This window comes from Parasphingorhabdus sp., assembly GCF_965233695.1.
In the GTDB taxonomy this organism is placed as follows: Bacteria; Pseudomonadota; Alphaproteobacteria; order Sphingomonadales; family Sphingomonadaceae; genus Parasphingorhabdus.
In genome coordinates this window covers 1242486-1300156 of record NZ_OZ247497.1, presented here as the reverse complement: position 1 = coordinate 1300156, position 57671 = coordinate 1242486, and the positions used below count along the sequence as shown (strand labels likewise).

The 57671-nt window shown below is 53.9% G+C and carries 49 protein-coding genes and 1 tRNA gene (2 of these 50 cut by a window edge); 24 read left to right on the top strand and 26 right to left on the bottom strand.

From position 1 onward, the window contains the following. A protein-coding gene (gene gspH / locus ACO6S1_RS06110; RefSeq protein ID WP_422345433.1) for a type II secretion system minor pseudopilin GspH crosses the window boundary here: on the bottom strand, positions 1-98 show its 5' end (the start). Its footprint begins 394 nt before the window's first position; 98 of the gene's 492 nt are visible here — the first part of the coding sequence; the start codon lies at positions 96-98; its stop codon lies beyond the left edge, outside the window. Between the two features lie 106 nt (positions 99-204). Here gspH and ACO6S1_RS06105 point away from each other — a divergent pair, with 106 nt between their 5' ends. The 6 genes from ACO6S1_RS06105 to ACO6S1_RS06080 all read left to right on the top strand — a co-directional run bounded on the left by ACO6S1_RS06105 (position 205) and on the right by ACO6S1_RS06080 (position 7074). After that, on the top strand, positions 205-1002 hold the full coding sequence (locus tag ACO6S1_RS06105; protein ID WP_422345432.1) for an enoyl-CoA hydratase-related protein: 798 nt from the start codon (positions 205-207) through the stop codon (positions 1000-1002). A gap of 65 nt (positions 1003-1067) precedes the next feature. Then, positions 1068-3032 carry an alkyl/aryl-sulfatase gene (locus ACO6S1_RS06100; protein WP_422345431.1) on the top strand — a complete coding sequence of 655 codons (1965 nt, stop codon included), beginning with the start codon at positions 1068-1070 and terminating at the stop codon, positions 3030-3032. A 24-nt stretch (positions 3033-3056) separates the two neighbouring features. Then, complete coding sequence (locus ACO6S1_RS06095) at positions 3057-4211, top strand: acyl-CoA dehydrogenase family protein (RefSeq protein ID WP_422345430.1); 1155 nt, start codon at positions 3057-3059, stop codon at positions 4209-4211. Next, positions 4211-5236 carry an acyl-CoA dehydrogenase family protein gene (locus ACO6S1_RS06090; protein WP_422345429.1) on the top strand — a complete coding sequence of 342 codons (1026 nt, stop codon included), beginning with the start codon at positions 4211-4213 and terminating at the stop codon, positions 5234-5236. Before ACO6S1_RS06095 ends, ACO6S1_RS06090 begins: the two co-directional genes overlap by 1 nt. A 72-nt stretch (positions 5237-5308) precedes the next feature. Next, on the top strand, positions 5309-6286 hold the full coding sequence (locus tag ACO6S1_RS06085) for an NAD(P)H-dependent flavin oxidoreductase (protein ID WP_422345428.1): 978 nt from the start codon (positions 5309-5311) through the stop codon (positions 6284-6286). Positions 6287-6288: 2 nt separating this feature from the next. After that, the gene (locus tag ACO6S1_RS06080) at positions 6289-7074 is read left to right on the top strand and encodes an SDR family NAD(P)-dependent oxidoreductase (RefSeq protein ID WP_422345427.1); all 786 of its coding nucleotides are present in this window, start codon (positions 6289-6291) and stop codon (positions 7072-7074) included. 53 nt (positions 7075-7127) lie between these two features. On the opposite strand, the gene ACO6S1_RS06075 is transcribed toward ACO6S1_RS06080, so the two are convergent. The 7 genes from ACO6S1_RS06075 to ACO6S1_RS06045 form a co-directional block, all read right to left on the bottom strand. Next, positions 7128-7526 (bottom strand): RcnB family protein, encoded by a 399-nt coding sequence (locus ACO6S1_RS06075; protein WP_422345426.1) that lies wholly within the window; start codon positions 7524-7526, stop codon positions 7128-7130. 190 nt (positions 7527-7716) lie between these two features. Further along, a complete protein-coding gene (locus tag ACO6S1_RS06070; protein ID WP_422345425.1) occupies positions 7717-8664 on the bottom strand; it encodes a carbon-nitrogen hydrolase family protein in 948 nt (315 codons plus the stop codon). A gap of 19 nt (positions 8665-8683) precedes the next feature. Then, positions 8684-9652: an alpha/beta fold hydrolase gene (locus tag ACO6S1_RS06065; protein WP_422345424.1), complete on the bottom strand. Its 969-nt coding sequence runs from the start codon at positions 9650-9652 to the stop codon at positions 8684-8686. Beyond that, a complete protein-coding gene (locus tag ACO6S1_RS06060; RefSeq protein WP_422345423.1) occupies positions 9645-10043 on the bottom strand; it encodes a RidA family protein in 399 nt (132 codons plus the stop codon). Before ACO6S1_RS06060 ends, ACO6S1_RS06065 begins: the two co-directional genes overlap by 8 nt. A 2-nt stretch (positions 10044-10045) precedes the next feature. After that, positions 10046-10804 (bottom strand): crotonase/enoyl-CoA hydratase family protein, encoded by a 759-nt coding sequence (locus tag ACO6S1_RS06055; protein WP_422345422.1) that lies wholly within the window; start codon positions 10802-10804, stop codon positions 10046-10048. A gap of 18 nt (positions 10805-10822) precedes the next feature. Further along, the gene (locus ACO6S1_RS06050) at positions 10823-11947 is read right to left on the bottom strand and encodes an acyl-CoA dehydrogenase family protein (protein WP_422345421.1); all 1125 of its coding nucleotides are present in this window, start codon (positions 11945-11947) and stop codon (positions 10823-10825) included. A gap of 14 nt (positions 11948-11961) precedes the next feature. Beyond that, positions 11962-13176 (bottom strand): acyl-CoA dehydrogenase family protein, encoded by a 1215-nt coding sequence (locus ACO6S1_RS06045; protein WP_422345420.1) that lies wholly within the window; start codon positions 13174-13176, stop codon positions 11962-11964. Between the two features lie 144 nt (positions 13177-13320). On the opposite strand from ACO6S1_RS06045, the gene ACO6S1_RS06040 reads away from it, so the two are divergent. From ACO6S1_RS06040 to ACO6S1_RS06030, 3 genes are all read left to right on the top strand, one after another. Beyond that, a complete protein-coding gene (locus ACO6S1_RS06040) occupies positions 13321-15537 on the top strand; it encodes a molybdopterin-containing oxidoreductase family protein (protein ID WP_422345419.1) in 2217 nt (738 codons plus the stop codon). 104 nt (positions 15538-15641) lie between these two features. Next, positions 15642-16406 (top strand): SDR family NAD(P)-dependent oxidoreductase, encoded by a 765-nt coding sequence (locus tag ACO6S1_RS06035; RefSeq protein ID WP_422345418.1) that lies wholly within the window; start codon positions 15642-15644, stop codon positions 16404-16406. Positions 16407-16568: 162 nt separating this feature from the next. Then, entirely contained in the window at positions 16569-17018 is a 450-nt protein-coding gene (locus ACO6S1_RS06030) for a hypothetical protein (protein ID WP_422345417.1), read from the top strand. 105 nt (positions 17019-17123) lie between these two features. Here the strand turns inward: ACO6S1_RS06030 and ACO6S1_RS06025 are convergent, their stop codons facing one another. The 5 genes from ACO6S1_RS06025 to ACO6S1_RS06005 form a co-directional block, all read right to left on the bottom strand. Then, a complete protein-coding gene (locus tag ACO6S1_RS06025) occupies positions 17124-17582 on the bottom strand; it encodes a MaoC family dehydratase (protein ID WP_422345416.1) in 459 nt (152 codons plus the stop codon). A 66-nt stretch (positions 17583-17648) separates the two neighbouring features. Continuing rightward, entirely contained in the window at positions 17649-18563 is a 915-nt protein-coding gene (locus tag ACO6S1_RS06020) for an SDR family NAD(P)-dependent oxidoreductase (RefSeq protein WP_422345415.1), read from the bottom strand. Positions 18564-18667: 104 nt separating this feature from the next. After that, complete coding sequence (locus tag ACO6S1_RS06015) at positions 18668-20203, bottom strand: WS/DGAT/MGAT family O-acyltransferase (protein WP_422345414.1); 1536 nt, start codon at positions 20201-20203, stop codon at positions 18668-18670. Between the two features lie 83 nt (positions 20204-20286). Beyond that, a complete protein-coding gene (locus tag ACO6S1_RS06010) occupies positions 20287-20568 on the bottom strand; it encodes a hypothetical protein (RefSeq protein ID WP_422345413.1) in 282 nt (93 codons plus the stop codon). A gap of 338 nt (positions 20569-20906) precedes the next feature. Continuing rightward, the gene (locus ACO6S1_RS06005; protein WP_422345412.1) at positions 20907-21293 is read right to left on the bottom strand and encodes a hypothetical protein; all 387 of its coding nucleotides are present in this window, start codon (positions 21291-21293) and stop codon (positions 20907-20909) included. Positions 21294-21712: 419 nt separating this feature from the next. Here ACO6S1_RS06005 and ACO6S1_RS06000 point away from each other — a divergent pair, with 419 nt between their 5' ends. The 4 genes from ACO6S1_RS06000 to ACO6S1_RS05985 all read left to right on the top strand — a co-directional run bounded on the left by ACO6S1_RS06000 (position 21713) and on the right by ACO6S1_RS05985 (position 25149). Beyond that, positions 21713-22162 carry a hypothetical protein gene (locus ACO6S1_RS06000; protein ID WP_422345411.1) on the top strand — a complete coding sequence of 150 codons (450 nt, stop codon included), beginning with the start codon at positions 21713-21715 and terminating at the stop codon, positions 22160-22162. Position 22163: 1 nt separating this feature from the next. Beyond that, positions 22164-22784: a thermonuclease family protein gene (locus ACO6S1_RS05995; protein WP_422345410.1), complete on the top strand. Its 621-nt coding sequence runs from the start codon at positions 22164-22166 to the stop codon at positions 22782-22784. Between the two features lie 528 nt (positions 22785-23312). Then, positions 23313-23927, top strand: a complete 615-nt coding sequence (locus tag ACO6S1_RS05990) for a helix-turn-helix domain-containing protein (protein WP_422345409.1) — start codon at positions 23313-23315, stop codon at positions 23925-23927. Beyond that, positions 23917-25149, top strand: a complete 1233-nt coding sequence (locus ACO6S1_RS05985) for a type II toxin-antitoxin system HipA family toxin (protein WP_422346149.1) — start codon at positions 23917-23919, stop codon at positions 25147-25149. Before ACO6S1_RS05990 ends, ACO6S1_RS05985 begins: the two co-directional genes overlap by 11 nt. Positions 25150-25803: 654 nt before the next feature. Here the strand turns inward: ACO6S1_RS05985 and ACO6S1_RS05980 are convergent. From ACO6S1_RS05980 to ACO6S1_RS05960, 5 genes are read right to left on the bottom strand one after another with little or no spacing between them, the layout of a single operon-like run. Next, complete coding sequence (locus ACO6S1_RS05980) at positions 25804-27264, bottom strand: efflux transporter outer membrane subunit (protein ID WP_422345408.1); 1461 nt, start codon at positions 27262-27264, stop codon at positions 25804-25806. Beyond that, positions 27261-27617, bottom strand: coding sequence for a GbsR/MarR family transcriptional regulator (locus ACO6S1_RS05975; protein ID WP_422345407.1), 357 nt, complete (start codon positions 27615-27617; stop codon positions 27261-27263). Before ACO6S1_RS05975 ends, ACO6S1_RS05980 begins: the two co-directional genes overlap by 4 nt. A 1-nt stretch (position 27618) precedes the next feature. Next, entirely contained in the window at positions 27619-28812 is a 1194-nt protein-coding gene (locus tag ACO6S1_RS05970; RefSeq protein WP_422345406.1) for an efflux RND transporter periplasmic adaptor subunit, read from the bottom strand. Positions 28813-28827: 15 nt separating this feature from the next. After that, complete coding sequence (locus ACO6S1_RS05965) at positions 28828-31191, bottom strand: ABC transporter permease (protein WP_422345405.1); 2364 nt, start codon at positions 31189-31191, stop codon at positions 28828-28830. A 7-nt stretch (positions 31192-31198) separates the two neighbouring features. Further along, complete coding sequence (locus ACO6S1_RS05960; protein WP_422345404.1) at positions 31199-31927, bottom strand: ABC transporter ATP-binding protein; 729 nt, start codon at positions 31925-31927, stop codon at positions 31199-31201. A gap of 520 nt (positions 31928-32447) precedes the next feature. Here ACO6S1_RS05960 and ACO6S1_RS05955 point away from each other — a divergent pair. Next, the gene (locus ACO6S1_RS05955; RefSeq protein WP_422345403.1) at positions 32448-32639 is read left to right on the top strand and encodes a helix-turn-helix transcriptional regulator; all 192 of its coding nucleotides are present in this window, start codon (positions 32448-32450) and stop codon (positions 32637-32639) included. 272 nt (positions 32640-32911) lie between these two features. Here ACO6S1_RS05955 and ACO6S1_RS05950 read toward each other — a convergent pair whose 3' ends face one another. Then, complete coding sequence (locus ACO6S1_RS05950) at positions 32912-33181, bottom strand: hypothetical protein (protein ID WP_422345402.1); 270 nt, start codon at positions 33179-33181, stop codon at positions 32912-32914. Between the two features lie 247 nt (positions 33182-33428). On the opposite strand from ACO6S1_RS05950, the gene ACO6S1_RS05945 reads away from it, so the two are divergent. From ACO6S1_RS05945 to ACO6S1_RS05930, 4 genes are all read left to right on the top strand, one after another. Beyond that, the gene (locus tag ACO6S1_RS05945; RefSeq protein WP_422345401.1) at positions 33429-33797 is read left to right on the top strand and encodes a hypothetical protein; all 369 of its coding nucleotides are present in this window, start codon (positions 33429-33431) and stop codon (positions 33795-33797) included. A gap of 188 nt (positions 33798-33985) precedes the next feature. After that, entirely contained in the window at positions 33986-35611 is a 1626-nt protein-coding gene (locus tag ACO6S1_RS05940) for a type IV secretion system DNA-binding domain-containing protein (protein WP_422345400.1), read from the top strand. Then, positions 35611-38370, top strand: a complete 2760-nt coding sequence (gene mobF, locus ACO6S1_RS05935; protein WP_422345399.1) for a MobF family relaxase — start codon at positions 35611-35613, stop codon at positions 38368-38370. Before ACO6S1_RS05940 ends, mobF begins: the two co-directional genes overlap by 1 nt. Positions 38371-38594: 224 nt before the next feature. After that, positions 38595-39494 (top strand): ArdC family protein, encoded by a 900-nt coding sequence (locus tag ACO6S1_RS05930; RefSeq protein WP_422345398.1) that lies wholly within the window; start codon positions 38595-38597, stop codon positions 39492-39494. 34 nt (positions 39495-39528) lie between these two features. On the opposite strand, the gene ACO6S1_RS05925 is transcribed toward ACO6S1_RS05930, so the two are convergent. Genes ACO6S1_RS05925 through ACO6S1_RS05910 form a run of 4 tightly spaced genes read right to left on the bottom strand, consistent with a single transcriptional unit; the run spans position 39529 to position 46663 of the window. Beyond that, positions 39529-40728 (bottom strand): GIY-YIG nuclease family protein, encoded by a 1200-nt coding sequence (locus ACO6S1_RS05925; RefSeq protein ID WP_422345397.1) that lies wholly within the window; start codon positions 40726-40728, stop codon positions 39529-39531. Continuing rightward, on the bottom strand, positions 40721-42787 hold the full coding sequence (locus tag ACO6S1_RS05920) for a DEAD/DEAH box helicase (protein ID WP_422345396.1): 2067 nt from the start codon (positions 42785-42787) through the stop codon (positions 40721-40723). The genes ACO6S1_RS05925 and ACO6S1_RS05920 overlap by 8 nt, the downstream gene beginning before the upstream one ends. Positions 42788-42824: 37 nt before the next feature. Further along, positions 42825-43919: a hypothetical protein gene (locus ACO6S1_RS05915; RefSeq protein ID WP_422345395.1), complete on the bottom strand. Its 1095-nt coding sequence runs from the start codon at positions 43917-43919 to the stop codon at positions 42825-42827. A 2-nt stretch (positions 43920-43921) separates the two neighbouring features. Beyond that, positions 43922-46663 (bottom strand): class I SAM-dependent DNA methyltransferase, encoded by a 2742-nt coding sequence (locus ACO6S1_RS05910; RefSeq protein WP_422345394.1) that lies wholly within the window; start codon positions 46661-46663, stop codon positions 43922-43924. A 305-nt stretch (positions 46664-46968) separates the two neighbouring features. Between ACO6S1_RS05910 and ACO6S1_RS05905 the strand changes: the two genes are divergently transcribed. Both ACO6S1_RS05905 and ACO6S1_RS05900 read left to right on the top strand, forming a co-directional pair. Beyond that, complete coding sequence (locus tag ACO6S1_RS05905; RefSeq protein ID WP_422345393.1) at positions 46969-47193, top strand: hypothetical protein; 225 nt, start codon at positions 46969-46971, stop codon at positions 47191-47193. After that, positions 47190-47468: a hypothetical protein gene (locus ACO6S1_RS05900; protein ID WP_422345392.1), complete on the top strand. Its 279-nt coding sequence runs from the start codon at positions 47190-47192 to the stop codon at positions 47466-47468. Before ACO6S1_RS05905 ends, ACO6S1_RS05900 begins: the two co-directional genes overlap by 4 nt. Before the next feature lie 103 nt (positions 47469-47571). Here ACO6S1_RS05900 and ACO6S1_RS05895 read toward each other — a convergent pair whose 3' ends face one another. Together ACO6S1_RS05895 and ACO6S1_RS05890 are read right to left on the bottom strand one after the other, a co-directional pair. Further along, positions 47572-48777: a tyrosine-type recombinase/integrase gene (locus tag ACO6S1_RS05895; RefSeq protein WP_422345391.1), complete on the bottom strand. Its 1206-nt coding sequence runs from the start codon at positions 48775-48777 to the stop codon at positions 47572-47574. Between the two features lie 174 nt (positions 48778-48951). Beyond that, positions 48952-49038 (bottom strand) — tRNA-Leu (locus ACO6S1_RS05890). A gap of 209 nt (positions 49039-49247) precedes the next feature. Between ACO6S1_RS05890 and ACO6S1_RS05885 the strand changes: the two genes are divergently transcribed. Then, positions 49248-50210, top strand: coding sequence for a complex I NDUFA9 subunit family protein (locus tag ACO6S1_RS05885; RefSeq protein ID WP_422345390.1), 963 nt, complete (start codon positions 49248-49250; stop codon positions 50208-50210). 12 nt (positions 50211-50222) lie between these two features. Here ACO6S1_RS05885 and ACO6S1_RS05880 read toward each other — a convergent pair whose 3' ends face one another. Continuing rightward, complete coding sequence (locus ACO6S1_RS05880; RefSeq protein WP_422345389.1) at positions 50223-51017, bottom strand: undecaprenyl-diphosphate phosphatase; 795 nt, start codon at positions 51015-51017, stop codon at positions 50223-50225. A 300-nt stretch (positions 51018-51317) separates the two neighbouring features. On the opposite strand from ACO6S1_RS05880, the gene ACO6S1_RS05875 reads away from it, so the two are divergent. The 3 genes in view from ACO6S1_RS05875 to gltB are tightly spaced (at most 48 nt apart) and all read left to right on the top strand, a layout consistent with a single transcriptional unit that may run on beyond the window. Further along, entirely contained in the window at positions 51318-52745 is a 1428-nt protein-coding gene (locus tag ACO6S1_RS05875) for an NAD(P)-dependent oxidoreductase (protein WP_422345388.1), read from the top strand. 36 nt (positions 52746-52781) lie between these two features. Further along, complete coding sequence (locus ACO6S1_RS05870; RefSeq protein ID WP_422345387.1) at positions 52782-53660, top strand: DUF2059 domain-containing protein; 879 nt, start codon at positions 52782-52784, stop codon at positions 53658-53660. A gap of 48 nt (positions 53661-53708) precedes the next feature. Then, positions 53709-57671 carry the 5' portion of a glutamate synthase large subunit gene (gene gltB, locus ACO6S1_RS05865; protein ID WP_422345386.1) on the top strand. It continues 564 nt past the right edge of the window, so 3963 of the gene's 4527 nt are visible here — the first part of the coding sequence; its start codon is at positions 53709-53711; its stop codon lies off the right edge, out of view.

The following is a 57671-nucleotide window of genomic DNA, read 5'->3' as shown; positions in this document are numbered from 1 at the left end:
ATCAGGCCCAGAATCACTAATACAATCATGAGTTCCACCAGCGTAAAGCCGGTTTCATGACAATTTTGATCAGCGTTACAGCGGAGTTTCATAACCATAGCTTATCGGTTCCATCCGATCCCTCTCTTGCAGAAGCGGGACGGGCCTGCAATGGATGACCGAAGAGAAATAGTGATTCAGGCTAAACAAGCAGGTGGGGAATTTATGAGCGACGTCGTTCTATATGATAAACAGGACCGCGTGGTCACCATTACATTGAACAAGCCGGAGACGCGCAATGCGCTGTCGACCGATCTGTGCAGCGCGCTGGTGGCGGCAATGCAAAAGGCCGATGCCGACAAGGGTGTCAGCTGTGTCGTGCTGGCCGCCAATGGCAAAAGCTTCTCCTCTGGCGGCAACTTGCACGAGATCAAGGCGATGACCGCCGAGCAGAATATGTCGCCGCTGCAAATTGAAGAATGGTACAAGACCGGCATTCAACGCATTCCGCTGACCATGGCTGAAATTTCGGTCCCGGTTATCGCGGCGGTTAACGGCCATGCAATCGGTGCGGGCAATGACCTGACCACCATGTGCGACATTCGTATTGCCGGTGAAGACGCGATATTTGCCGAGAGCTTCCTGCGCGTTGGCATTATTCCGGGCGATGGCGGCGCATGGCTGCTGCCGCGCATCATCGGTCAGGCACGGGCCAACCAGATGCTGTTTACCGGCGAGTTTATCGATGCCCACAAGGCGCTGGATTACGGTCTGGTGTCAGAGGTGGTTGCAAATGATGCTTTGCTCAGCCGTGCCTACGAACTGGCCGAGCAGGTGGTTGCGTTACCGCCGCTCGCCATCCGCAAGACCAAAGAGCTGGTGCGCACGGCACAAAGCGTCACATTGAAGGAAAATCTCGATCAGGCGGCCTTGTTCCAGGGCGTCCTGCAACAGCTGGATGACCATCAGGAAGCGATTGATGCGATACTCGAGAAGCGCAAACCGGTATTTAAGGGGCGATGAAATGATTCTGTTTTTTTGTACTCCTGCCTGCGCAGGAGCACTGAAATATTTGCGGGGGAACTGACATGAATAAACGGATGATATTGGCGCTGGCGACCGCGCCATTTCTGATGGCCGCTGATGAGCCGCAAGCCAACACTCCACCAGAGGGTGTTGCAACGGCCTTCACCAAAGCAGCCAATGCCAGAGTTGCGGCACGCCTGCCGATTACTGATCAGACCGATTTCGACAATGCCAATCGCGGCTTTCTGGCCAAAATTGAAGACGCCCAGATCCTGAATGAAGACGGATCGGTGGCGTGGGAAACCGGCCAGTTTGATTTTATCAAAGACGCGGCCCCCGATACCGTCAACCCGTCACTCTGGCGCCAGGGCAAGCTGAACAGCATCCACGGATTGTTCAAGGTACAGGAAGGCATCTACCAGCTGCGCGGCTATGATCTGGCGCAAATGACCCTGATCGCCGGCAAATCCGGCTGGATAGTCGTCGACCCGCTGACCACGCCGGCTCCTGCCAAAGCAGCCCTGGCACTGGCCAATGACACATTGGGCGCGCGTCCGGTTCAGGCCGTGATCTTCACCCATAGTCATGGCGATCATTTTGGCGGTGTGAGCGGAGTTATCTCTCCGCAGGAACTACAATATGGCAAGGTGCAGATTATCGCACCTCATGGGTTCCTGCGCGAATCCATTGGCGAGAATGTCCTTGCCGGGACCACCATGAATCGCCGGGTGCAGTTTCAGTTCGGCACCAATTTGCCCGCCGGTCCTGCCGGTCATGTCGGCACCGGCCTGGGCCAATATCTGTCGAAAGGCGATCTGGCGCTGCTGCCGCCAACCAAAACGATCAGCAAGGACGGTGAAACGCTCGAAATTGATGGAATCACGTTTGAATTCATGGATGCGGGCGAGACAGAAGCACCGGCAGAACTGGTCTTCTACCTGCCCGAGTTTAAAGCCCTGCATACTGCCGAAGTCGTCACCCGAAATTTCCACAATGTCCTGACGCCGCGCGGGGCGCTGGTGCGGGACACGCTGAAATGGAGCAAGGTGATTGATGCGATGCTCGCCAAATATGGCGAGAAATCAGACGTGCTGCTCGCCAGCCATCATTGGCCGACATGGGGCAGCGACAATGTCCAGACGGCGCTGAAAAACCAGCGTGGACTATATCGCTATGTTCATGACCAAACCCTGCGACAAGCCAATCAGGGCGCGACCATGCATGAAATTGCCGAGAATATCGGCGAGCCCGATTTTGCCGCAACCGATTTTGGCGTGCGTGATTATTACGGGACGCTCAATCACAACAGCAAGGCGGTTTATCAGCGTTATTTCGGATGGTGGGACGGGGTTCCGGCGCACTATCATGCGCTGCCACCCGTCGAGGCATCGCGCAATTATGTCGCGGCCATGGGCGGAGCTCCCAAAGCGCTGTCTGTCGGAGAACGCGCCTTTGCCACTGGCGATTATCGCTGGGCTGCAACCGTCTTCAACCATATTGTCTTTGCCGATCCAACCAATGAAGCGGCCAAGAAATGGCTCGCCTCCACTTATGAGCAACTGGGCTTTCAGGCCGAGGCGGGGACGTGGCGGAACATCTATCTGTCCGGCGCCAAGGAACTGCGCGAAGGCAATGACAAAGGCGAAGCCATCGCAACCAATAATGCACGGGTGTTGAACAGTATCCCGGCGGTCGACCTGTTCGATGCCCTGGCCGCCCGTTTCAATCCGGCGCGGATGAGCAATGCGAGCGGGATCATCCAGTTCACCTTCCCCGATCGCGGCGAAGCGGTCAGTGTTGATCTGGACAAAAGCGTCATGTTCCCGCGTGCCGGAACCAATGACCGTTCGATTGCCCAAATCACCGTCAGCCGCACCGACTTTACCCGTATTCTGATGCGGGAAGTCACGCCGCGGGACCTTATTGTCTCCGGCAATATGCGGGTGCTGGGCAATGTTGGCCTGATGGCCGCGATGTTCGGCGCGCTGGATCCGGTGGATCCGCAGTTCAACATCGTGACACCCTGAATTCTAACCCTGAGGCATTTTTAGATGCAACGTTTCAATTTCCCTGTTGTCCAGCCTGATCCGGCGCTTGAAGAGCTGCGCGCCGAGCTGCAGGCATTTCTGAAAGAAGAACGCGAGGCGGGAAATTTCCGTCCCGAACCGGAATGCTGGATGGCCTCTTCAGACCCCGAATTTTCGAAGAAAATGGGCAAACGGGGCTGGATTGGGCTGACCTGGTCGAGTCAATATGGCGGCCATGATAAAACCGCGCTGGAACGCTATATCGTAACCGAGGAAACCTTGCGCGCGGGCGCTCCGGTCGGTGCACACTGGATTGCGGACCGACAACATGCGCCGATGCTGATTGAACATGGAACCGAGGAGCAAAAGCGCGATATCCTGCCGCGCATTGCCGCGGGGGAATGCTATTTCGCCATTGGTCTTTCCGAACCCGGTGCCGGTTCCGATCTCGCCAATGTCAAAACCAAGGCGGAAAAAGTGGAAGGTGGCTGGAAAATCAATGGCCAGAAAATCTGGTCCTCCGGCGCGCATATCTCGCATTATATGGTTGCCATCTTGCGCACCTCGCCAGCCGATGGTCGCAACCGGCATGTTGGTCTTTCGCAGATCATGATCGATCTCAGCCTGCCTGGTGTGACGATCAAACCGATTACCGATCTGTCCGGCGATGCGCATTTTAACGAAGTCTATTTTGAGGATGTGATTGTTCCCGATGATTGCCTGCTCGGTGAAGAAGGCGGCGGCTGGAAGCAGGTGACCGGCGAGCTGGCCATGGAACGATCCGGCCCCGAACGGTTTCTGTCCAGCTATATCACGCTCGAAACGGCGCTCCATCAATTACAGGGCAAGCTGGGATCGGATTCCCATGCGCGCCTTGGCAAGCTCATCGCCAGCCTGCGGACCTTGCGCGGCATGTCCTGGGGCATCGCCAATCTGCTTCATCAGGGCGTATCGCCCGAGACCGAGGCCGCGCTCGTCAAGGATCTCGGCAATCGTCTGGAAAATGACCTGACCCTGCAAGTCCGGGCCTTGCTCAACGATCTGCCGGAGGACGAGTGGAGCGATGAAATGCGGCGTATCCTCAATATCGGTATATTGCGATCCCCGCCCAATACGTTGCGCGGTGGTACGACCGAGGTCATGCGCGGCATTACCGCGCGCCAGTTGGGGTTACGCTAATGATCAATATCGAAGGCATGGTCGCTGAAACCGCAGCGAAAATTTTCACCGATCTGTGCGGACGCGAAGTGCCGCACGAAGCCGAAGCCGGCAACTATCCCCAAGCCTTGTGGGATGCACTAGCCGAAAACGGCCTGCCGCTGGCATGGGTCAGCGAAGATAATGGCGGCTTTGGTGCGGATTATGATGAAGTATTCGGAGCCATCTGGGTAGCGGCAGAAGCCGCCTCACCGGTGCCCTTTGCCGAGACATTGGTCGCCAACTGGCTGCTTGATCGGGTGGGCATTGCGATTCCCGATGGCGCGTCCAGCTTTGCCCTGCTCGACGGCAAGACCGCCGGCGTTTCCTTTGCCAGTGCGGCTGATCATGTAGCCGTCTATAATGCGGGCAAGAGCGAGATTGCCCTCTACAAAACCGCTGATATATCGGCGGGCGATATGCAAGCGCTATCACCCGATGGCGATGTCCGCTTGGACTTTTCTGGCGCTACACCGGTCGCCAGCGCCGCAACCAACTTATCCCGGCGCGCCGTGGAAGCTTTGATATTGACCGTGCGCGCCGTGCAAATGGCCTCTGCGATCGAGGCCGCGCTCAATCTTTCCATCGCTTATGTTTCCGACCGCGAGCAATTTGGTCGGCCATTGTCGAAATTTCAGGCGATCCAGCATCAACTGGCGGTCGCCGCATCGGAAAGCGCGGCCGCGACCATGGCCGCGACCCAGGCCGCCAGCGCCCTCGCCCGCAACGCCGATGATCCGGAAAAAGCATGGCATGAGGCGGTGGTTGCCAAAGTTCAAATTGGTCACAGCGTCGAAGCCGTGACCGTGCCGTTCCATCAGGTGCACGGCGCGATGGGCTATACGCAGGAATATGACCTGCACCACTATACCCGCCGCCTTTGGGCCTGGCGCGACACATTGGGCAATGAGCATCACTGGTCCAAAACACTGGGCGCTGAGCTTGCCGTAACGTCACCGGACCAGATTTGGAAAGGCGTGACAACCGGCGCCTGGATTGCTAGTTAACTGACCGATTAAACCGATTCTCGAGGCGCCTCGCAGCGTCTCCATTCATTTCAACGCAAGAGGACAAATCCCATGAAAACACGCATCACAGAGCTTTTCGGTATCGAACATCCGATCATTCAGGGCGGGATGCACTATGTGGGATTTGCCGAACTCGCGGCAGCAGTTTCCAATGCGGGCGGCTTGGGGATTATCACTGCGCTGACCCAGCCTTCGGCCGAAGCTCTGGCCAATGAGATTGCCAAGTGCAATGACATGACCGACAAACCCTTTGGTGTGAACCTGACCTTCCTGCCGGTGGTCAATGCCCCGGACTATGAAGGCATGGTCAAGGCGATTATCGAAGGCGGTGTCAAAGTTGTCGAGACGGCTGGCAACAATCCCGTGCAGGTATTGCCTGCGCTTCATGATGCCGGCATCAAGGTCATTCATAAATGCACCGCCGTTCGCCATGCTCTGAAAGCGCAATCCATTGGCTGTGATGCGGTTTCCGTTGATGGTTTCGAATGCGGCGGCCACCCCGGTGAAGATGATATTCCCAACATGATCCTGCTGCCGCGCGCCGCCGATGAACTGGACATACCCTTTGTCAGCTCCGGCGGACAGGCCGATGCGCGTTCGCTTGTGGCATCACTCGCCATGGGTGCAGAGGGCATGAACATGGGCACCCGTTTCATCGCGACAAAAGAAGCGCCGGTGCACCAGAATGTCAAAGACGCCATCGTCGCCGCCAGCGAGCTCGACACCCGTCTCGTGATGCGTCCGCTGCGCAATACCGAGCGTGTGCTGAACAATCCTGCGGTCGAAAGGCTGCTGGAAATCGAGAAAGAAAAAGGCGCCGATCTGCAATTTACCGATGTCATCGAGCAAGTAGCCGGCGTCTATCCCAAAATCATGCTGGAAGGCGACATGGACATCGGTGCGTGGAGCTGCGGCATGGTTGCTGGCCTGATCAATGATATTCCGACCTGTAAGGAGTTGATCGACGGTATCATGAAAGACGCAGAAGAAATTATCAACGGTCGCCTCAAAGGCTTTCTCGCCGCCTGATCGTGGAGCCCTATCAGAAACTGAGCCGCTCCATTGCCGGCAAGAAAGCAATCGTCACCGGGGCAGCCAGCGGCATGGGCCGTGCGACCGCGCATCTGTTCGCCTCGGAAGGTGCGATTGTAGCCGTAACCGATCTCGATCAGGGGCGTTGCGACGCCGTTGTCGAGGAAATCGCGACAGCCGGTTATAGCGGCTCGGCAGAGGCCTGGTCGCTGGATGTCAGCAATCCTGACATCATCAAGGCGGTGGTTACCGATATCGCTCAGGCCTTTGGTGGTATCGATATTCTGGTCAACAATGCCGGATTCGCGATTCCGGCAGATGTTGCCGCGGAAAGCTACGAAGACAGCTGGGAGCCGACTCTGGCTGTCATGCTGGCGGCTCACCAGCGGATGATCCGCGCAGCCCTGCCTCATCTCAAGCAGGCCGAGCATCCCCGGATAGTCAATATCGCGTCAACCGAGGGACTGGGGGCCTCGCCGGGCAACAGCCCCTATGTCGCCGCCAAACATGGCGTGATCGGTTTGACCAAAGGCCTTGCGGTCGATCTTGGCCGTGAGGGCATCACCGTGAACTGCATCTGCCCCGGCCCGATCCGCACCGGTATCACCGACGCGATATCCGAAGAGCATAAGACCATTTACGCCAAACGCCGGGTAGCGCTGCGCCGCTATGCCATCCCGGAAGAAGTTGCGCACATGACCTTGTCCTGCGTGCTGCCCGCCGCCAGTTTCCTGACCGGCGCCGTTATCCCGGTCGATGGCGGCCTAACCATCAAGAACGCATGAAGCCTCCGGGATCGAGCCCAGAGGCTTCTGCTATTATCTGATCGCGTCTGCGATTAGCGCAACAGGGCATTGCCAATCACGGCCCCGATAATACCACTGGTCACACCGACCAAGACGGCATCATTGCCAGACCGGACCCAATGGTAACCGCGCGGTGCGGTCGCCAAACGATAGGCGCGGGGATTGCTGATCACGCGGTAATTGACCGCATGGCGGCGATCAAAGCGCTGTCCTTTGACCCAGCGCTGCTTGGTCGGCACATGGGCGGTGCGCACGACTTTCTGGGTACCAGTTCCTTTGACGGTCGTCTTCTTGGTAACGACCCGTTTTCCGTCTTTAACCGTCACTGTTTTCTTGACCGTCTTATGGGTGGCGGCCTCAGCCTGTGCGGTTACCATAGGCGATATGACCATCGTAGATGCAGCCAATATCATCAGAATCTTTTTCATCATAAACTCCTCTTCTACGCGGCGCCAACTGCGGCGTCGGAAACAGTTATGGCGAAAAACCGTCGCAGAGATTTGTCGGATTTGGGGTTTATTGTATCAAATTGTCGCGAGGAGACCGCGTTGTTCATCTGAAAAACAGGTTGAGCAGCTTTTCTTTCCCGGCAATGAGCGGAAGAGGTTTTTTACGAGTGAGTTAATCGCTTGATACATTCCGTTGGGCCACCTCATTCACCTTAAGCTCAAACACATCCGGTCGCGCATAATGACCGGCTACATCCATATCGAACTTGCCGCGCGTCCGGTCGTCCAAATCGATTTCGGCGGTTAGCAAAGTCTCTTCGCCAAATACCGGCCCAGCGATCACCTCGCCTGATGGCGCAACGATGCAACTGCCACCATTGATCAGAACCGTATCAGGGTCGTTGCCCTGGACCGCATCAAATTGCTCTGCGCCTAAACCGATCATCCCGCGTTCCAGATATTGGCAGGCAGACAGGACAAAGGAACGGCTTTCCAGTGCGATGGTCTGCATCGTCGGCAGCCAGACCGGGCGGTCATCCACTGTGGAGACACAATAGAAATCAGGCTGCGCGTCATAATAATAGCTGCGAAGCAGCGGCATGTAGTTTTCCCAGCAGATCGCGCTCACCAATCGCCCGGCGCTGCTGTCCATTACCGGCAGGTCGCTGCCGTCACCCTGTCCCCAGATCAGCCGCTCCATCGCGGTGGGAACCAGCTTGCGGTGGACGCCAAGCAGTGAGCCGTCACGTTCAAAGCCGAAAGTCGAGCAATAGAGAGTCGCGCCTTTGCGCTCGATGGCTCCGACGACCACGGCCATATCATTGGCGGCGACCGACTCGCTCAGTGCTTCAAATTCGGGCGAACCCAGTGCGATCGCATTGTCCGAATAGAGCCGAAACAATTCCCGCCCGGCATCGTTGCGCGATCCTACCCTAACGCCAAAATCTACCCCTTTGGGATAACCACCGACAAAAGCTTCCGGAAGCACGACCAATTGGCTTTTTGCTGCCTTAGTATCCGACAGTAAGTCCGCGAACTTGGTCAGGGTAGCAGGCGTATCGAACGGGTCCGACCCGGCTTGAACGACTGAAACCACACGACTCTTGGAATTGCTGCTCACGACCGATCCTCTTTCTGGCTTATGGAGTATCCCACAAAGCCAGAACAGAGCGCAGCGCAGTGACAAATGCAAGCGGCTGGTCGAGCATCAGGTGATGTTCCGCCTGGGGTACCGCGATCATCGGGATATGGCTGCCACCCAGCTCGCGCAGATAGGCAGCGCTATCGCCATCAAACAATCGGCTCTTCTCACCATAGACAATCGCCTGCCGATGCGGCAGATCCACGATCCGTTGCGGAGCCTGCCGCCATTTCTCCTGGTCATTCTCGCTACGGTGAAAAACTTTCGGGTTGAATTTCCAGGTCCAACCGCCCTCAACCTGACGCATGCTGTGATAGGCCATATAGTCAAGCAGGAAGGGGGTTTGCACATCCTGAGGCGGCGCCAGAACAAAACGCCCACGCGCGGTCTCGTAGTCCGGATAGACATTGGTTGGCCGATCCGTCTTGCCCGAACCAGGAGGTCCGCCGCCGCCTTTAAAATGGGCGGCGAGCTTTTCGGGACGCATGATCATAAGGTCACAGATAACCAGACCGCCAAAGCGCTCTCCGGCCAGTTCCATTGCAGTAAGGGCAACTCCGGAGCCAAAACTGTGGGCAATGATTTTCGGTTTCACCGGACCGGAAAAAAGATCGAGCGCATCGGCGAGTGCGATCATATCTTCGGCGCGCTGAGCCCCTTCAAACACGGCTCCAATTTCACTCTCTCCCATACCAGCCAGATCATAGACGATAATGTCATAATCCTCGGCGAGAAAGGGCGCGATAAACGCAAAGCAGCGTGCATGAGCCAGAAAACCGTGCGTCAGCAATAGCGGCGGATTGCCGCGTTTGCCCCAGCGGAAATAATGAACCTTATGCCCGCCGACCTCCACGAAGGCTTCTTCACGCGGAACGTTGAGCGCTTCGGCAAACCAGGACGGCAAATCATGCTGATCAGCCCAAAGTTCGACAATATCTGAGCTGCCTGTCGTAACAATATCAGACAACCGCAATCGCCTCGATTTCGATCATCAGATCGGGTGAAGCCAGCGCGGAACAGCCGATCAGGGTGAAAGCTACCTGATTTCCCCCGAGAGACCCAAGTATCTCGGGGAAAGCTTCCGCGCCCTTTTCTTCCGTATAGTCAACGATGAACGCCCGTGCGGAAACGATATTTTCCGGTCCGGCTCCAGCCGATTCCAACGCCTTGCCGAGATTGCTGCTCGCCATCCGTGCCTGTTCGGCCAGATTGTCCGGCGCCGGATCTCCCGCAGGCGTCCAGGCCACCTGTCCGGAGATAAAGATCATCTTTCCCGGAGTACAAGTGGTGACTTGCGAATAGCCCATCGCGCCGGCATCCGGCAGCGTATCAGGATTGATCCGCTCGATTTCAGCCATGGCTATTCACCTTTCCAATCAGGTTTGCGTTTCTGGGCAAAGGCAAGCGAGCCTTCCTGCGCGTCCTTGGACATAAACACGGGGCCAGTTATTTCCGCCTGCTTCTTCCACGCTTCTTCGCTGGTCCAATCATAGCTTTCGTTGATGATTTTCTTGGTCGCTTTCAGTGCCAGAGGCCCATTGGCCGCGACCGTGGCGGCCAGTTCGATTGCCGCATCCAGCGCCGGGCCATCGGTCAAGCGATTGACAAAGCCGACATCATAGGCGCGCTGGGCATCCATGAAATCACCCGTCAGTGCCATTTCCATGGCGATGCGTTTACCCACAACCTGCTGTAACTTGATCACGCCGCCCGCTGCCGCGACGAGCGAGCGTTTCACTTCTGGAATACCGAATTTCGCTTTGCTATTTGCTACACACAGATCACAGGCCAAAGCCAGCTCCAGACCGCCCGCCAAGGCATAGCCTTCAACAGCTGCGATAATCGGTTTTTCAGGCCCCTTCTCGGTAATGCCACCAAAGCCGTAGCCTTTCACAGACGGTGTCTCACCGCGCAGAAAGCCTTTCAGATCCATACCGGAGCAGAATGTTCCGCCGGCACCGGTGATGATCCCGGCGTTGAGGCTGTTATCATTGTCCAGTTGCTCCATCGCTGCGCGAATGCCTTCGGCAGCGGCCTTGGTCATCGCGTTCTTGGCTTCGGGCCGGTTGATGGTGACGATGATGAAACCGTCTTGAATATCCGTGAGTATTTCTGACATTATTCTCTCCTCTAAATCCTAATCAAATAACAGGCCGGCCAGTTTTGACCGTTGGTAGGCAGCGTCACCAATGAGCGCGCCATCAAAAATGGCCTTGCGCCGATGCAGCTGTGCGTCACAATCATGGGTGAAACCAAATCCGCCGTGAAACTGGATGGAGCGGTCAGCCGCCCGGCTATAGCTGCTATGCGCCTGCGCTGCCGCCATACGGACAGCCACTTCGCCGCGACCTTGCTCGCCCCAACTATAGGCTGCGCTATACAGATGCGTGCGGGCTTTTTCATATTCGACATAATTGTCGACCGTGGGATGTTTCAGCGCCTGGAAACTGCCGATAATCTTGTCGAACTGCTTGCGGGTTTTCAGATATTCCAGCGTGTAATCAATCACAGCCTGCGACCCGCCACACATTTCGGCAGCGTGGATCAAACCTGCGGCGAGTTCGATCTTTTCAATCGTTTCGCGTGTTCGGCTAGCATCGAACAGGGCATCTGCGGAGACTGTTATGCCATCCAGAGTCAGTTCAAAACTGCGCGCGGTTTCATCGATAATCGACTCCCGCCGCAGTGCGCCTTCACCGAGCGCGCTCCGTTCGATAAGGGCAAATCGCACATCGCCGTCGACCTTGACCGAAGCGATGATCAGCTCTGCGCTGTCCGCCCATCGTACCAGCTGCTTCTTGCCGGACAAAGAGAGACTATCGCCATCCTGTTTACCCGAACAGGTGATATTGCTCAGATCCCAATCACCGTTATCTTCTGCAAGAGCCAATGTTGCGGCTGAACCTGCTGCGATTTTCGGAAGCCAATCCGCCTGCTGCGCTTCACTGCCGCCTGCAAGCAGCGCTTGAGCCGCCAAAGTCGTGGTGCCGAAGGGGGTGCTCATGAGGTTTCGGCCCATTTGCTCGGCAATCGGAACCACTTCGGCCATCGAGAGGCCGACGCCATCATGCGTTTCGGGGATAGCGATGGCGAGCCAGCCGAGTTCAGCAATCTCTTTCCAGACGTCCGGATCATAGCCCAGATCGTCGTCGATCAGTGCCCGAACCTTGTCCATAGGTGACTTGTCGCGACAGAAGTTGGTGGCAACATCCATCAATTCAATTTGCTCTTCGGTCGTGCCGATATTGCCTAGATTATCCATTTTTCGATCCTGACCTATCGTGTTTTGGGTAAACCAAGCGCATGCTCGGCGACGATGTTGCGCTGGATCTCGGATGTGCCGCCACCAATTGTCGCAGAGAAGCTGTTGAGATAGCTGCGGTGCCAATAGCCGTCATCCACCGCATTCTCGTCGCCGACATAATAGCCCGCCTTGGTCCCCTGAAAGCCGAGGGAAAATTCGGTCAGCTCGCGGATCAGCTCGGTCCGGGCCAGCTTGTTCATCAGCGGCAAGCCCATGGGTTTGTCCTGCATCAGCTGCGGCATCCGGCGGCGCGTGTTGTTGAGGTTCAGCGCCTGAATATCGATCATATATTGCGTCATCTTGTCCCGCATCACCGGATCATCCAGCAATGGTTTTCCATTCCGCATCGAGTTTTTCGCCAACTCGACAATCTGCATCACGTCCAGTTCCTTGACGAAATAGCCGCCAACCGGTTTGACCTTCGCGCCGCGCTCATATTCCAGCGTCTTCATTGCCATTGACCAACCATTGCCCTCGCCGCCAAACAGACAGTCGGCAGAAATGCGCGCATCCGTGAAGAAAGTTTGGACAAAGCCATATTCGCCGGTCAGCTTCTTGATCCGGCTGGTGCTGATCCCGTCAATCTTCATCGGATTGAGGAAAAAGCTCAGGCCCTTATATTTATTCTCCGCTTCAAAATCGGTCCGCGCAAGCAGGATCATATATTTCGCCCGGTCGCCAAGCGAGGTCCATATCTTCGAGCCGTTGAGGACATATTCATCGCCGTCCCTGACCGCTTTGAGCTGCGCATTGCCCAGATCACTGCCATGTTCCGGCTCGGAAAAGCCCTGGCACCAGATATCTTCGGCATTGAGCATGCCCTTGATATAGGTCTGCTTCTGCTCCTCGGAGCCCAGATCGAGGATGAGCGGTCCAGCCCAGCCATTGCCGATGGCGTTGAGCATAATCGGCGCGTCATATTTTTTCATTGCCCGCGTGGCGACACGCTGAAATTCGCTATGCATGCCGCCGCCGCCATATTCCTTTGGCCAGCTGGCGCCGAGAAAGCCTGCTTCGTAAACTTTGCGCTGCCAATCGCGCAGGAAATCAAATTGCTGGTCCGTCGACACTTCCATGAAGGTCAGCGGCAGCATGAAGCCGGGATCGCGAACGGTATTTTCCTTGAACCACGCATCGGCGGCGTCGCCAAATTCCTTTAACTCGGCTGCGCTGGGTTTCTCGGCCATGGGATTGTGCTCCTGAGATTATCTTATCAATAGGGTCAGTAGCAGCGCCCGCTGCCATGCCCTAATTTGGGAATCGATTGGTTATTAATTGAACGATTAAATTCCAAAAAGCAATGGTCTGAAATATCAATCAGGAGAGCGACAATGGCAAGTGAACAGAAACATGTAATGTGCCGGGCCTGCCACGCCCATTGCGGCCTGATTGTCGATTTTGAAAATGGCGTTCCGGTCAAAACCCATGGCGACAAGAATAACCCCGAATTTGAAGGCTATAGCTGCATCAAGGGCCGGCAGCTCGCCAATTACCACAGCTTCGATACGCGCTTGCTGACCAGTTACAAGGGCATGAAACACGGCGAGAAACAGGCCGTCAGCTGGCGCACCGCTGCGAAAGAGATTGCAGAGCGGATCGAAGCCATTGTCGCCGAACATGGCCCCGACAGTGTCGCGTCTTATGTCGGCACCTTTGGCTATAACAATCTCAACGGCCATGCTTTCATATTGGCGCTTATGGATGCCATTGGTTCGACGTCGGTTTACGATAGCGTCACGATTGACCAGCCGGGCAAAGGCATTGCCCGCGCACTGGTCGGTCCTTGGCTCGCCGGTGCGCCGCGCGTCGGTGACTGGGATGGCCTGATGCTGGTCGGCACCAATCCGGTCGTGTCGATGAACGGCGGCCTTGGCATGAACCCGGCCAAGAAACTGCATGACGCCAAAAAGCGCGGAATGCAGCTGATCGTTATTGATCCGCGCAAGACGGACAGCGCACGCCAAGCCGATTTGCACCTGCAATGTCGTCCCGGCGAAGACCCGATCATTCTGGGCGCAATTGCCAAAGTCGTGATTGAAGAAAAACTTTATGACGAGCAATTCGTTGCCAATGATGTCAATGGTTTCGACGCCCTGAAAAAGGCGGTCGCCCCATTCGACCCGGCACTGGCCGCCCAACGCGCCGATGTGACAGCGGACGAAATCGTCCAGGCCGCGCGCATGTATGGTGGCTGGAAAAAGGGCAGCATCAGCGTTGGCACCGGCCCCAATATGGCGGGTGGAGGCAATATCACCGAATATCTCAACCTGTCGCTGACATCGATCATGGGCCACTGGCTGCGCGAAGGCGATATTAACCGGCGCAGCGGCGTGTTTATGAAACCCGCTCCGCCCGTCGCTGCCTCGCCGGGACCAATGGAGGCCTGGGGCTTTGGTCGCAAACTGCACAGCCGCGATCTCGAACAGAGCATTTCGGGCATGCCGACCGCCGCCCTGCCCGATGAAATCCTCACCCCCGGCGACAAGCAGGTCAAGGCGCTCATCTGCCTTGGCGGCAATCCGATGCTCGCCTGGCCCGATCAGCTCAAGACATTTGAAGCAATGAAAGCGCTCGACCTTCTCGTCTGCCTCGACCCGCGTATGTCGAAGACGGCAGAACTGGCCGACTATGTGATTGCGCCAAAGCTGCATTATGAAGTGCACGGCAATACCGCTGCACCGGAACTCTATGGCGGCTTTGGTGCAGGCTGGGGTTTTGAGAATAATTACGCGCAGGCCAGCCCGCCGATCATGGAATCGCCGGAAGGGTCCGACCTGTGCGAGGAATATGAATTTCTCCACACGCTCGCCAGTGAAATGGACAAGCCGCTCAAGATCAAAAGCTGGGCTTTGGTATCGCATCCCGATGAGCGGGAGGAAAAAGCCACGGTCTTTGAACCCGGTGAAACACCTGATCCGATTACCGCGTGGAGTGCCGCGCTCAACGGCTCTCCCGTTCCGGTTGCCGATGTCTATGCCGACCCAGAAGCCCAGAAGGGCAAGATTATCGACGCACAGGCGTTGATGGTCCAACCCAAGCCTGCCGATTGGGAAGGCAAATTGTCGGTTGGTAATGCGGCGATGATGGAAGAGCTGGCCGGCTATGCCCAGCGGCTGGGCCAGCCGGTCGAAGAAACCGCCTTCCCGATGCGGATGATCGGACGGCGGATGACCGAAATCCACAATAGCAACTGGCATGAAGATCCGGTGCAGCGCAAACGCGTGCCGCATCATCCCGCTTTCATGAATCCACAAGATATGGACGCGCTCGGCCTGAGCGAAGATCAACCCGTTGAGGTGGAATCCGCGCGCGCCTTCATCAGCTGCGTGGCCAAGGCGGACAAGACGGTGAAACCGGGCTGTGTGTCGCTTCCCCATAGTTGGGGCACCAATCCCGACGAGAAAGAAGACCCCATGGGCGCAGGCGGCAATACGGGACGATTGTCTTTCAATGATCGCGACTTTGACAAGCGCACCGGCATTCCGCTGATGAGCAGCATTCCGATCCGCGTACGGGCGAAGCAAGAAGCGCTCGAGGCAGCTGAATAATCGAGCAAACACTACCCCGCGCGCTCATGCTGAGCTTGTCGAAGCATCGTGGCAGGCACCCTTCGACAGGGTCAGGGTGAGCGCAGTTCTATTGGAGACTTAATATGACCAACCCCCTTTTCGATCTCACCGGCGAAGTGGCCGTCATCACCGGCGCCGGTCGCGGCATTGGCGAAGGCATGGCCAAGACGCTGGCCGATGCCGGTTGCAACGTGGTGTGCGCCTCGCGCAGCATTGACGAAATCCAGTCGGTCGCTGACGAGATCAACGCCAGCAATGCAGGCGGCCGCGCCATCGCACAGGTCACCGATGTCACCAGCTGCGAGGATATGGACGCGCTGGCCCAGCGCGCGGTTGATGAATTTGGACGGCTCGATATCTGGGTCAATAATGCAGGCGGATCGCTGGTCTCCGCACCACTGACCGAACTCGATGAGGCTGAATGGGACAAGACCATGGCGGTCAACCTGACCTCGGTATTCCATGGCGTCCGCGCCGCCTGCAAGCATTTTGGCGAAGGCAGCCGCATCGTCAACACCAGCTCCATGGCTGGCCAGGACCCCTTCCCCGGCAGCGGCCATTATAGCGCGGCCAAGGCAGGTGTGCTGATGCTAACCAAAACTCTCGCCCACGAACTCGGCCCCAAAACGCGGGTCAACGCCATCCTCCCCGGCTTTGTCCCGACCGAAACGGTGAAAAAAGCGCTGAGCATGACGGACGAGGATTTTGTGGGGTTTGAAGATACATTGGGCTTGCCTGCCGGACGATTAGGCACACCGCAGGATATTGGGGCGCTTACGCTTTACCTATGCGCGCCCGCTTCGGAATGGGTGACGGGGCAGTGTATTAGGATTGCCGGGACGCCTTGAGTGGCAGTTTTATCCCGAAAGCGGACATTAGCATCATTGTTGTAGCTGGGGCATAAGTAGAAGAAGGCAGAATTGTTGCATGCCTGCAATTAGTTGCCTCCGGTCGGCCACAATCACACTTCAAAGCCAACAGACTGAAACTTATCGGGGACAAATAAGGTGATGAGGAATCTAGCTCTAGCGGCGGCAGGCATTGCAGCGATCAACATGAGCAGCGCAGTTGCAGCGCAATCTTACTTCATGAACGACGGTCAGTATAAGCCTGAAGCGAGAATGCAAGTGGGCCTAGTTGTTCCTTTCGGGTCTGCAGGCAAGAAAGATGAGCATGCGCCTCGGCTGGCATTCACTGTGTCTCGTCACCGCTATTCTATGACCGAACCAGTTTATCGCCGCTTTCACGAATTATCTCGGCAAAATCAACTGGCAGTCTCTCTCGATGCCAAACCCCAACTGTTCCTAAACGGGCAAGCAGTTGAAATTGCAGATCGAAACTTTAACCTGAGTACTGGAGCCGGAGTTGCAATTGGAGTTGTAACGTTGGTTGGGTTGCTCTCAGTGATCACCCTCGCCGACAGTGTAGATGCAATTGAGGATCTAACTGACCCAGATTAAAAGCCTAACGTCCGCTTTTGCGCCCTTAGCGGACATTGGACAAAGGAACAAAAAAGGGCCCCGGAACCAATCCGGAGCCCTTCCTGAATTCGCTATGGTTTCAGCCTAACCAACCACAATCATCGCCAGCGAGCGCGCAATCAGCGCAGGCGTTTCGATGCCGTCAATTTCCACCGTGACATCATAGGTCATCAGCCAGCGGCCCGGCTGTTTTTCCACCGCATCCACCAGCACATGGCGCGCGCGGACTTTGGAGCCGGCGCGGACCGGGTTGAGAAAGCGGACCTTGTCATAGCCATAGTTGATGCCCATCACCGCGCCTTCGAGGCCCAGGGTGCAGCCATAGGACATGGCTGGCATCAACGAGAGTGTCAGCAAGCCGTGGGCGATGGTGCCGCCAAAAGGCGTGTTCTTGGCTTTTTCCTCGTCGACATGGATGAACTGATGGTCTTCGGTGCAATCGGCAAATTTGTTGATCCGGTCCTGACTGGCTTCAAACCAATCGGACACGCCCACTTCCTTGCCTTTCCAGCTATCGAGTTCTTCGGCTTTGATTATTGGCATCGCGTTTCTCCTAAATTCGTTTCATAAGATCAAGACCGTTCGTCCTGTGGTGATTCCAGCCTTCCCTCAGCCCTTCATGACTTCCTGCATCCGGCGGAAAAATTTGCCGCCCTGTCCGCCGCCATTGGCATATTCCTGCATGCCGGTTTCATCGAGAATCTTGTCGATATTCTCGGCAATGGCTTCGGCATTGCGATTGGCTTCCGGCAACCAGATACCCTCGGTCTCGAGGATTTTGGCGGCTGCGAAACCGCCAGCACCGGCTGTCAGTATCGTCTTCGATGGCGCGCCATCGCTGCACAGATAGACCACGGCAGGTGTCACCGCTTCGGGCACCAGCAATTTCAAGGCTTCTTCCGGCATGATGTCTTCGGTCATGCGAGTGGCCGCAACCGGAGAGATACAATTGGTGTGAATGCCCTTGCCTGCGCCTTCCTGATGCAGGCTGTTCATCATGCCAACCAGCGCCAGTTTCGCGGCGCCATAATTAACCTGACCGAAATTGCCATAAAGACCCGTGGACGAAGTCGTCATCACGATCCGGCCATATTGGCGCTCGCGCATATGGTCCCACACCGCCTTGGTGCAATTGGCGCTGCCGGTCAGGTGGACATCCATGACGAACTGGAAATCTTCCATCGACATTTTGTGGAAGCTCTTGTCGCGTAGCACGCCCGCATTGTTGACGAGAATGTCAACATGGCCCCATTTGGCGATCGCATCGGCAACCATTTTTTCCACCGCAGGCATGTCGGTGACGCTGCACCCTGCTGCCATGGCTTCGCCGCCCTCGGCTTCAATCTCTGCGACAACGCCTTCGGCAACAGTGGCAGAACCGCCAGTGCCATCACGCGCGCCACCGAAATCGTTGACGACAACCTTTACCCCGCGCCGCGCGAGTTCCATCGCATGCTGTTTGCCGAGCCCGGCACCGGCGCCGGTGACAATGGCTACGCGATCATTAAATTCTACTGTGCTCATGGGGTTTTCGCCTCTCGCTTTTCATTGGGATGAATATGTTGCGCCGAGGGATGCGCAATCAATTCCATCGAGTCAAGCCAAGCAGCACAAGATTCACATCTTGATTATTTGGTGGTTTTCCTGCGACCCTTGCCTGCCGTAGCGGCAGGCGTGGTTAGCCGCTTTTTCGGTTTTTTGGCTACGGCCTTTTTCGGCTTGGGTTTTGTCGCCGCTGCTGCGCCTGCTTTCTTCGCCGCCGCCAGCAGGGCCTTGAAGCTTTTCTCTGCAAAATCGACATAAGCGGCCGGATCAGGCAACATCTCGCGGCACGCTGTAATCGTCAACATGACGTCGCCATGATAGCTGGTGACAATATGGAAAACGCCCATACCATCTGTCGGCAATCCCATACCAAAGCTGCGTTTGAGTTCGGCGCCGGCAAAATACATGGAGACCGGCGGTCCCGGTACGTTGGTCACAACCGTGTTCATCTGCGGGGCAACCGTCTGGCCCAGCCCCATCCGCGCAGCAAGTTTCGTCGCAGCTGCGGTCAAGCCGGCGGGCATCGCGCCGCTCAATTCCATCAAGGTCCGTGCACCAACCGCTTCGACCATATGCTTGGAACGGTTCGTTTCCTTGGCGACAAATTCCAGACGTTTCGCCGGGTCGGCAATATGCGTACCAAGGCCAACTGTCATCATCGACACCTGGTTCCCGCCAGCGGCTTCGCCGTTGTCATCACGGACAGATATGGGCGCACCCGCTTTCAATGTGTTATCCGGAAGCTCGCCTTTGCTTTCCAGATAGGCACGCATCGTTCCGCCAACTACGGTCAGCATGACATCATTGACAGTGACCCCGGGAAAAGCCGTGCGGATGGTCTTGATATCGGAAAGCGGGAATATCTTGCCGTCAAAAACGCGGTGCGGTGTCAACCTGCCCCCAAAACGGGTTTTGGGAATGCCGGTAGCAGCATCTTTCTGCTGCTTGTTCTCTCTTGCGAAATCGAACATCCGTTTCGGCACAGGAAGTAGCTTGCCCAGATTTTGCAAGCCGCGCACCGGATTAGCGATATTGTTCACCTGCGCCCGCATCAACAGATTCAGGTCATTCGGTTTTGTTTCTGGCCGCCACTGCTTGTCCCATTTGCGTGGCTTCATCTTCGCATCCAGGTCATGCAGCGCCAGAGTCATTTGCAATCCGGATTGCCCGTCCACAGCTGCATGGTGGAATTTGTGCATCACGGCGAAACTGCCTTTGGGGATGCCTTCAACATTGTCGAGACCTTCGATGACCGTAAACTCCCAGAGCGGGCGATTCATGTCCAGCGGCCGCGCATAAATTCGCGCCGCCTGAATGCATAGCTGCCGCCAGTCGCCGGGCTGCGGCAAGGCAATATGACGAACATGATATTCGAGATCGAAATTATCGTCCTCGATCCAGTAGGGGTGATCCAGGTCCAGCGGTACGCGCACCAGTTTCTGACGGAATATCCGCGCGCCATCCAGCCGGCCTTCAATATAGTTTAAAATATCCTTGAACCCGACTTTGCCGCCAGGAGCCGTCGATGGATCATAAATCAGCAGCTGTCCAATATGCATCGGCGTATTGCTTGTTTCCGTATAAGCAAACATCGCATCGAGCGCGCCTAACTGTTCCATCTTCATCCCCCCTCACGAGTCTTGTTGAGAAGAGCATAAATCAGATTGGTTAAAGAAGCGAATCCGTTAAGCAGGCATTCGCGCTAATTGCTTAAAGAGGCTTCGCTTCTGAAAATCCGGGTCACTTTATCCAACAGCCCGCCCGCCACCGAGCGTCCCGTGGCTGATATCTCCACAATGCCGGGGATTAGCTGCAAAGTCTCGCCATCCTTGTAGGTTTTTTTCGAGGCGATCAGACGAACACGGTAAAGGGCCGAACGGGGACGCAGGATATTCTCGTCCTTGTCCGATGCGATGGGTCCGCCATTGACAGAAGCCAATATCGGTTGATCAATTCTCTCGACCGCATTGGTCGATTTCTCCACCAGCTTGGCAGCGCGGGACGCTTGTACCGGGTCATCGGGAATGAAGCGACCCCGCGCATCTTTGGAAATGCGCTAGATATCGTCTTCGCTGACATAGGCTGTAACATCGGGTGACTGGCGAGACATTGTCTATCTTCGGTTGTTGAAACCGAAAGAACAGACGCAACCTATAATCTTACCGTGGCGGATTTCGAAACCTATTTTGTTGGTAAGCAGAAGGTTTTGGTGCATAATTGTCCGACCGATGGTTTTAGCAGATCGACCAAGGCGGAGATTAGAGCTCGAAATCAGGAAGCAGGTCAAGGAACCGAACATTGTGAAGATTGTGGAACAGTTGTTCAACGACAACAGGGGCCGAACCGGAGGGGGCAACGAATTGCACCAGCACTAAGCGGCATCGACCAAGACTTGGAAATCAACGTTCGTTCACAAACCCACTTGTTGTTTGATACGTCAATGGCTTGAATGTTGAAGTAATCTTCGTCTGTAAAAAGCTCGCCCGATCGCCGGTTGAACTGATTATTCAAAAGATCCACAGAATCACGTTCGCTTGACGCTTTCGCATAGCATTTCAGCTTTATTTGTCCCGTTTCATCTTGGCGAAACAAACCCGCCCCGATTAACATCAAGGGCTTCACTTTAATATCCTGCTGGATTGAAATTTGGATGAAGTCAGCCTCAAAGCTTCCTTTTCTAAATTTCTCGATTGCATCATCAATCTTCATGCCGATCAGCCTTTAAAGTTACCTTTGTTCATGTTGTATCATCTGCTCACACGTGAACATTTAGGCTCACCGAAGCTCAAGTAATGAGGTGGACTCAAAGGTGGCCCATCTTTCCAGATATTTATATAACTCAATTATTTCAGATATTTATATGAATATCTGGTGCCAGAAGAGGACCAGAGACTTTCAACAACCTGTTATTTATAATCAATTTTTCTGGGATTTATTTTGTCGAGGCCCCCAGTTAGGCCCCCAAAGAAGCATTTAGATTTGGGTTCGAGTCCAACTACTTCGCCAAAAAAGGACGAAGCACCCATGAAACTGCCATTTTTTCGGTTTAAACGAAAAGTGCACTGATTTGCTATAATTCGCAACCCATGAATAGCCAATCTCACTCGTTTGTAACCTTCGCCGACCTCATGTCAAAGGTCGGTTCGTTCCTCTTTCATTGGAGCTGGCTTGAGCAACAATTATCAAAATCCATTGTCGAAATGAGAGAAGCTCTTGGCGATCAACCCAAGCCGGTAAAGGGTGAGTTGAAAAAGCGGCTGGATATCTGGTCCAAACTTTTAGAACGCACAGGAGTTGCGGACGATCAATTGGATATCGCAAACGCTGTTGTTGAACAGGCACTCACTATCAAAGCGATTAGAAATATCATCGTGCACGGTCTCTGGGGAGGTGACAATGATAGTCCATCAATCGAATGTGTTGTCAATGGGTATGAAGAACCGGGTGGTAAGCGAGTGCGTTATACCTTGGATAATTTGGAGCATTTTGCCCAAGCGACCGATGCTTGCCGACGCGCATTTATCGATCTGTCATATTTTAACTACATGCTTGATCGCCCTTTAGCGGTTGCAGATTGACATGTTCATTGTTCCGGATGTTCCCAATAGGGTTTCCCCTGGCGAGGCGTTGAGGGCAAATGTCGTGAAAGTATTTGATGGCGACGGCTTCCTTGCAAATGTCTGGCACCCTTTGCGTGAGACTTGGGTTCAAAATATCCCCTTTCGCTTCGCATTCATAGATGCTCCGGAGATCGACCAGCCCTTTGGTCCAGAATCGAGAGATTTCCTGAATCACTTGATAGCCGGAAAACCGTTGATTCTTGACCCGATTGGCAAGGAATCTACCGGCTATATGCCAATTGACCCATACAAACGGGTGCTGTGTATGGGGTTTCTGACCGAGCAGATGGGCGTTGGCAGGATCGAATATTACATGAATGGCAAATGTCGCGTCGGTACGGTGAAGAATGGTCGACCCGCTACCCGAAATATCGAGCTGGAAATGATCGTCAACGGATGGGCGTGGGTAGTGGAGCAATATACATTTGACCGGGAAACCGAGTATTTTGAAGCGCAAGATGATGCCAGACAAAACCGGCGTGGCCTCTGGTCGATGGATGACCCTGAGCCTCCATGGGTTTTCAAAAGACGTCAGAAGCGCCGGAAGCGCGTAAATGATGGGCAAGGCCGATTGCTTTAGGTATGTGAAATGATATCGGCGTGCGCATTTTGCATCGCACACATGCCCGTTCCATCGGACTTGTTTGAATATCTAGTATAAGTATGGTGAAAGGTGACGCCGGGCTGGGCTTGGAAATGACTATTCAATCTACTTTTCGGAAAAGATTCGTATAATCATCAAACACAAAAAGGCGGTTGCGCCGCTGCCTGTTATCTCCCGCAATACGCCATGATTTACAAGGTCATCGATCAACGGTGAGGCGGTGTTGGGTGTCGTGTTAAGATACGGCGATTAAATTTGTTGAAGCTTGGCTCGATAGCGAGGCGGAATCGCCTAAATGGCAGGCCTTTATCGAGAGTTCGCGCCAGTGGCAGCTATTCTGAGTTTGGCGCTCCATTTGCCAGTTGAAAGTTCGCTGCGCCAAAATACATATCGCATATGGTATATATATGTACATAAATATCAAATATGGTATTGATATTGTTAATGGTTCGAATCTATGATACCATTAATGATATGGTTCACTAGAAAGATATCGAATTTGATATGAGTTATGCTGCGACTGAGCTCCTTGAGCAATTGCGTGCTGCACGATTGGCACAAAATCTTTCCCAACGAGAGTTGGGAGAGCGCATTGGCCTGCCTCAAAGCAACATTGCACGCCTCGAAAGTGGCGGCACCGACCCAAGTCTTTCAAAGATACTGGAACTGGCACGTACACTCGATCTCGACCTCAAACTTGTTCCAAGAAAAGCCCTTCCGACCGTTCAGGGTGCTCTACGCGCTAATCAGTTAGGGATTGATTCCAGTGGCTCGACCAGTCGTGCCATTCACTCCATCAGGCAAATGAAAGACGCTTTTGCTAACCTTGATCGGGCGCAGTTCAAGTTGCCAGATACACTGAGCAAAACGCTTGATGATCTCGAACGCCTACGTTTCGATCAGACACAGCTTCGCGCGCTACAAGACGCTTTCAAACCGATGGAGCGCACCCTTGATCGACTGCGTCAAGCCGGTTCCCCACCGAAAGAATTGTCACGCCGTTTCCGTGAAACCAACAACCGCCTGCGCGAATTGCGTAATCGCATAGCCCATGGCGTTGAGCTCGATCAATCGCACCTCAAACCGGCATTCTCATTGGAGGATTATGATGACGACTAAAACCTCCGCGCTCGCGGTCCATCTGCATGGTGAGCATATCGGTACGATCGCACGTTTAAATGGCGACCGGACGATTTTTACGTTCGAACAATCCTATATCGACAACGAAAAGCGAGAAACGCTTTCGCTTTCCTTCCGCGCGCAATCTGGTGATCTCCTCACGGAACACCGCGCCTATCGCACATACTTGATGCCATTTTTTTCTAACCTACTCCCTGAAGGCGTACTTCGCCAATATCTTGCTGACCGTGCAGGAGTTTCGGAGCATGCAGAGTTTGATCTGCTCGAAAAGCTCGGTGCTGACCTTCCCGGCGCGATTACTGTCAGGCCAACCGAAGCCGCTGCTCTAATTGCAGCCGAGGACGAGGCTGAATCAGCGGAACCGTCGACCGAACCGTCAGATCGGATGCGTTTTTCTCTAGCAGGCGTGCAACTCAAATTCTCTGCCCTTGAAAACAAAGGTAAAGAGCATGGGCTCACCATTCCGGTGGATGGCAGTGGTGGCTCTTGGATCGTGAAGCTCCCTTCAGCCAAGCATAATGGTGTTCCCGAGAATGAGTTCGCTATGATGGGTATTGCCAAGGAGATCGGAATCGAAGTGCCTGATATCCGCTTGCTCAAAATGAGCGACATTGATGGCCTGCCCGATGATATCGAAAAAATTGGTGAGACAGCTTTCGCGATCAAACGATTTGACCGATCCGAAACTGGCGCCATCCATATCGAGGACTTCGCGCAGATATTTGGCGTTTACCCTGCCGATAAGTACAAAAAGGCCAGTTATCGCAACATCTTGGATGTTATCGGGCAGGTTTCTGACCTCGACAGCGCCGTCGAATTCATGCGCCGCTTAGTGTTCTCAGCACTCATTGGAAACGGTGACATGCATATCAAGAACTGGTCGCTCATTTATCCTGATGGTCGCTCACCGATCTTGTCCCCAGCCTATGACTTGCTCTCGACATTGCCCTATGTGCCTGGCGATGACACTGCGCTCAAATTTGCTCGTGTAAAACGATTTTCCGACTTCAACAAAGATGAAATCGCCTTCATGGCAGACAAAGCCGGACTGCCTGAAAAGCCGCTAATTATGGCTGCCGATGAGACTATAGAGCAATTTATGGATTACTGGCAGAAGAACAAGGCACATCTGGGCATCACATCCGAGGTTATCGACTATATTGAGAAACATCTCGAAACGCTGTCTATCTTAACTGAGTAGTCAACGATCAATCATCTTGCTCTTGTCAATAAACTTTGAAACCAGCGACTTGAACATCGTTGGTTTGGGCGATTGCCGATAAGGGGCTTTCGATCCAATTGGACATGGTGCTATTCAAGGCCTTGACGCTAGCACATCAGGCAGGACAAGGTGGGCCTTGCTTCTAGCTGCAAAAATGTAGTTCTTTTAGTTCCTGTAAAGCAGCGCAAAGAGGCGCTGCTGTTTTGCTTCTTCCAAGCCCTATGTCAGAAACTGGTCCAGTTTCTACAATAAGATATTTCTTATGTCAGAAACCATTTTTCCAAATCAAACCTGCTGATGCCAGCCAAGTTGACTCATTCGTCCAACCTGAAGTGCGTCATAGTTCCTACTAAATGACCGCTTTGCCATCACAACTTTTCGAACGCAGCCTTTCTGGAAACGCCCCAATAGCGGTCGTTCGCACCGGCCGCATCTTATGTCTGAAACGCGCCCTCATCATAGCCGCTCAGGCACATTTTTCAGATGCCTGTAAGCGGACTCTCGCTCGACAGAGTAATCTTGCTCACCTTTGGCAAACTAATGTTTTAGCCTGTGTGCTTCGTCATCCCTGCATTGTATGTGCCGCTTCCCAAAAGGAAGGCGGTGCGATGATACTCGATTTGCTCATCCCAATCAGTTATTCTGTTCCGGAAAGTCAATGATCTCCTTTGCCGGCACAAACCCGCCGCCAAGCGCGAGATGGAGCGCGATACGATTGTCAAATCGCGCCTTGCGCGTGGTTAGATAGGCGCCTCTGGCATCAAATGCCCGTTGCTGCGCTTCGAGCACATTGAGAAACGGGTCGCTGCCGACATAATAGCGATTGAACGCAATCTTGGCAGCCCGCTGGGCATCATCGGCAGCAGCGGCAAGCGCAGTTTCCTGACGGGCGAGATTCTGTTCTATGGCCAGCGCGGTTTCCACTTCAGACAGAGCGGTGAGCACGGTGTCGGCAAAATTTTCCAGTGCTTCATCGCGTTCTCCGTCCCTCAGTTCGACCTGCGCCCGCAAACGGCCACCCTGAAACACCGGCTGCAATAACTGACCGGCAATCGACCAGATAAAAAACGCAGGATCGAAGATATTGGCAAGCGACGTGCTGGACGTGCCTGCCAGTCCGGTCAGTTCGATGCTTGGAAGGAAGGATCGCTCGGCGGCGGTTAGCCTGTATCCGGCAGCTTTGAGAGAAAGTTCTGCCGCAGCAATATCGGGGCGACGTTCAAGCAATTGAGCTGGCAGCCCCGCTGGCGGTGCGGGCGGAACAGCGGGCAATGCGGATGCGACGTCAACCACACCGTCAGGGTAATCGCGGGTAAGAATATCCAGCTGACGCGTGGCGCGTTCAAAATTTTGTTTGCGCTGTTCGAGATCGGCCTGGGCAGATCGCAGATTGGATTTGGCGAGCAAGCCGTCATTGGGCGGTGATTTTCCATATTGGACACGGTTGCCAATCTGGCGCGCTGTTTCAGCGTAAGTTTTGACAATATCTTCCGACAGGCTGACTTGCTGCTGTGCTTCGATGACCGCAAAATAGGATCGCACGGTCTGGGCGGCGATGGTTTGACGTACGCCTCGCAAATTGTCCTTGCTGGCCAGAAACTCGGTGCGCGCCGCCGCCGACTGGGCCGATAATTTTCCCCAAAGATCGATCTCCCAGCTGACATTGGCGGACAGTTGGTAATTTTCAATCGTAAAGGAGGACTGGTTATTTGCCTGACCAGTACCGGGCAGCGCGATGCCCAGGCTGGCAAGCGTCTGCTTCTGTTTTGATGCATTGAGACCAACACCCAACTGCGGCAACCGGTCGGCACCCGCAATCCGGGCCTGTGCCTGAGCCTGCTTGACCCGCGCAATGGCCTTTCCAATGGACGGATTGTCGGCCACCGCCTTGTCAACCAGAGCGTTGAGGCGCTCGTCACCAAAGCGTTTCCACCATTGATCCTCGACAACGCCCGCCTGCGCAGGGGATGCAAATGTCGCGGGTACGTCCTGCGCTATTGTCGGCTGCGCTTGCTTGCTGGTCGTGCAAGAGATAACAGCCAGACTGCAAGCGAACAGGCCCAAAAGCGCATTTATCTTGCCAGTACGCTTCATTTGTCGCTCCGCTTTTCAAGCGTGTCCAGCATATCCCCATAGGCATTTTCGAGCAGCGCATAAAAGCCGCCAAGATCGTTCAACCGATCACGAACATCGGGCCGGTCAATTGCGTCTGCCGCCTGCTCGACAATACGGCGATTGGCCGGAAAACGCTTCATATTGGTGCTGACACTACCCCGGCTGATGACCAGAAGATCAGCAATTTCAGCGGAGGTCAGCGGGTCGCCAGTGACCATCAACAATCCCCAGATGCGGCCTGTTATCCGGGCCAGCCCATCGCCTTCGGCAACTATGCCCATCCGGTCCACAAAATCCTGTTCGGCTTTGCCCAGCTTGTTCTTGCTTGCCATTTTAACCGACCTCCCTTTGCTCGACATCCGTGCCATCAACAATGTCGGACGAGGGATAGAGGATCACCTTGTCACCTTTTTTCAGACCATCGAGCACTTGTGCCTGCGTCCCATTATTGCGCCCGATCTTGACCCGGCGAAGCTGTGCATCGCCTCCCGAAACCACAAATACCGCCCATTTACCCTGATCGCGAAACAATGCGCTCGACGGTACGATGACCGCATCCTTGTCCTGCCAGACGATAATGCGGGTTTCGACGCGAAAACCGCTGCCGAGATTTGCTTCTGCTATCTGCGTGCCAGTGAAACGGACGATGGCATTGACCCGCTGTTCCTCGACGCCGAGCGCCGAAAATTTGGTGAAGCCCTGTGGTTCAATTATGGCAACCTCACCGCGCAGCGGCTTTGGCCCACCCCAATTGTCGATCAGCACCTGATCGCCAACCGAGACATTGACCGCATCCGTAGATAAAAGCTCGACCAATATTTCCAGATCACCGGTGATATTACCGATTTCCATGACCGGCGTACCCGCCGCCAAAGTTGCGGCGCTTTGCTGCATGACTTTAAGGATGCGGCCCGTTGCCGGGGCGCGAATGGCGATAGCGCCGCCGCTTCCGCTGCTGCCGATAAGCTGCGACTGCGCGGCTGTCAGCTCGCCCCGCCGCATTGCAACGGTGCTTTGCGCGGATTGCACGGAAGCATTGGCGCTCTGGGCATCGCGAATGGCCATATCAAGCGCTGCGCGACTGGTCGATTTAAGCTCCCAGAGTTTGCGTTCACGCGCCAGATTTTGATCGGCCAGCCGTTTATCGGCCCGCGCTTGCCCGACGCCATTGGCCGCCAAGCGCAACCCTGCCTGTGCTGATGTCACGGAAGCCCGCGCCTGCGCACGGCTGCGCGAGTCAAGCGGGGCCGGTGTCATCCGCGCTACAATCATGCCTTTTGAAACGTTATCGCCTGCTTCCACATCAACCCGCAACAAACGCCCTTCGGTCGGTGTGGAGACTTGAAAACTGTCATGAACACGGGTGCGGCCTTCCTCATTTATCGTCACGCGCATTGGCCCCTGCGTGACCTCTCCCATATCGACCATCGCCGGGCTTGGCCAAAAGGCGTAGAGCAATAGCAGCGCAACAATGCCAACCGCTGCGATAGTCAGCAGTTTGCGGGAATTTTTCTTCTTCTTGGCCATTGACTTACTCTTCTTCTATTCTTTGGTTTTGAGGGCGGATATGAGTTCTGTCCGGTCAACATCGCGTTTGACCAGCCAGCCTGATGCCAGTGACGCCGCGAGCACGGCGACTGCGGCCATGCCGAAATCGCTGCGCCCGTAATTGCCCGGAATCTGGTATAAATCACTGCTAAACCCGGCGGCGATTCCAAAGGTCAGGAAATATCCGAGCAAAGCACCAAGCGGCAACGCGACCAGCGTGACGATGGCAATCTCTCCAAGCAGAACGAAAGCAGCTTCGCCCTTGGTAAAGCCGATGACCCGCAGGCTGGCCAGATCGCGCTGGCGTTCAGCTTGGGCAATGCGCGCGCTGTTATAGACGATGCCAAAGGTGATGATAAACGCGATGACCGCCATTACATAGCGCATCGCTCCCGCGCCCCCGTCCATCAGCTTCTGAAATGAAACACGCGCGTCCTCTTTCAAGCTGACCCCGGCGACCGAGCGCATATTTTTCAGCTTTGTATAAATTTCATCGCTGCGGTCAGAATCGATGCGCAAATAAGCACCGGAAACCCGGCCTGGTTCTCGCATCGCGCGGTTAAGCGCTTCGATATTCATGTATGCGGGCGACCCCAACAGACTGTCGGTCACGCCGACAACCGGAATTTGCAATATAGGCTGCCGCCCCTCGCGCACTTCAACGGTAAGCATATCGCCGGGATTTATCTCCAATATGGCCGCCAGCGACGTCGCCAGCACCACGCCTTCTTGCGGCATGGCGATGGTCTTTGCATCTTTATCAATAGCGCGGTTGAGCCGTGGATTGGTGACCAGCCCGTTGATCGCGCCGCGATTGGTCTTGAGGCCATTACGCAGCACAGCAGGGACGATCCGCACCGGTTCGACCTCGATTACACCCGGCATCCGTTGCAATTCCAATATCGTTTTGTCCGAACGAGGATCAGTAAAGCTGACCGTAACGTCGCTCCGGTCAATCACTCCAAAGGCAAGATCAATGGTCGCATTAAAGCCCGACATGACCGAAATCATCGCGCCGGAGAGCGCCATACCCGCCGCAATACCGGCCATGGCCCCTAGCATTCGGCCCGGCTGGCGGGTCACGCGCCGCACCACCATGCGGCTGGACTGGTCAAGCAGGCGGTTGATAGCCTGACCGAAATTAGCCGATTTACTGTAATCATCAGGCGCGGGTGCGCGCATCGCCACTGCCGGGGTGAGCGCGAAAACCTGACGCAATACAAATAGCCCGCCCACCGATGCAGACAGTACGCTAATCAAAATACCTGCAATGAAAGAGCCGGGGCTGAGCTGGAAAATCAGGAACGGGAATTTGAAATATTGGAGATAAAGATTGGCCATGCCATTGCCAGCAAGGATGCCAAACAGACATCCCGCCAAAGCGCCGCCTGCGGCTATAATGATGACCAGTTTGAAATAATGCAGACCGACTTCGTTGTTGGTATAGCCAAAAGCCTTCATCAGGCCGATCTGTTCGCGCTCCGCCTGCACCAGACGCGAAATGACAATGTAGAGCAGGAAGGCCGCAACCGCGAGAAAAATGGGCGGAACACCGGTGCTCATCCCGCGCAGGCCATTGATTTCTTCGGTCACAAATTTGTTCGAAACATGATCTTCCAGCCCATAGGCATTCTGCCCGCCATAGGGGGCGAGTACGCGATCAACCGCAGCGAGCACCGCCGGTTCGCTTGCGCCCCGCGCCAACGAAAGCAGCGCCTCGTTAAATGCGCCTTCCATGTCATAGGCTGCCTCGGCCGTATTGCGGTTCATCCAGATAACCGCAAAACGGGCATCGTCCGGGGCCAGTTCGCCGGGGGCTGTTATCGTGAGAAACTCCGGCGACTGGGCAAGGCCAGCAACCCGAAAATCGCGTCTTGCGCCGCGTATTGTGATCCGCAAATTATCGCCCGGCTTGATGTTGTAGGCGGTGGCAAAGCCCTTGAGCAACAGGATTTCATCGGGCTTGTTGCCGTCGAGCTTGCGTCCGTCGGTCAGATAAATATCATTGAGTTTGGGCGAACCGAAATCGGGGAGCGAGACCGCTTTTGCCTGAATCGGCAGGTCAATGCCTTCCAGATCGACCAGCGCAGCCCCGGTGACGCGGCCTTCCGCTGACGCCACGCCGGGAAGATCGGACAGGCTTGTCATGACGCGCTCAGGCGCGCGCGCGACCGGCGCAAACACATCGGCCAGCCGGTAGCGTTCGTAATAAGTTTCCCGCGTTTGATCGAGCGAGGAAACCAGACCGGTCATCATCACCAGCATCAATACGCCAACGGCAATTACCGCGCCGATGGCAACGGCCTGTCCCTTGATCTGCCAAAGGTCGCGGAGCAATTTGCGGTCGAGAGGCGTCATATCACGCTCACCACTCGATATCCTCGGGATCGATACGGGTTTTATTTTCGGTCACATCGCGCACATCGCCATCGGCAAAATTGATCACCCTATGCGCCATTTCGGCAGTGGCGGCGGCGTGGGTCACCATCAGGATGGTAGAGCCAAGTGTATCGTTGACGTTTTTGAGAACCTTGAGCACGGCCCGTCCGGTGCTGCTGTCGAGCGCGCCCGTGGGTTCATCGCAAAACAATACCTTGGGCTGCTTGGCAACCGCGCGCGCAATCGCCACGCGCTGCTGTTCACCGCCGGAAAGCTGGGCCGGAAAATGGTCTGTGCGTTCACGCAGGCCGACCAGCGCCAGCGCTTCATCCGGGTCCATTGGATCATCGGCGATTTCGGTAACCAGTTCGACATTTTCGCGCGCGGTCAGGCTCGGCATCAGATTATAAAATTGGAACACGAACCCGACATTTTCGCGGCGATACTGGGTCAGTTCGGCATCTTCCATTTCGGTGAGAAGCTGATCCTGAAACCACGCCTCGCCATCGGTTGCGCGGTCCAGCCCGCCAATGATATTGAGCAAGGTCGATTTGCCGCTGCCCGAGGGACCGAGCAGCACAATAATCTCCCCCGACGGGATTTCCAGATCAACACCGCGCAAGGCATGAACCGCCGCCGTTCCTTCGCCATAGACTTTGGTGAGTCCGGCGGTGCGATAGGCAATTGCTGGTTTTGAAGACGCGGGATTATTCATGAGAGCGGGGAATCCTGTCAGGGGTTCCGCATGTATAACTTATATTCAGTGATGTTCAACTATTCAGTAGTAATTGAAATCTGTTTGATTGCTTCCCGAAATGCACGAGCATCGCGCGAAGTGACGATTAATCCAAAAATCAGAAATTGCGCACTCCAGATTGAGTCGCGACTCGCAATCGCAAATTCCAGCATCCGGCCTATTTCCCATGCGAATAGATGTTTTTTGATCAAGGCAAGCGAACAAAGCAGAAAATTTTTTTATAGTCCCATGCTGTGCGTAATAGTCCGAGGTGATCTCGTTGGGTGACTGCAACGCTTTTTGTTCCACATTTGTTCTTTCCTACAGGTGCGGTTTCTGCATATCAATCCTATTGTCAAAAGGGCCAGTGCGCCCGGACAGGTACAATTGGAAAACAGTGATGGCATTTCATGGACCCATCAGGTTTTCGCAAAACTAAGTCCTGCTAAAGGCAATATTGATCCTTTTGACACTCCAGCAACCCCCCAAGGAGTGCACTATGATTGAAGCAGAATTACTCACCTGTCAGGACGTCATGCGCCTGACCAGCATCAGGAGCCGAACAACCGTCTGGCGGCGCGTCCGCAAGGGCGATTTCCCTTCCCCGATTGACATTGGCAACGGACGCATTCGTTGGCGCACCAGCGACATTACCGACTGGATCGAGGCGCGGCCCGAGCGCCGTTACTAGTTTTCCCCGCCTCAGCCCAAACACTGAATTTAAGCAGGAAATGACCTATGTTTGACTATATCAAAAAGAATGTTTTTGCCCGTTGCAAAAGCGAAAAAATCGCCGCCGAAGTACAACCGCTCGTCGATAGATTGGTCCAAAATAATGCCCAGGGCGAAAGCTATCGCCGGACCATTTCGCATTGGCTAAATTTTGCCAACCCCGTTGACACTATATATTCCGGCAACCGCAACAGACTATTTGTGGAAGGTCCAAGAAGGAGAGTGGGCCAGTTACGTTTTCCAACCGGAGGAATATTTACCGTAGACGGTTACATGGCCCATCTCAATCCGGTCGAGACTTTGTTCCTTGAACGGAGAATAAAGCGCGCCATTGAAACCGCGCTCAGGGAATTCAAACAAAGCTATGATCTGAAATCCCATCCCGGCCAGATTCAGACCATCAGTAACAACAAGCATGCCGACCACTTCATCAACCTTTGGCTTGAACGTACAACCCTTCGAGCGATGATTTCCGAAGAGCAAATAGGAGAGCCAAATCATGGCATTAACCCCCGGGAGCAGGAGCTTCTCCGATGACCGGTGGACGATATTTTCTGGATAAGAATAATGCCCGCGATACTTTGTATCGGAGCAGCAATTTAGATACACACCTCACGCACGGGTGCATGCTGGTTTTCTGCGGGTCCTGGAGCGCGCTATCCGCGCGCTCTTTGCATTTCCTTCATAAGATTGGCTGTTTTCCGGGATTTATAGAGCGCGCTCATAGCGCGCTCGCATGGCGGTTTTCATGAGCGCGGTAAAATTGACTATCCGGCTCAATTCATCGCAGTTCCGGACCTTAAACAGCCTGGCCGAACAGCGTCAAATTCCCCGCTACCGGATGCTCAGGCGGATCATCAACAGCGGCTTTTCATCGACAGTGGGAGGCGCGAGTGTCCAATCAGACATTCACGAAATAGCGAACGAAATTGCAGAATATTCTGCACGCTTGGCAGAGATGGATCGGGTCTTAGACCGCACGCTTTTCACAGCCTGTGCGGCCTATTCCTATGCCCGTAATTCAGCGCTCGGAATGAAGCGCGATGACAAGAAAATTGCAGCTGAAGCTCTGGCTGCCTTCAAGCGGCAGCGCGCAATCGCGGAGGACGGATCATGAGCCTTCAAAACACGCCCCAGAATCTTTTTCATGCCCTGTTTCGGCAGAATATCGAATACCGAAGAAGCCGTTTTAAATTTTCATTTGGGATCATTGCGTTTACAACAATCGTCTCCGCTTTCCTTCTACCCAATCAGCTTATGAGCAACGATGCGCGAGTAGTTGCATTCCAATATTGGGGGGCGTCAATGAAGGTTTGGATAGCTGACGCCAACGCTGAAAAGATGATTTCTAAAGTCAAATGGCAAGGGGAAGAGTATGACATCCCCTCGGTGGTCTTTGTGAATGATGCAGAGCTGCGTGAACCCGCTGACGCCTACTTGCGATGGACCCTAGCGGGTTCATTGCTCGGATTGCTTCTAGGGTTTTTTGTCAACTGGCTGATAGGCCATTTTATCCGTCAAAAGGGCGAGGCCAGTTTCGGGGATAGGACCATCGGTGGCACCCAGATTGTCAGTGAGAAAGCGCTGGTCGATCTCGCTTCCGAAGAGGCCAGCTTGCAATCGTTGGAAATTGGTAAAGTACCCGTTCCGGACCGCTGCGAGACGCGACATTTCGCTATGATCGGGACCACCGGTAGCGGCAAGACAACGGTCTTGCGCCAGATGCTGGACCGGATCGAGAAGCGCGGCGATGCAGCACTAGTTTATGATACCAGCGGCGAGTTTATCGCGCATTACTACAATCCAGCGCGCGGCGACATCATTCTCAATCCGTTCGATGCCCGATGTGCCTATTGGTCGCCATTCGATGAGATTTCCCACCCCGCAGATGCAGACCGCATCGCGCATCAGCTTGTCTCCGAAACCGGCAGCTATGACGATGATGTCTGGCTGGAAACAAGTCGCATCTTGGTTGCCAATATGCTGCGCGCCTTATGGCGCGAGGGCAATTGCAGCCTCGAAGCCTTGTTCGATGCCTTGCAGGTAAAAAGCAAAGAAGAACTCAAACATTGGTTGGGCCATACATCATCGGCGCGGACCTTTGCCGATGATGCCGACCGAGCAACGGGCAGCGTCCTCTTCATGCTCGCTAAGGCCGCGAACCTGATTCAGTTTTTGCGCGCCGACAATACCGGTGGAACACCCTTTGCATTTCGCAATTTCATTCATAATCTTGATAAGCACACTGGCCCAAAGCCGTGGATATTTGTGCCACGCAAAGAGGATTATTTTGAAGCGGCGAAACCCTTGATGGCTTGCTGGCTTGAATGTGCGGCAAGCGCGGTATTGGGATTATCGCCATCCCCCGACCGACGCATCTGGTTTATCCTCGACGAGCTGGCAGATTTACCGAAAGTGGAAAATCTTGCACGTCTCTTACCCGAGGGCCGCAAGTTTGGCGCAGCGATCATGCTGACCTTTCAGGCGCTTGGACAAATGCAGCATCGCTACGGACCAAATATCGCAGAATCCATGCTCGCTTGCTGCAATACAAAGCTGTTTTTGCAAACGGTCGATCAGGAAACCCGCGTTTGGGCGAGCAACACTATTGGCGAATGCGAGATTGAAATGCGCACGACAACCGATATGCTTTCGCTATCCGGAGAAAAGCCCCGGACTTCACTTACGACAACCCGCCATTTGCGCCCTGCCGTCCTCGAAAGCGAACTGCGCCTTGGAAAGTATCAAGGCTATTTGCTTTTGCCCGATGGCTATCCGGTGGCGAAAATTGCATTGACCAATAGCCATATTATTACGCGAGGCGATCCAAACCAGCGCCCCTTTGTGGCGGGTGAAGTTGTGCAGACATTGTGGAATCGGACATCAGAAGCAGACGATAACCAACCGCCCTTGCCAGCCGGGATGGTCTGATGGTCGCTTCGGTCTCAGCGCTTTCAAGTGCGGGGCAAGCCGCCAGCTATTATGAGGCCGATGATTATTATGCCGAAGGCGGGTTAGCGCCGTCCGAATGGCAGGGCGAAGGCGCACAGGCGCTTGGCCTTTCCGGAGATGTAGACCGCGAACAGTTCAAGGAATTGCTCGAAGGCAAGGTTGCTGGCGAGCAGCTTGGAACCATGCGCGATGGTAAGTTGGAACACCGCCCCGGATGGGATGTCACTTTGAGCGCGCCTAAATCGGTGTCGATTATGGCCGAGGTGGCTGGCGACAGGCGGCTCATTAATGCGCATAGCGAAGCGGTCAAAACCGCTTTGGGTTTTGTCGAAAAGCATATGGCCGCAACGCGCGTTCGTGAAGACAGCATTGTCACTCGCGAGGCCACCGGCAATCTCGCCATTGCGTCTTTCCAGCACGGTACAAGCCGTGCGCAAGACCCGCAGCTTCACACACATAATGTGATCTTGAACGCCACGCAGGACAGGCAAGGCAATTGGCGCAGTCTGGAACCGCGCGCCATCTATCAGCTGCAAATGCAGATTGGCGCGGTGTATCGGCAGGAGTTGGCATTAAAAATTCGCGAGCTGGGTTATCAAATTGAAACCAGCAAAGAATCGATGTTTGAGATCAAAGGCGTCTCGAAAGATGTGATCAATGCCTTTAGCGCGCGTAGCGCTGCTATCGAAGATCGATTGGCAGAGCGCGGCAAGACGCGGGAGCAGGCCAGCGCCGCCGAGAAGCAGATCGCCGCGCTTGATACGCGGGATGCAAAAAGTGGCATTGATCATGTGAAGCTGGTCAAGGATTGGCGCGATACCGCAGACGCAGCGGGCTTTGGCCTCAAAAAGCGGATGAATATGGTGGAAGGCGCTAAAGCACAGGCCGCGAACAGCGCGGCGTCCGAAAGCATTGCAGCTAAGGGCCAGATCATGGCCGAACGGGCTGTCGCACGTGCCATCCAGAATTTGAGCGAACGCAAATCCGTTTTTGCGGAGAGCAGCTTGGAAGAGACAGCGGGAAGATTTGGATTGGGGCAAGTCAGCCATGCCCAGATCCAAAGCGCGATTGCAGATGCTGCAAATGCGGGTGATTTGTTGCCGCGACAATTCGAGGATAAACGCGGCGCGGAATTTTCCGGCTTTACCACCCGCGAAAATCTCGACATCGAACAGCGCATGTTGCGGCAGGAGAATTTGGGTCGCGGCATGATGACCGCGATTGCATCACCGGTTGTCGCAGCGAAAGCAGTTGCCAGTGCAGCAGCGGACGCGCAAAAAATTGGATTGCCCTGGAATAAGGATCAGCGGTCATCAACCGCGCAGTTATTGGTGAGCCGCAACCGTATTACCGCCCTGCAAGGTTATGCCGGAACCGCCAAGACAACCACTGTATTGGCAACCTATGCGAAAGAGGCAGAAGCGCGGGGATATAGTGTGACGGCTTTAGCCCCCACAGCATCGGCGGCGATGACGCTCGGAAACGCGCTTGAAACGCGAGCCGACACGGTGGCGCGGCATTTTCTAGCGCCCGATGGCAGCGGCAGTGGAAAATCCGTGTGGATAGTCGATGAAGCATCGCTGCTGTCATCACGCGATACCGCCAAGCTGTTTGATATGGCCGAAAAGCAGGATGCGCGGGTGCTTCTGGTTGGCGATATCAAACAACTAGGATCGGTGGAAGCAGGAGCCGCTTTCGCGCAGCTTCAAAAAGCAGGCATTGAAACCGCCAAGCTGGGCGAGATATTGCGCCAGACCAATAGCGCCGCCAAGGAGGCTGTTTTGGCTTCGATTGAAGGCGACGCCAGAAAGGCGCTGGCTGCGATCAATGGTGGTGGTGGCAGGATTGTTGAAACTGCGGAACGCGAGGATCGCTTTGCCGCTATCGCCAAAGCCTATGCTGGATTGGACAAGGCCGAGCAAAGCAAATCCTTGATTGTCGAACCATCGCGTGAAGGTCGGGACACGCTGACCGATGAAATCCGCAAACAGCTTGCGAAATCCGGCGTGCTCACCGGCTCTGCCATTGAGGCGCAGAGCCTTGTCAACAAAGGGCTGACTCGCGTGGAAGCGCGCGATTTTGCTAGCTATTCCAAGGGTGACGTCATTCGCTTCACCAAGGATTATGCGCACAAGGGCGTATCGCGCGGTGAAAGCTACTGTGTCGCAAAAATCGACCCGGCCAAGGCGGCGATAGCGCTCAAATCCGAAGACGGACGCGATATCGACTGGCGACTGCGACAATGGGGCACGGGCAAGTCACAGGCTTTTGCTACCCAAACAATGGAACTCAAAACCGGTGACCGCATCATGTTCACCCGCAATGATCGTGAACTTGACCGCATCAATGGTCAGCGCGTTGAGGTCAAAGCCATTGATCAAGAGGCCAGGACGGCGGTCATCAAAACCACAAATGGCAAAACCCAGACGCTCGCGCTCGACAACAGCCGTGATTCTCATATTCGTCATGCCTATGTCGAAACGGCTTTTGCTGCGCAGGGTCGTACCGCCGATCATGTCATGGTCCATGCGGACAGCAAAGCCACCAACCTTATCGACCAAAAGTCCTTTTATGTTGCCATATCCCGCGCCAAGCATTCGGTCGCGATCTATACCAATGACGAAGCGAAGCTGGTTTCTGCATTAAATGAACGGGCTGGGAATGTGCAGACCGCGATTGCCGACAAGAGTATGGACAGCGCCAAGACCAGCAAGTCGGCAGGGGCTGGATTGGGATAGGATTAGGGCAATCGGATAACGTTTTTGAGTGTCGGTTTCCTAGTGCCTTTGCTCGAATTTGCCGCTTCAGATGGCCGGCTCTGCCAGCGGTTCAACCCTCTGCCCGCTCCGTTCGCTTGCGCTCCCGTGTGGACGGTTTCGTCTGCGTTTTACTCCGACTGATCCGCTGTCATGGCCACCGGCCAATTTCCTCGCGTCTTCAATCAAAGGCGAAGGAAAACAGAATGACACGCAAGAAAAAACAACATCTTGATATCTATCAATCCATCACCAACCAGATCATCGCCGCCATCGAAGTTGGCACGAGCGAAGCCCAAATGCCCTGGCATCGCAGCGGTTTTACTCAAACCCGCCCGGTCAATATCTCCAGCACCAAGCCTTATCAGGGGATCAACATACTCTCCCTGTGGGCCGCTGCGATGAGTGGTAATTACGAACACGGACTTTGGGGAACCTACCGTCAGTGGCAGGAAGCAGGCGCACAGGTCCGCAAGGGTGAGAAATCGTCGTTCATCGTCTTCTACAAGCAGTTTGAAAATGACGAGACAGAGAATAACGAAAATCAATCCGAGCGGCGATTGTTCATGGCAAGAGCATCGCGTGTCTTCAACGTCGCACAGGTTGATGGGTATGAATTGCCCGACCAACCCGAACCAACCGAAAATCTTGTAAACCGAATCGCTTCCGTCGAAGAATTTATCGCCAGGACCGGCGCAATCATAAAAGAGGGCGGTGAACAGGCCTGTTACAATCCAGCCACCGACCAGATAACCATGCCCGACCAGCATCGGTTTTTTGATACCAATACTGGCAGCGCGACCGAGCATTATCACTCGGTCCTACTGCACGAACTGATCCACTGGACCGGAGCCAAGCATCGACTTAACCGGACGTTTGGCAAACGCTTTGGCGATCATGCCTATGCTATCGAAGAACTGACCGCTGAACTGGGGGCAGCATTCTTATGCGCCGATCTCGAGATCAGTGCATCACCGCGTGAGGATCATGCTTGCTATATCAACAATTGGCTGTCCGCGATGAAAGCTGATGCGAAGGCTGTGTTTGCGGCAGCCAGTGCGGCGAGCAAGGCGACGGAATATCTAAATACGAAAGGGCCGGGATAGTCGGATTATTTTGACGAAAAGTTCAAAGCCAAATCTAGGAAGTCTCTTTGAGAGAGGCACTTTCAGGGTCATATCTATAGTTCGAAATGGTTTTGTCTCGTACTTTACCAACGACTTCGTCAATCACAGTCAGAGGCACAAGAAACCATTCGCGCGGCTTTACTCGGTTTCCAAATCGATCTTCAATTGTGAAATCTAGCTGTGCCCCTGAAAAAAACCTGTGCAGCAATTTTTCCAACTTGTTTCGATTGATGTTGTATAACGTATAGGTTGCGACAATTTCGACGTCTGAGAGCAGATAGGTCGCATCTTTTTTTGCGCCGGAGATTCGGCTTTCAACCTTTCCCCCGGTTACACCAATTTTATGGATAAGTTCGCGGTTTTCCGAGATCATTGAATGATCCGATTTGCTACGCAGCACATAAATTGTGCCGCTTTCCGTATCATCGTCATTGGCTTCCGACTTGAACAGAGGACCAGCCTCTGGCTCGGTAATTCTGCGTCCGGCTTCATCTTTATAAAGCGCCCGTTGCAATGAGCGACGGAGTAGATTGCTTTCCGTCCCGTTCGAATAGATGACTCGCAACCGAGCGTCATATTCGCCATTCGGCGCCTTGATGATTTCGCCGACATCCGCGACATAGGCAACTTGACCGCCCAATATGAAAAACTGGCCTTTTACGATATCTGATTTCAAAAATCCGGCATCCTTGACGAACTTTCGTGTCAGCCGGGTTCCGCTATCCAAGTCGCTCTTAACTTGTTCAAACAAATGCTGGAATTTGTCGAAATCAGCGCACTTTTCTCGGTTGGCAATTTCTTCAGCCGCTCGTCTTTCTTCGCGTGATTGGACATGCCGCAATTGGGTAATATCTTCTTCGTCGCTGCTTTCGACACCAAGTTCCGATAGCAAGCTATCATCATCTAAATCTTCAGGGGCTGTGTGACTGGCCCATGCTTCAGCATCAAGTAATCCCAGTTCATCCATGTCAGCCAGCAATTCTCGACACTCTTCCAGTTCGCGCAGCCGATCTAGCCGCACCGCATATATTCGCTCGAATATATCGCGTTCCTCTCCATGTTGCGGTGCACGGCCATATTCGTCATGGAATTTCAATATGTCCTCAAAGCCTGCAATTATCCTTTCTTCGCGCGGCGTGTAAGTTCGCGCCTTCTTTTGCTCAACTTCAACGCCAAGTTCAGCCAGCAATTCATCATCGGAAAGATCAACCATTGGTGGATTTCTCGCGATAACGGGCAAACGCCGCGACACCTTCGGCCAGTCGTTTTTCCCAAGCATCTTGGGAATTTATGTCGGGCAAACGTCCGCGCTGCTTCTTGAAAATCAAAGCACGTTCAGCAAGATCGCGAGCTTCATCGGGAGAGATGCTGACTTTTTTGGCGGCGATAACCGACGCGACCTGCTTGAGCGTACCCTCACTCATCGACTTGGCCAGAACAGCATAAGCCGCTTCAAACGGGTTGATGCTGTCGATGAGATCAATGTCGAGATCGCGAACATCCATCGCAAATTTGCGAACACCATCGATCAGTGCTGTGTTGGCCTTCGCATCATCGCCTTCCTGGGCATCGCCACTCGCAAGTTCTTTCGCTTTTTGTGTCAGGTTAAGCGCGGCAACAGCATGCTGGCGGACTGCTTCCTGATCTTCATCGCTGAGTTCAGGGTAGCGGTCGCGGACGATCTTGCCCATCTTCAGTTGTGTCAATTCTTCCGGAACGGTTTCTTCATCAAACATGCCGCGTTCAAGCGCAGTCTTATCCTGCACAAAGGCAGTAATAACCTCGTTCAAATCTTCGGTGCAAATCCGACTCGCTTCTTCGCTTTTTGGCTCGACAAGACCGTTGATCTCGAAGTGAAACTGACCGCGCTCTTCATGGAAGCCGACATTGGTTTGCCCCTCAACATAGCCACCTTCGCCATAATCATAGCCTTCCTGCGCACCAGCATTTTTGGGCGTGAAGTTAAAACGCGGGGCCAGAACCTGTTCCATCAATAGGCTGGCCGCAATGGCTTTCAGCGTATCATTGATCGCATCGACCACCGCCTCTTCCGAAGCATCCGGCTCCGCGATGAGGTTGGTAAAGCTAGCGACTTCTTTTCCCTTGGCATCGCGGGTAGCGCGGCCAATTATCTGGATGATTTCAGTGAGACTAGAGCGGTAGCCCACGGTGAGCGCGTGTTCACACCAAATCCAGTCGAAACCTTCTTTGGCCATGCCCAGAGCGATGATGATATCCACATGATCGCGATTATTCCGCTGTGATGAGTCTTTCAGTGCCGCCGACACCCGGTCCCGCTTGACTGGATCATCATCCACCAAATCGGCTATCTTGATTGTCCGCCCATCCGGCAATTCGATCAGATGGAAACCCGTTTTTGGATCAGCACCCTTCCAAGTGCCCAGCGCATCCATGATATGCTCGACTTCCTTGATCTTTTCCTTAGTGCTTTCGCGGCTGTTGACCGAGGGAATATGAACGATAGTCTTGCGCGCCGGGTCGAGCACGTTTTCAATCGCGCTCAGATATTGGCCGGTGTAGAAAAAATAGCCAATGTTGAGCGTTTTCAGATAATCATACCCGTTGAGTTGCTCATAATATGTGTAAGTTACGGTATCGAATTTCGCTTCATCTTTCGGAGCCATTACAGCTTCGGCATCCCCGCGAAAATAGCTGCCGGTCATCGCGACCATATGAACTTTGTCGCGCCCGATAAACTCACCAAGCTGACTACCCAGCCGATTATCGGGATTAGAGCTGACATGATGGAATTCATCAACCGCGATCAAACGCCCATCAAATGCCTCAACGCCCATTTCATCGGTGGCAAAGCGGAAGGTCGCATGGGTACAGACTAGCACCTTGTCATCGCTGGCAAGAAACTCGCCAACGGCTTTTACCTTGGACTTGGCAACACGCGGTTCGTCTATTCCGGGCGCGTTGCACAGATTCCATTGCGGCTTTACTTCCCAATCGGACCAGAAGCCAAAGTCGCTGAGAGGTTCATTGCCAAAACTCGCCCCAATGGTTTTTTCCGGCACCACAATAATGACTTGCTTGCAATTTTGGTTGGCAAGCTTGTCGAGCGCAATGAACATCAGAGCGCGAGATTTGCCGGATGCAGGCGGCGATTTAATTAGCAGATATTGTTCGCCTCGCTTCGCATAGGCCCGCTCCTGCATTGGACGCATACCCATTTCGTTCGACTTGTTAGAAACGCCGGTATGAGCCGTTTGAAAAGTGACTGCTGGGATTGGCTTTGCGGTGGTCATCCTAGCCCCATCTTTAGAAAATATACGTTTCGGTGCATCAGTACACTCCCCATTCACGGCCGCTTTTCAGCTTAAAATCCCCGTCTATTTTTTTACTAGCGGCAATAGCCTTTTGTTTCTCCTGCTTGTTCAATATTCGAAGTGTAAACCTCTCTGGCGAGCGTCGTTCGAAATGCAAACATCTGTCGTCATAAGCTTGGGGCCCCCCATCACCTGGGATTGGAAGTGTCAATTTATCCATATTGTTGTTGCTGAAAGAAAGCGTACAATGTCGAAAGCCTTCAGACTGATACTCAATCCATAAATCTTTGAGATGGGTATCTGGAGTAACATCGAGAGCCGCGACTCCAAAAAAAACCCGTGACATCCTCTTGAGCATTATCTGGTTGCCGGGCAAATTTACGCCTCGGTTTTTGGTGACGTTCTTTTCTTGAATCCAGAATCTGCGACACGCCCGAAGCTGAGTAAGGTTTTCAAGAGACAAACCGCCGTTAACTTCGCTTTCTGGCATAACATCGTCTTCTGTGATTGCAGGACGACTTAAATTCTCAGAGGAATCGTAAATTTTTTGGTATTCGCGTAACATTTGGCCTGTAAGGATATCAGACTCCTGCCAAAGCTTGCCATACCAACCAGAAAATTGACTTACCGCACGTAAAGCAGTCTTGTTCTTGGTATTGCCTTTTCGTTTGCTTCGGAGAACGAGGCCCGCTTCATGACCTCGTGAAAGGCCTGAATAAGAAAGATTGCCAGATCCAACAACTACTGAGCGCTTGAGCTTTCCATCGAACAAGAAAACTTTGGGATGAAATGGTTTAAGCGGATTGCACTTTCTTTTTAGACTATTTTGCCCGTCCACTATTCTTATCCGCCGAGAGTCTAGTTCTAATATTTTAGCCAGAGCTGCTGGGTCAGTCCTAAGGTAGTCGAAAGAAGTGATCCATCGCATTCGCTGTGGTATTAGGGTTCCTATATTATCGGATGACAGTGCCTTGAGAAACGGCTTCAATCCAGAAGAAGTGATGTACGCCACAGCGACATCGACTTTTACATTTTCGTCAGAACCCAAACTCTGCTTAATTTGTTCTAACGTCGAGGTTTTCGTTGGCTGAAGAATCGCTTCTATCTGCATGTTTATTGCTCCAAACCTTGGCTGTAGAATTCAAAGAGTTTACTTAGTCGTTCGGTGTCGTTCCGAAATTTTCTACCGGCATAAATTCGCTCAATAGCCTCATCATTTTTTTCATGCGCCCTGATGAGATTGTCAGGCATTCGATCGGGGTCATACAATTCGGCAATTGTTGCAGGATAATGCTGCTCTCGTGCTAATAAAATAGCTCGTGCTGTATCCTCCAAATCCTCTAGATTTTGAGCGGTGAGATTCGGGATTGGAAACGTATTCCAGCCAATAGTATTCGAATATCTAAAATCAGACTTCAGTTTGCCGCAAACCGCACCAATCCAAACAAGGTGAAGGCGAGAGGCGATTATGGCAAAATTCCACATCGGTGCGTCGTATATTGCGAAAGCACTATCAGCCACAACTGTATCGCTGGAATCCAAATCTATTGGCAGATATCGCCTCCGTTCTGAACTGACTCTCGGTATAATAAAGCTATGCTGCTTTGCTACGCCTTGAATTTGGACAAATCGATGCGGCTTTTGTGCAAAAGACTGTGTCGAAGCAGCACGACTTTGCGACCTTTCAGCTGCTACCGCGTCAAATCGGCTAGCCAGAGGTGGAATTCTTGATGCCTGTTCACCTTTACCACTAGCCCAAATACAGTATCGAACTTTTCCTCGGATCATGTCTTCGGAACCAGTAAATCGTCTAATAAATGCCCTTGCTTCAGGGTGGGTTTGCAAAATCTCTGCTCGTTGGCCTGCATTCAGTATTAGGTGGCCACCATCACGAGGCATATTCCCAAACAGCATTTCTCCTCGATCATCGTCTGGTTTTCTTCGTTTTTCGATAAAGACTGACGGTGAATCAACAAGATATGGACTTATGTTCGCCACATCCTTTTTTACTGTTTCTCCATTGTCGCCGGCAGAAAATAGACTCGCAGTACCTTTCCCTGAGGATGATATCCCGACAATTACGACGATAACTCCCGCGTTATGGCTGGCAAGATTGGACCATTTAAATGAAGTGTGAGCAAAAAAAATTCTCTGTCCTAGCCGAAATATTTCCTTCCAAAGAATAGGAACTTGTTGGCCTTGGCAGATTGAGTTTGTTGACACGAGAGCGGTCGAAGTATCGGTTTGAATGGCATATTGAGCGGCTTTAGCGAACCATGCGGTAACGTAGTCAAGGGACTTCCAATCAGCTGAAGTTTCGCTAAATACGACCTCCAAATCAGATTTTTGTTCATTCGATTGCCACTTGCTCCCCAAATATGGTGGGTTTCCGCAAATGTAAGTTTCTCCGCCCTCATTCTCGAAATCGATCTCGCTCTGATCTAACGGAGTTTCAAACAGATCATCGCCTGTAACTTTTACACCTGTTCCAGTTGGGGGGCAGATATTGAGCCAATCCAACCGTAGTGCGTTGCCACAAGTAATCCAGTTCTCCGCATTTAGCGGAAGAAACTCAGCCAACGCCTCTTGCTGTCCGCGATAGGTTACATCGCATTGATATTCAGCGATGATCAGAGCCAGTCGAGCAATTTCAGCGGGGAAGTCACGTATCTCAATCCCGCGAAAATTGGTTAGCGGAATTTCGCTGCGTTGCTCCGGCTCGCCACGTTTCTCATTGATATCCGCTTCAATGGAACGCATTTCTTTATAGGCGATTACCAGAAAATTGCCCGATCCGCAGGCTGGATCGAACACCCGGATTTTCGCCATACGATGGCGCAGATTGAGCAGCTTGCGGGCATTGTCTCCTGCCGCTTCCAGTTGCGCGCGCAAATCGTCGAGGAAGAGCGGGTTAAGAACCTTCAGGATATTGGGCACACTGGTATAGTGCATTCCCAGCGCGCCGCGCTCCTCATCATCCGCGACTGCCTGTATCATGCTTCCGAAAATATCCGGATTGATCTTTGTCCAGTCGAGGCCGCCAATGTGGAGCAGATAGGATCGCGCAATCCTGCTAAAACGGGGTGCATCGGTATTGCCGGAAAATAGCTCGCCATTTACATAAGGGAAAGCATCAGTCCAGCGCGGGATGTTTGCAGAGGCACGTTCGGCCAGCTTGGTGTCCATCGCGCGAAATATTTCGCCAATCACCTCATGGGTGTTAGATGCATTGCGCTCGCTCATCTGATCGACCGTTGCAGTGAACAGCCCATCGCCATTAAAAATATCGGTATCCTCGGCAAAGAAGCAGAAGATCAACCGCGCCATAAAATGGTTCATGTCCGGACGACGCTCGGCAACGGCCCAGTCAGGATTATCCTTCAGCAGTTCGACATACAGACGATTGAGGCGGCTCGTCGCACGAATGTCGAACGAGCTTTCCCGGATTTGCTTGACTGTAGTGATGCCAGCGAGCGGCAGGAAAAAACCGAAATGGTCCGGGAATTTTACATATTCGCAGGCGATGGTTTCGCCGCTGGTCAGGTCTTCGGCCTGCAACGTCTCGCCGTCGGTTGCTAGAATAAACTTGGCTTTGGCGGCAGTCGTTTTGAGGCTTTCCCGCAGAGCGGCTAATGTTTGGTCAACCGCTTCCACATCACACGTCGCGATATGGATATGATTGCGCTGCAACACGCCATGTTCGATATCGCTGCTGTTACTGTTGCCGCTGCGCAGCCGCTTGATCGTAGTCGCCTTGTTGCCAAATGCCGCGAGAAAAGCGAACGGGAACTCACCCGCGTCAAACGGCGCTAGGGCAAGTTCCGATACTGCTTCTTCGATTTCAACGGCATTCATGCGCCAATTTATTCCTCATCAAACAATACAGCGCAAGGTCATGCGATTACCTCGCAATAGTTAGCAATCCAATGTGGATTTTCTGAACGATGGAGCGAGTATATTCTTGTTATAGCTTATCGAGTAACTTTCAAATCTTTTCGGCTCGTTTTCAAGCACCCTTCACTGACCGGACGCGAACAGCCATCAATGCCCGGCCCGCGCCGGTTCTCTGCGTTCACCCGTGTTGGGCATGACGCCCGTCCTTTTTCGTCCGGTCTTTTGGTTCAGTGCAACGAGCCAATCAGACAAGAAAGGAAATTCTCATGGCAAATGCATCAACATCAATAACCAGCGAACCCAAGGTTCCAGACTTCCATGCCTGGCATGTCAGCAACAAAGGCGAGAAAGGTTTTTGGACCAAAGTCGGAGCCGCTTGGCCGCACCGTGATGGCAACGGGCTTTCGATCCAGTTGGATATTCTTCCGATCAACGGCCGAATTGTTCTTCGCAAGCCTTTGGAACCATCCGAACAGGGAGCGGGCGCGTGAGCGCCCGCCACATCCTGCTCTGGCAGGACATTCGCATCATGATCGTTCACAAGCCGGAATATTTTACCGGGACAGATCATCTTGAAATCACCAGCGAAGGGTCAGTCCCGCTTCCGATAACCGAGACCGGCTACCGGTCACATTTCATGCCATCCGGCACATTGGAAAACCAAAGAGATGCATTGGCGTTCGTTTCAGAATGGCTGGACGAAGCCAGTCAGTCGAAACAATGGCAGAAGCATCTCGCTGACACTCGACAAATGAGCCTGTTCTAACTCTCGCAATTTCATTAGATTATCTGACCGGAATGCAGCGAAACTGCATTTCGGCCAGCTTTTTCAATATTGCGCCTGCATGATGCAGCCGAATTTTATTCGGTCACAGCTTTGGATTTTCGCCTGCGCGCAGGGCATCCAGATAGTCGCTCCACCATTGCGCCATCCTGACCCGTTCATCCCAATAGTTGCCGCGATTATAGACGCCACGCACCGCATTGCTGTCACCATGCGCCAGAGCACGTTCAATCGCATCGGGGTGCCATTTACCACTTTCATTGAGAAATGTTGAAGCGGTTGAACGCAGGCCATGCGCGGTTATTTCTTCTTTGCCAAATCCCATCCGCCGAAACGCGACGTTCACTGTGTTTTCGCTCATCGGACGGGCGGATGCATATAATGACGGGAAGATATAACCGTCGCCGCCCATCTTTGCCTTGTAATGCTCAAGATATTCCAGGACTTGGCGCGACAGTGGCACCGCATGGGTGCGCCGCGCCTTCATCTTGCCCGCCGGGATGGTCCAGACTTTCTTGTCCCAATCGATTTCTTTCCATTCGCCGTGCCGCAGTTCGCCGGGGCGGACGAACACATGGGGCGCAACGCGCAACGCTGCTTTGGTGATTGGACTGCATTCGAAATTCTCAATGGCGCGCAGCAGTTCACCTAGTTTTTCAGGCTCCAATATCGCCGCATAGTGCCGCGCCTTTGGCGACACCAATGCACCTTGCAAGATCGCAGTTGGATCGCTTTGACAGCGTCCAGTGGCAGCGCCATAGCGAAAAACTCTGCTGGCAAAGGATTTACACTTTTTCGCAGATTCCAAATTGCCGCGCGCTTCCATCTTCTTGAGCGGGGCCAACATCATTTGCGGATCAACATCGGCAATCGGCATGTCGCCGATGGCAGGTTTCAGAAGATCGAGAAACCAGCGTGCTTTTCGCAAAGTCGCCTCAGCGCGACCTGCGCGCACCATATTATCTTCAATATATTCGAGTGCTACCGATTCAAAAGTATGCTCCGACCCTTGTTTTTCCAACGACTTTTCGCGCATCCGCTCCGCCATCGGATCAGTGCCTTCCAATATTTGAAGGCGCGCTGTTTCACACAGCCGACGTGCATTGGCCAAGCCAACATCCGGAAAAGGCCCCAAAGACAACTTTTTCTCTTTTCCCCGGAAACGGTACTTCAAATACCAAAGCCTTGATCCATTTGGTTTTATTAAAAGGTACAAACCCCGCCCATCGGCCTTTTTATAGGCTTTCGCCTTCGGCTTAAACGACCGGATTTCTGCGATATTTAGTGGCATTTGGGGGCCTCACTTTTCACGAAAATAGGGAAAAAGCGATAGAGCCCCCAATGAGGCCCCCAATTCGTGCGAAATAAGGCGAAACATAGCTAAACTCCAATGAACGTCATCAGAGATAATATGGCAGATTACTGCGGTTTATGCAACGATTTGGGATTTTCTGAAAAGAACAAATGGTGCCCAGAAGAGGACTCGAACCTCCACATCCTTGCGAATACTAGCACCTGAAGCTAGCGCGTCTACCAATTCCGCCATCTGGGCTAACCGACTAAATCTCGGTGTAGATGCGGGCGCTTAGCGTCTAGCGGGCAATATTGTCAATGATTCATCTTAAGCCCGCCATAATCTCATCTCCGGCTACGCAAACCGGGAGAAAATATGTTATAGATAAAGTGGAATCGGATATTGCACGCGGCCTGCCAGTCGGGCACAAGCGCGGCAAAATAGCATCCTTTGATTGCAATTTAGAGATGGACAGAAAGACTATGGCGCTCGACGGACAATTGATTTGCATTTTTGGCGGCGGCGGTTTTCTGGGTCGCTATATATCCCAGCAACTCTTGTCGCGTGGCGCACGGGTGCGGGTGGCAGAACGCAATCCCAAAAATGCCATGCACATCAAGCCGCTTGGCAATCTGGGGCAGACGCAGTTTGCCAGCGCAGATGTGACAAAGAAGGATAGCGTTGTTCGCGCTGTTCGTGGTTGTGACGCGGTCATTAATCTGGTCGGCATATTGGACGGTGATTTTGAAACGGTGCATGTCACGGGTGCACGCAATGTAGCGGAAGCCTCCACCGAAGCCGGGTGCGGTGCGCTGATCCAGATGTCCGCTATTGGCGCTGATACTGATTCTCCATCTCGCTATGGGCGAAGCAAGGGAGAAGCCGAAGAGGCCGTGCTGACTGTATTTCCCAATGCTGTAATCATGCGCCCGTCCATTGTTTTTGGCCGCGAGGATCAGTTTATCAACCGCTTTGCTGGCATGATCCGGATGATGCCGATCGTGCCCATTATTGGTGGCGGAACAAAATTCCAACCGGTCTTTGTCGGTGACGTCGCTAAGGCCGTGGCCAAAGCGCTGGAAAATCCCGGACAATATGCAGGCCAGACTTTCGAACTGGGAGGACCGGAAGTGATCAGCATGGGTGATCTTAATCGCCGGATTGCGAAGATGACAAAGCGGGATCGCGCCTTTTTCGAGATTCCCGATTTTGCGGCTAGGTTATTGGCCACTTGCACAGGCTTTTTACCCGGTGCCCCGATTACTTCTGATCAATATAAGATGCTGCAAAAGGATAATGTTGTGGCCGAGGGGCAGGCAGGCCTGGATGCTTTCAATATCACACCAACCCCCTTGGCGACGGTCGCACGCGGATGGATGCAGAAATATACCACACACGGGCGCTTCGGCGCGCGCGCCAAAGCTGGTTAGATCAAGAAGCCGCTAAAACCAGATCAGCAGAGCCACGCCCATTGCCACGCGGTAGAGCACAAAAACCATCATCGATGCTTTGCGCAGGAACTGCATTAAGAAGGCCATTGTTGCCAAGGCTGCAAGAAATGTAAGTGCGCCGGTGATCAACGCTTCTCGCAGCAAATCCCCACTGGCATCCATCAAATCTGGAACGATCAATATGCCGGCACCGGCGACCGCCGGGATGGATAGAAGGAAAGAAAAACGGGCTGATTCAACCCGGCTATAACCCAGAAAACGCGCTGCGGTCATAGTAACACCGGATCGGCTGGTACCCGGGATGAGCGCGAGTGCCTGGGCTAGGCCGACGATCAAACCGTCTTTCAACGTCATGTCCTCAAACGACTTCACCTGTCGCCCAACGCGGTCGGCAATACCCAACAACACGCCATAAATGATAAGATTAATCCCCACTAAAGTGGTGCTGCGAAAGCCTTCAAGATAGCCGCCGGTTTTCAGGAAAAGCCCAACGATAACCGCAGGAATGGTGCCGATGATGATCCACCACAGCAAGCGCCGCTCGGCATCCGCCTTGCCTATGCCGATGGTCGCAAATCCCCCTTTTCCAAGAGAAATTACATCCTTGAAGAAATAGGTGATGATGGCCAGCAATGAGCCAACATGTACCGCGATGTCGATCATTGGACCCTGATCGGCATAGCCCGTAAAAACGGGAAGCAGTATCAGATGCCCAGATGAGGAAATTGGCAAAAATTCGGTCACGCCTTGCACGACGGCGAGGAGCAGCATTTGAATAAATGTCATGATGGGACCCGGATCGACTGAAGGAGAGGCACTTATAGAAGCAGCTTCCCAGTTTGTCGTCGTCGAATTTAGGTCCGATATGATACTTATATTGCGCAAAGAGCCGTCGCTTTTGCCTGAAACCCCCTGAAACACGTGATATAGGTTAGAAATACTGTCATATTTTGCTGAATTTACGTGACTTCCGCTGATGATTGGCCTATCGCAGCCCTAACGCTCGCTATGGCGAGCAGGGTCACCCTAATAGAATAACACAAAAAGCGAGCGATCTGCATGCCAAAAGGCACGAAAAAATTAGACATGTTGAAATTTGTGAATACCGGGCAAAACTACCCCGAAAAGCGCGAACCGACGCTGCGGGCTGAAGATTTTCAGGAAATCGCTGATCGTTATGCGCCCGATAAAGCAGCCGAACAGGCTGCACGTTGTTCGCAATGCGGCGTGCCCTATTGCTCGACCCATTGCCCGCTCCACAACCATATTCCCGACTGGCTCCGGCTGACCGCCGAGGGCCGGGTCCGCGAAGCCTATGAAATGTCTAATCTGACATCGACCATGCCGGAAATTTGCGGTCGAATCTGTCCGCAGGACCGCTTATGCGAAGGCAATTGCGTAATCGAGTTTTCCGGCCATGGCGCCGTGACCATTGGTGCGGTTGAAAAATATATCACTGACACCGCCTGGGAAGAAGGTTGGGTCGAACCGCTGGTGCCCGCGAAATCCCGCGGCCAATCGGTGGGCATTATTGGCGCTGGTCCCGCTGGCTTGACGGCCGGAGAATATCTGCGGGTCGCCGGCTATGACGTCCATATATATGATCGCCATGATCGCGCCGGCGGATTGCTGACCTATGGCATTCCCGGATTCAAGCTTGAAAAGGATGTGATCATGCGGCGGGTCCAGCGCTTGAAAGACGGCGGCATCCAATTTCATGAGAATTTTGAAGTCGGCAAAGACGCGACCCTGGACGAACTGCGTACCAAGCATGACGCCATCCTGATCGCGACCGGTGTGTATAAAGCCCGGGAGATAAAAATGCCGGGCGTCGGCGCTCCAGGTGTGGAGGAAGCGCTGGAATTCCTGACCGCCTCCAACCGCAAGAGCTTTGGAGATGACGTGCCCGATTTCGACAATGGCCGCTTCAATGCGAAGGGCAAGAATGTTGTCGTCATTGGCGGCGGCGATACCGCGATGGATTGTGTCCGCACCTCCGTGCGGCAGGGCGCCAAGTCGGTCAAATGCCTCTATCGCCGGGACCGCGCCAATATGCCGGGATCACAGAATGAAGTGAAAAATGCCGAGGAAGAAGGCGTTGATTTTGTCTGGCTCTCCGCACCCAAAGCAGTCGAAGGCACGGACCATGTCACCGCGGTCAAAGCGACGAAGATGCGTCTGGGCGCGCCCGATGCCAGTGGCCGCCGCGCGCCGGAAGTACAGCCCGATAGCGAGTTTACCCTAGAGGCCGATCTGGTCATCAAGGCTTTGGGCTTTGATGCGGAAGAGCTGCCCAGCCTGTTTGAATGCCCGGACCTCAGCGTCACCCGCTGGGGCACTTTGCGCGTCGATCACAAGAGCATGATGACCAATCTCGATGGCGTTTTCGCCGCTGGCGATATTGTCCGCGGAGCCAGCCTTGTGGTATGGGGCATTCGCGACGGTCGCGACGTGACCGAGCATATGCACAAATTCTTGCGCGAAAAAGCGCGGGCGGAAAAACAGGCCGCCTGAACACCCCATATTTTGGTTTCTATTTCGGAGTTTTAAATGAGAAAATTCATTGCAGTTACTGTGAGTTCGATCGCCCTCGCCGTGAGTATTCCAGCCGCAGCACAAGAAGCCGGTGACACCGCCGCAACCGAAGCGGCTGCGATCGACCCCGCACGTCTCGAGGCAGCCAAGAGCACTGTTGATTATCTGTTCCCGCTCGGCACCTATGAGCGGATGATGAAGGGGACGATGGATCAGATGATGGACCAGATGATGATGAGCATGGGCAATATGCGCATGGGCGATCTGGCCGGGGCGGGAGGTGTCGCCAGAAGCGATATGCCCGAAGGTATGGGCGAAAAGACACTGGCCGAGATGGCGACGGAAATGGACCCGCATTACGCAGAGCGGACGAAAATTTCGACCAAGGTTATCATGGACGAGATGGTCAACCTGATGATCGGGATGGAACCAGCCGTCCGCGAAGCACTGACCAATATTTATGCGCGCAAATTCAGTGTCGGCCAACTAACCGAGATGAACAGCTTTTTCGCCACCGATACCGGTAGTGCCTTTGCGCGAGACTATATGATGGTCTTTGTCGATCCGGAAATGATGCAATCGATGATGAGTATGGTCCCGGAAATGATGCAGGCGATGCCAGAGATCATGAAAAAGGTCGAAGAGGCTACTGCCCATCTGCCATCCGTTAAAATGCCTGACAATGATCCCTTCGCCTCGGTTCAGGAGGTGATGGACGAGGAGGAAAATTCAGAGGATGCTACAGATTGGGAAGATCCCGATAACTGGTCACCGGAAGACCGGGAGCTCGTCAATAAACTGAGCGCCGATTCAGACACCGCGTTTGAAAAATATTATGAAGCGCTCGAAAAAGCGCAGAAAAACGCCAAAGCTAAAATAGCAAACGGCAAATAGACAACAGCGTACAAAATCACTGCTCTTACCTACTGAAATGAAATTGATATGACGCACCACTATCCAACGCCCGAACATAAGCGCCTTGCCGAAACCGGCATGTACCGGCCTGAATTTGAATCTGATGCCTGCGGTGTCGGACTGGTCGCCGCGACCGATGGCAAGCCATCGCGGCGGGTGGTGTCTTCGGCGATTGATGCGCTGAAAGCGGTGTGGCATCGCGGCGCGGTGGATGCAGACGGAATGACGGGCGATGGCGCTGGCCTGCATGTCGATTTGCCGGCCCGCTTCTTTGACGACGCGATTGCCGACAGCGGCCATAAAGTGCTTCCCAACCGACTCGCCGTCGGCATGATCTTTCTGCCGCGCACGGATTTAAGTGCTCAGGAGACCTGCCGGACAATTGTCGAGGCGGAAATTATCGAAGCCGGCTACAAGATTTATGGCTGGCGGCAGGTGCCGGTAAACGTGTCGGTCATTGGCGTGAAGGCGCAAAACACCCGGCCCGAAATTGAACAGATCATGATTGCCGGACCACTGCCGGACCGTCAAAGCATCGAGGAATTTGAAAAAAACCTTTATCTCATTCGCCGCCGGATCGAGAAAAAGGTGATCGCCGCCCAGATTCAGGATTTTTATATTTGCAGCCTGTCCTGCCGCTCGATCATTTACAAAGGCTTGTTTCTCGCAGAGTCTCTCTCGGTATTCTATCCCGACTTGACCGACGAACGATTTGAAAGCCGTGTCGCGATTTTTCATCAACGCTATTCAACCAACACCTTTCCGCAATGGTGGTTGGCCCAACCGTTTCGCACGCTTGCCCATAATGGCGAAGTAAACACGATCCGCGGCAATAAAAACTGGATGAAGAGCCACGAGATCAAAATGGCGAGCCTCGCCTTTGGCGATCATTCCGAGGACATCAAGCCGGTAATCCCGGCAGGTGCCTCCGACACGGCGGCATTGGACGCAGTTTTTGAAACCATCTGTCGCTCCGGCCGCGATGCGCCGACAGCGAAACTCATGCTGGTTCCCGAGGCCTGGCAGAATGAAGCGGATATCGATCCAGCGCACAAGGCGATGTATGAATATATGGCCAGCGTCATGGAGCCATGGGATGGTCCCGCAGCGCTTGCCATGACGGATGGCCGCTGGGCTGTGGGCGGCGTGGACCGCAATGCACTGCGACCGCTGCGTTATTCGATGACCAATGATAATTTGCTGATCATCGGGTCCGAGACCGGCATGGTTGTGGTTCCCGAAAGCCAGATCATCAAAAAGGGCCGGCTTGGTCCCGGTCAGATGATCGCGGTCGACTTGCAGGAAGGCGTGGTTTTTACCGACAAGGAAATCAAAGACAAGATCGCTTCCGAAGAACCCTATCCTGATCTCGTCAAAGGCTTTCTGACAGCCGATGACCTGCCTCCTGCACCTGCCGGTTCTGGCCTTAACTTCTCGAAAGAGGAATTGATCCGGAGACAAACTGCGGCGGGACATACGCTGGAAGATATGGAAGTCATCCTCGCCCCGATGGTGGAAGATGCCAAGGAAGCAATTGGCTCTATGGGCGATGATACGCCGCTCGCCGTCATCAGTCTGAAGCCGCGGCAGATTAGCCATTTTTTCCGGCAGAATTTCAGCCAGGTCACCAACCCACCAATTGACAGCCTGCGCGAACGCCATGTCATGAGCCTCCGCACGCGCTTTGCCAATCTTGCTAATATATTGGAAAAAGACAGTCAGAATGAAGACGTCATGGTGCTCGACAGCCCCGTGCTCAGCTGTGAATTATGGGAACGGCTGAAGGCTGGGTTTGGCGATGCCGTCGCCGAAATAGACTGCACTATGTCCAATACGGGCGGCGCGATTGAGATGCGCGATGCCATTGCCCGGATTCGCGAAGAAGCTGAACAAGCCGTGCGACAAGGCAAGACCGAAATCTTCCTGACCGATGAGAATATCGACGAAGATCATATGGCGATCAGCATGATCATTGCTGCTGCGGCTGTGCACACCCATTTGGTGCGCAAAGGTCTGCGTGCCTATGCCTCGGTCAATGTCCGGGCGGCTGAATGTCTCGACACCCATTGCTATGCCGTGCTCATCGGTGTCGGCGCAACGACCGTGAACGCCTATCTGTCGGAAGCAGCGATAGTGGACCGTCATGCGCGCGGGCTGTTCGATGGTCTGTCCCTCGACGAATGCATTGCCCGCCACAAGAAAGCGGTCGACGAAGGCTTGCTTAAAATCATGTCCAAAATGGGCATTGCCGTCATCTCCAGCTATCGCGGCGGCTATAATTTTGAAGCCGTCGGCCTGTCGCGCGCTTTGTGCAACGACCTGTTCCCCGGCATGCCGACCAAAATTTCCGGCGAAGGCTATGCGTCCTTGTTTATCAATGCGCAGGAAAAACATGACGCGGCGTTTGAAGCCGCGGTTGTGCGCTTGCCGGTTGGCGGTTTCTACAAACAGCGTGATGGCGGTGAAGCCCATGCTTATAGCGCGCATTTGATGCACTTGCTGCAAAGCGCGGTCGCCCACGATAGCTACTCCTCCTACCTGCAATTTTCGCAAGGCGTCCGCGAGCTGGAGCCGGTTTATCTGCGCGACCTGATGGAATTTAACTACGCGCCGGAACCGATTCCGATCGACGAGGTTGAAGCGATTACCGAAATTCGCAAACGTTTCAACACGCCCGGCATGTCGCTTGGCGCGCTCAGCCCCGAAGCGCATGAAACGCTGGCCATTGCCATGAACCGCATTGGCGCGAAATCCGTGTCCGGTGAAGGGGGCGAAGAGAAGCGCCGCTATAAACCCTTCGCCAATGGCGACAATGCGTCGAGTCCGATCAAGCAAGTCGCTTCCGGCCGCTTTGGTGTGACGGCAGAATATCTCGGTGCCTGTGAAGAGGTCGAGATCAAGGTCGCCCAAGGCGCCAAGCCCGGTGAAGGCGGACAATTGCCCGGCTTCAAGGTCACGGAATTTATCGCCAAACTGCGCCACTCGACCCCGGGTGTCACGCTCATTTCACCACCGCCACATCACGACATCTATTCGATCGAAGATCTGGCGCAGCTGATTTACGATCTCAAGCAGATCAACCCCAAAGCACGCGTCTGCGTCAAGCTGGTGTCTGCCGCTGGTATCGGCACGATTGCCGCTGGTGTGGCCAAGGCGCATGCCGATGTCATCCTGATTTCGGGCAATACCGGCGGGACCGGCGCATCGCCGCAAACGAGCATCAAATTTGCGGGAACACCCTGGGAAATGGGTCTGACCGAAGCCAATCAGGTCCTCACCCTTAACGGTCTGCGTCACCGCGTGAAGTTGCGCACCGATGGCGGGCTGAAAACCGGACGCGATATCGTCATTGCAGCAATATTGGGTGCAGAGGAATTTGGCCTCGGTACGCTGAGCCTGGTCGCCATGGGTTGTATCATGGTCCGGCAATGCCACAGCAACACCTGTCCGGTTGGTGTCTGTGTGCAGGACGAAAAACTGCGCGAGAAATTTACCGGCACCCCGGAAAAAGTCATCAACCTCATGACCTATATGGCCGAAGAAGTGCGCGAGATATTGGCGCGCCTTGGCTATCGGAAGCTTGAAGAAGTTATCGGGCGTACGGAATTACTGCGGCAAGTCAGTCGCGGGGCCGAGCATCTCGATGATCTCGACCTCAACCCGATTCTCGCCAAGGTAGACGCGCCGGATACCGAGCGCACGTTCAACCTCCCGACGCACCGCAATGAAGTGCCCGACAGTCTGGACGCCCAGATGATTGCCGACGCGCAGCCGGTTTTTGAACGGCGCGAAAAAATGCAGCTGACCTATACGGTGCGCAACACGCATCGGGCCGTCGGCACGCGTTTCTCGGCAGAGGTCACGGCCAAATATGGCATGACCGCGCTGAACGAGGACCATGTCCATGTGCGTCTGCGCGGCAGTGCGGGCCAGTCCCTCGGCGCCTTCATGTGTCAGGGGATCACACTGGAAGTCTTTGGCGATGCCAAT

What these genes read in the sequence shown, in the direction of transcription:
- ACO6S1_RS05880 (WP_422345389.1), bottom strand. Translation starts at nt 51,017, where the DNA reads ATGACATTTATTCAAATGCTGCTCCTCGCCGTCGTGCAAGGCGTGACC.
- ACO6S1_RS05950 (WP_422345402.1), bottom strand. Translation starts at nt 33,181, where the DNA reads ATGATTTGGCTCTCCTATTTGCTCTTCGGAAATCATCGCTCGAAGGGT.
- ACO6S1_RS05985 (WP_422346149.1), top strand. Translation starts at nt 23,917, where the DNA reads ATGACGACTAAAACCTCCGCGCTCGCGGTCCATCTGCATGGTGAGCAT.
- ACO6S1_RS06040 (WP_422345419.1), top strand. Translation starts at nt 13,321, where the DNA reads ATGGCAAGTGAACAGAAACATGTAATGTGCCGGGCCTGCCACGCCCAT.
- ACO6S1_RS05955 (WP_422345403.1), top strand. Translation starts at nt 32,448, where the DNA reads ATGATTGAAGCAGAATTACTCACCTGTCAGGACGTCATGCGCCTGACC.
- ACO6S1_RS05995 (WP_422345410.1), top strand. Translation starts at nt 22,164, where the DNA reads ATGTTCATTGTTCCGGATGTTCCCAATAGGGTTTCCCCTGGCGAGGCG.
- ACO6S1_RS06090 (WP_422345429.1), top strand. Translation starts at nt 4,211, where the DNA reads ATGATCAATATCGAAGGCATGGTCGCTGAAACCGCAGCGAAAATTTTC.
- ACO6S1_RS05990 (WP_422345409.1), top strand. Translation starts at nt 23,313, where the DNA reads ATGAGTTATGCTGCGACTGAGCTCCTTGAGCAATTGCGTGCTGCACGA.
- ACO6S1_RS05945 (WP_422345401.1), top strand. Translation starts at nt 33,429, where the DNA reads ATGAGCGCGGTAAAATTGACTATCCGGCTCAATTCATCGCAGTTCCGG.
- ACO6S1_RS06005 (WP_422345412.1), bottom strand. Translation starts at nt 21,293, where the DNA reads ATGAAGATTGATGATGCAATCGAGAAATTTAGAAAAGGAAGCTTTGAG.
- ACO6S1_RS05930 (WP_422345398.1), top strand. Translation starts at nt 38,595, where the DNA reads ATGACACGCAAGAAAAAACAACATCTTGATATCTATCAATCCATCACC.
- ACO6S1_RS05970 (WP_422345406.1), bottom strand. Translation starts at nt 28,812, where the DNA reads ATGGCCAAGAAGAAGAAAAATTCCCGCAAACTGCTGACTATCGCAGCG.
- ACO6S1_RS06050 (WP_422345421.1), bottom strand. Translation starts at nt 11,947, where the DNA reads ATGGATAATCTAGGCAATATCGGCACGACCGAAGAGCAAATTGAATTG.
- ACO6S1_RS06025 (WP_422345416.1), bottom strand. Translation starts at nt 17,582, where the DNA reads ATGCCAATAATCAAAGCCGAAGAACTCGATAGCTGGAAAGGCAAGGAA.
- ACO6S1_RS05920 (WP_422345396.1), bottom strand. Translation starts at nt 42,787, where the DNA reads ATGACCACCGCAAAGCCAATCCCAGCAGTCACTTTTCAAACGGCTCAT.
- ACO6S1_RS06075 (WP_422345426.1), bottom strand. Translation starts at nt 7,526, where the DNA reads ATGATGAAAAAGATTCTGATGATATTGGCTGCATCTACGATGGTCATA.
- ACO6S1_RS05895 (WP_422345391.1), bottom strand. Translation starts at nt 48,777, where the DNA reads ATGCCACTAAATATCGCAGAAATCCGGTCGTTTAAGCCGAAGGCGAAA.
- ACO6S1_RS05870 (WP_422345387.1), top strand. Translation starts at nt 52,782, where the DNA reads ATGAGAAAATTCATTGCAGTTACTGTGAGTTCGATCGCCCTCGCCGTG.
- ACO6S1_RS05915 (WP_422345395.1), bottom strand. Translation starts at nt 43,919, where the DNA reads ATGCAGATAGAAGCGATTCTTCAGCCAACGAAAACCTCGACGTTAGAA.
- ACO6S1_RS06000 (WP_422345411.1), top strand. Translation starts at nt 21,713, where the DNA reads ATGTCAAAGGTCGGTTCGTTCCTCTTTCATTGGAGCTGGCTTGAGCAA.
- ACO6S1_RS06020 (WP_422345415.1), bottom strand. Translation starts at nt 18,563, where the DNA reads ATGAGCACAGTAGAATTTAATGATCGCGTAGCCATTGTCACCGGCGCC.
- ACO6S1_RS05960 (WP_422345404.1), bottom strand. Translation starts at nt 31,927, where the DNA reads ATGAATAATCCCGCGTCTTCAAAACCAGCAATTGCCTATCGCACCGCC.
- ACO6S1_RS06100 (WP_422345431.1), top strand. Translation starts at nt 1,068, where the DNA reads ATGAATAAACGGATGATATTGGCGCTGGCGACCGCGCCATTTCTGATG.
- ACO6S1_RS06060 (WP_422345423.1), bottom strand. Translation starts at nt 10,043, where the DNA reads ATGGCTGAAATCGAGCGGATCAATCCTGATACGCTGCCGGATGCCGGC.
- ACO6S1_RS06030 (WP_422345417.1), top strand. Translation starts at nt 16,569, where the DNA reads ATGAGGAATCTAGCTCTAGCGGCGGCAGGCATTGCAGCGATCAACATG.
- ACO6S1_RS06105 (WP_422345432.1), top strand. Translation starts at nt 205, where the DNA reads ATGAGCGACGTCGTTCTATATGATAAACAGGACCGCGTGGTCACCATT.
- ACO6S1_RS05875 (WP_422345388.1), top strand. Translation starts at nt 51,318, where the DNA reads ATGTTGAAATTTGTGAATACCGGGCAAAACTACCCCGAAAAGCGCGAA.
- ACO6S1_RS05980 (WP_422345408.1), bottom strand. Translation starts at nt 27,264, where the DNA reads ATGAAGCGTACTGGCAAGATAAATGCGCTTTTGGGCCTGTTCGCTTGC.
- ACO6S1_RS05925 (WP_422345397.1), bottom strand. Translation starts at nt 40,728, where the DNA reads ATGGTTGATCTTTCCGATGATGAATTGCTGGCTGAACTTGGCGTTGAA.
- ACO6S1_RS05965 (WP_422345405.1), bottom strand. Translation starts at nt 31,191, where the DNA reads ATGACGCCTCTCGACCGCAAATTGCTCCGCGACCTTTGGCAGATCAAG.
- ACO6S1_RS05940 (WP_422345400.1), top strand. Translation starts at nt 33,986, where the DNA reads ATGAAGGTTTGGATAGCTGACGCCAACGCTGAAAAGATGATTTCTAAA.
- ACO6S1_RS05905 (WP_422345393.1), top strand. Translation starts at nt 46,969, where the DNA reads ATGGCAAATGCATCAACATCAATAACCAGCGAACCCAAGGTTCCAGAC.
- ACO6S1_RS05885 (WP_422345390.1), top strand. Translation starts at nt 49,248, where the DNA reads ATGGACAGAAAGACTATGGCGCTCGACGGACAATTGATTTGCATTTTT.
- ACO6S1_RS06015 (WP_422345414.1), bottom strand. Translation starts at nt 20,203, where the DNA reads ATGGAACAGTTAGGCGCGCTCGATGCGATGTTTGCTTATACGGAAACA.
- ACO6S1_RS05975 (WP_422345407.1), bottom strand. Translation starts at nt 27,617, where the DNA reads ATGGCAAGCAAGAACAAGCTGGGCAAAGCCGAACAGGATTTTGTGGAC.
- ACO6S1_RS05910 (WP_422345394.1), bottom strand. Translation starts at nt 46,663, where the DNA reads ATGAATGCCGTTGAAATCGAAGAAGCAGTATCGGAACTTGCCCTAGCG.
- ACO6S1_RS06045 (WP_422345420.1), bottom strand. Translation starts at nt 13,176, where the DNA reads ATGGCCGAGAAACCCAGCGCAGCCGAGTTAAAGGAATTTGGCGACGCC.
- ACO6S1_RS06035 (WP_422345418.1), top strand. Translation starts at nt 15,642, where the DNA reads ATGACCAACCCCCTTTTCGATCTCACCGGCGAAGTGGCCGTCATCACC.
- mobF (WP_422345399.1), top strand. Translation starts at nt 35,611, where the DNA reads ATGGTCGCTTCGGTCTCAGCGCTTTCAAGTGCGGGGCAAGCCGCCAGC.
- ACO6S1_RS06085 (WP_422345428.1), top strand. Translation starts at nt 5,309, where the DNA reads ATGAAAACACGCATCACAGAGCTTTTCGGTATCGAACATCCGATCATT.
- ACO6S1_RS06055 (WP_422345422.1), bottom strand. Translation starts at nt 10,804, where the DNA reads ATGTCAGAAATACTCACGGATATTCAAGACGGTTTCATCATCGTCACC.
- ACO6S1_RS06095 (WP_422345430.1), top strand. Translation starts at nt 3,057, where the DNA reads ATGCAACGTTTCAATTTCCCTGTTGTCCAGCCTGATCCGGCGCTTGAA.